General features: G+C 68.6%; 54 protein-coding genes and 1 tRNA gene (2 of these 55 cut by a window edge). 24 read left to right on the forward strand and 31 right to left on the reverse strand.

The annotated features are described in order from the left end of the window. From ACGF7Y_RS18725 to xerC, 4 genes are all read left to right on the forward strand, one after another. Positions 1-400, forward strand: partial view of a hypothetical protein gene (locus ACGF7Y_RS18725; protein WP_393235346.1) — the 3' portion only. Its footprint begins 245 nt before the window's first position; the window shows 400 of its 645 coding nt (coding positions 246-645); the start codon falls outside the window, past its left edge; its stop codon occupies positions 398-400. Then, positions 397-1194 (forward strand): hypothetical protein, encoded by a 798-nt coding sequence (locus tag ACGF7Y_RS18730; protein ID WP_393235349.1) that lies wholly within the window; start codon positions 397-399, stop codon positions 1192-1194. Before ACGF7Y_RS18725 ends, ACGF7Y_RS18730 begins: the two co-directional genes overlap by 4 nt. Continuing rightward, positions 1191-2858: a replication initiator gene (locus ACGF7Y_RS18735; RefSeq protein WP_393235351.1), complete on the forward strand. Its 1668-nt coding sequence runs from the start codon at positions 1191-1193 to the stop codon at positions 2856-2858. The genes ACGF7Y_RS18730 and ACGF7Y_RS18735 overlap by 4 nt, the downstream gene beginning before the upstream one ends. A 269-nt stretch (positions 2859-3127) precedes the next feature. Next, positions 3128-4513 (forward strand): tyrosine recombinase XerC, encoded by a 1386-nt coding sequence (gene xerC / locus ACGF7Y_RS18740; RefSeq protein ID WP_393235354.1) that lies wholly within the window; start codon positions 3128-3130, stop codon positions 4511-4513. Between the two features lie 25 nt (positions 4514-4538). Here the strand turns inward: xerC and ACGF7Y_RS18745 are convergent. Further along, a tRNA-Asn gene (locus ACGF7Y_RS18745) sits at positions 4539-4611 on the reverse strand. A gap of 203 nt (positions 4612-4814) precedes the next feature. On the opposite strand from ACGF7Y_RS18745, the gene ACGF7Y_RS18750 reads away from it, so the two are divergent. Further along, positions 4815-5060 carry a hypothetical protein gene (locus ACGF7Y_RS18750; RefSeq protein ID WP_040865658.1) on the forward strand — a complete coding sequence of 82 codons (246 nt, stop codon included), beginning with the start codon at positions 4815-4817 and terminating at the stop codon, positions 5058-5060. Positions 5061-5130: 70 nt separating this feature from the next. Here the strand turns inward: ACGF7Y_RS18750 and dnaG are convergent, their stop codons facing one another. From dnaG to ACGF7Y_RS18765, 3 genes are all read right to left on the reverse strand, one after another. Next, entirely contained in the window at positions 5131-7050 is a 1920-nt protein-coding gene (dnaG, locus tag ACGF7Y_RS18755) for a DNA primase (protein ID WP_393235358.1), read from the reverse strand. Between the two features lie 175 nt (positions 7051-7225). Beyond that, positions 7226-7975 (reverse strand): Mut7-C RNAse domain-containing protein, encoded by a 750-nt coding sequence (locus tag ACGF7Y_RS18760; RefSeq protein ID WP_393235361.1) that lies wholly within the window; start codon positions 7973-7975, stop codon positions 7226-7228. Continuing rightward, positions 7972-9126 (reverse strand): FIST N-terminal domain-containing protein, encoded by a 1155-nt coding sequence (locus ACGF7Y_RS18765; protein ID WP_393235364.1) that lies wholly within the window; start codon positions 9124-9126, stop codon positions 7972-7974. The genes ACGF7Y_RS18760 and ACGF7Y_RS18765 overlap by 4 nt, the downstream gene beginning before the upstream one ends. Positions 9127-11444: 2318 nt before the next feature. Between ACGF7Y_RS18765 and ACGF7Y_RS18770 the strand changes: the two genes are divergently transcribed. Further along, positions 11445-12518, forward strand: a complete 1074-nt coding sequence (locus tag ACGF7Y_RS18770; RefSeq protein WP_393235366.1) for a hypothetical protein — start codon at positions 11445-11447, stop codon at positions 12516-12518. A gap of 11 nt (positions 12519-12529) precedes the next feature. Here ACGF7Y_RS18770 and ACGF7Y_RS18775 read toward each other — a convergent pair whose 3' ends face one another. From ACGF7Y_RS18775 to ACGF7Y_RS18785, 3 genes are all read right to left on the reverse strand, one after another. After that, the gene (locus ACGF7Y_RS18775) at positions 12530-13789 is read right to left on the reverse strand and encodes a deoxyguanosinetriphosphate triphosphohydrolase (RefSeq protein WP_393235369.1); all 1260 of its coding nucleotides are present in this window, start codon (positions 13787-13789) and stop codon (positions 12530-12532) included. Positions 13790-13793: 4 nt separating this feature from the next. Next, on the reverse strand, positions 13794-14474 hold the full coding sequence (locus ACGF7Y_RS18780; protein ID WP_393235744.1) for a YdcF family protein: 681 nt from the start codon (positions 14472-14474) through the stop codon (positions 13794-13796). A 70-nt stretch (positions 14475-14544) separates the two neighbouring features. Continuing rightward, positions 14545-15222: an MBL fold metallo-hydrolase gene (locus ACGF7Y_RS18785; RefSeq protein WP_393235371.1), complete on the reverse strand. Its 678-nt coding sequence runs from the start codon at positions 15220-15222 to the stop codon at positions 14545-14547. Between the two features lie 30 nt (positions 15223-15252). Here ACGF7Y_RS18785 and ACGF7Y_RS18790 point away from each other — a divergent pair, with 30 nt between their 5' ends. After that, positions 15253-17226 (forward strand): TPM domain-containing protein, encoded by a 1974-nt coding sequence (locus ACGF7Y_RS18790; protein WP_393235373.1) that lies wholly within the window; start codon positions 15253-15255, stop codon positions 17224-17226. A 200-nt stretch (positions 17227-17426) separates the two neighbouring features. On the opposite strand, the gene ACGF7Y_RS18795 is transcribed toward ACGF7Y_RS18790, so the two are convergent. Beyond that, positions 17427-18659 carry an acyltransferase gene (locus ACGF7Y_RS18795; protein ID WP_393235376.1) on the reverse strand — a complete coding sequence of 411 codons (1233 nt, stop codon included), beginning with the start codon at positions 18657-18659 and terminating at the stop codon, positions 17427-17429. Positions 18660-18759: 100 nt separating this feature from the next. On the opposite strand from ACGF7Y_RS18795, the gene ACGF7Y_RS18800 reads away from it, so the two are divergent. Next, positions 18760-19386, forward strand: coding sequence for a TenA family protein (locus ACGF7Y_RS18800; RefSeq protein WP_393235378.1), 627 nt, complete (start codon positions 18760-18762; stop codon positions 19384-19386). 18 nt (positions 19387-19404) lie between these two features. After that, the gene (locus tag ACGF7Y_RS18805; RefSeq protein WP_393235380.1) at positions 19405-19794 is read left to right on the forward strand and encodes a DUF1707 domain-containing protein; all 390 of its coding nucleotides are present in this window, start codon (positions 19405-19407) and stop codon (positions 19792-19794) included. A gap of 48 nt (positions 19795-19842) precedes the next feature. On the opposite strand, the gene ACGF7Y_RS18810 is transcribed toward ACGF7Y_RS18805, so the two are convergent. Further along, positions 19843-21234: a glycine--tRNA ligase gene (locus tag ACGF7Y_RS18810; RefSeq protein ID WP_357037444.1), complete on the reverse strand. Its 1392-nt coding sequence runs from the start codon at positions 21232-21234 to the stop codon at positions 19843-19845. A 195-nt stretch (positions 21235-21429) separates the two neighbouring features. Between ACGF7Y_RS18810 and ACGF7Y_RS18815 the strand changes: the two genes are divergently transcribed. The 3 genes from ACGF7Y_RS18815 to ACGF7Y_RS18825 all read left to right on the forward strand — a co-directional run bounded on the left by ACGF7Y_RS18815 (position 21430) and on the right by ACGF7Y_RS18825 (position 23311). Next, on the forward strand, positions 21430-21780 hold the full coding sequence (locus ACGF7Y_RS18815) for a helix-turn-helix transcriptional regulator (RefSeq protein WP_040865632.1): 351 nt from the start codon (positions 21430-21432) through the stop codon (positions 21778-21780). 3 nt (positions 21781-21783) lie between these two features. Beyond that, a complete protein-coding gene (locus tag ACGF7Y_RS18820) occupies positions 21784-22218 on the forward strand; it encodes a Fur family transcriptional regulator (RefSeq protein ID WP_062969735.1) in 435 nt (144 codons plus the stop codon). 127 nt (positions 22219-22345) lie between these two features. Beyond that, positions 22346-23311, forward strand: a complete 966-nt coding sequence (locus tag ACGF7Y_RS18825; protein ID WP_393235385.1) for a hypothetical protein — start codon at positions 22346-22348, stop codon at positions 23309-23311. Between the two features lie 471 nt (positions 23312-23782). Here ACGF7Y_RS18825 and ACGF7Y_RS18830 read toward each other — a convergent pair whose 3' ends face one another. Beyond that, positions 23783-24754 carry a hypothetical protein gene (locus ACGF7Y_RS18830; protein ID WP_393235388.1) on the reverse strand — a complete coding sequence of 324 codons (972 nt, stop codon included), beginning with the start codon at positions 24752-24754 and terminating at the stop codon, positions 23783-23785. Between the two features lie 103 nt (positions 24755-24857). On the opposite strand from ACGF7Y_RS18830, the gene ACGF7Y_RS18835 reads away from it, so the two are divergent. Next, positions 24858-25475 (forward strand): TetR/AcrR family transcriptional regulator, encoded by a 618-nt coding sequence (locus ACGF7Y_RS18835; protein WP_393235391.1) that lies wholly within the window; start codon positions 24858-24860, stop codon positions 25473-25475. Positions 25476-25582: 107 nt separating this feature from the next. On the opposite strand, the gene ACGF7Y_RS18840 is transcribed toward ACGF7Y_RS18835, so the two are convergent. Then, entirely contained in the window at positions 25583-25993 is a 411-nt protein-coding gene (locus ACGF7Y_RS18840; protein WP_393235393.1) for a YbjN domain-containing protein, read from the reverse strand. A 14-nt stretch (positions 25994-26007) separates the two neighbouring features. Beyond that, positions 26008-26826 (reverse strand): isoprenyl transferase, encoded by an 819-nt coding sequence (locus ACGF7Y_RS18845; RefSeq protein WP_393235395.1) that lies wholly within the window; start codon positions 26824-26826, stop codon positions 26008-26010. 121 nt (positions 26827-26947) lie between these two features. On the opposite strand from ACGF7Y_RS18845, the gene ACGF7Y_RS18850 reads away from it, so the two are divergent. Further along, complete coding sequence (locus ACGF7Y_RS18850; protein WP_051174996.1) at positions 26948-27328, forward strand: DUF1870 family protein; 381 nt, start codon at positions 26948-26950, stop codon at positions 27326-27328. On the opposite strand, the gene recO is transcribed toward ACGF7Y_RS18850, so the two are convergent. The 8 genes from recO to ACGF7Y_RS18890 form a co-directional block, all read right to left on the reverse strand. Further along, positions 27285-28055 carry a DNA repair protein RecO gene (gene recO / locus ACGF7Y_RS18855; protein WP_040865627.1) on the reverse strand — a complete coding sequence of 257 codons (771 nt, stop codon included), beginning with the start codon at positions 28053-28055 and terminating at the stop codon, positions 27285-27287. The two genes, ACGF7Y_RS18850 and recO, sit on opposite strands and share 44 nt — an antisense overlap. Positions 28056-28365: 310 nt before the next feature. After that, complete coding sequence (locus ACGF7Y_RS18860) at positions 28366-28566, reverse strand: DUF6186 family protein (protein WP_393235398.1); 201 nt, start codon at positions 28564-28566, stop codon at positions 28366-28368. After that, a complete protein-coding gene (locus ACGF7Y_RS18865; RefSeq protein ID WP_393235400.1) occupies positions 28563-28976 on the reverse strand; it encodes a hypothetical protein in 414 nt (137 codons plus the stop codon). Before ACGF7Y_RS18865 ends, ACGF7Y_RS18860 begins: the two co-directional genes overlap by 4 nt. A gap of 227 nt (positions 28977-29203) precedes the next feature. Beyond that, complete coding sequence (locus tag ACGF7Y_RS18870) at positions 29204-29809, reverse strand: TetR/AcrR family transcriptional regulator (protein WP_393235402.1); 606 nt, start codon at positions 29807-29809, stop codon at positions 29204-29206. Next, positions 29796-30662: an alpha/beta fold hydrolase gene (locus tag ACGF7Y_RS18875; RefSeq protein ID WP_393235404.1), complete on the reverse strand. Its 867-nt coding sequence runs from the start codon at positions 30660-30662 to the stop codon at positions 29796-29798. Before ACGF7Y_RS18875 ends, ACGF7Y_RS18870 begins: the two co-directional genes overlap by 14 nt. 76 nt (positions 30663-30738) lie before the next feature. Beyond that, a complete protein-coding gene (locus tag ACGF7Y_RS18880; RefSeq protein WP_393235407.1) occupies positions 30739-31041 on the reverse strand; it encodes a hypothetical protein in 303 nt (100 codons plus the stop codon). Positions 31042-31238: 197 nt separating this feature from the next. After that, the gene (locus tag ACGF7Y_RS18885; protein WP_393235410.1) at positions 31239-32369 is read right to left on the reverse strand and encodes a ThiF family adenylyltransferase; all 1131 of its coding nucleotides are present in this window, start codon (positions 32367-32369) and stop codon (positions 31239-31241) included. Continuing rightward, positions 32366-33805 carry a phenylacetate--CoA ligase family protein gene (locus ACGF7Y_RS18890; protein WP_393235412.1) on the reverse strand — a complete coding sequence of 480 codons (1440 nt, stop codon included), beginning with the start codon at positions 33803-33805 and terminating at the stop codon, positions 32366-32368. The genes ACGF7Y_RS18885 and ACGF7Y_RS18890 overlap by 4 nt, the downstream gene beginning before the upstream one ends. A 161-nt stretch (positions 33806-33966) precedes the next feature. Between ACGF7Y_RS18890 and ACGF7Y_RS18895 the strand changes: the two genes are divergently transcribed. Then, entirely contained in the window at positions 33967-37731 is a 3765-nt protein-coding gene (locus ACGF7Y_RS18895; RefSeq protein WP_393235414.1) for a hypothetical protein, read from the forward strand. A gap of 214 nt (positions 37732-37945) precedes the next feature. Further along, entirely contained in the window at positions 37946-38677 is a 732-nt protein-coding gene (locus ACGF7Y_RS18900; RefSeq protein WP_393235416.1) for a response regulator, read from the forward strand. 35 nt (positions 38678-38712) lie between these two features. Here ACGF7Y_RS18900 and ACGF7Y_RS18905 read toward each other — a convergent pair whose 3' ends face one another. Continuing rightward, positions 38713-39396 carry a response regulator gene (locus ACGF7Y_RS18905; RefSeq protein ID WP_393235419.1) on the reverse strand — a complete coding sequence of 228 codons (684 nt, stop codon included), beginning with the start codon at positions 39394-39396 and terminating at the stop codon, positions 38713-38715. A 394-nt stretch (positions 39397-39790) separates the two neighbouring features. On the opposite strand from ACGF7Y_RS18905, the gene ACGF7Y_RS18910 reads away from it, so the two are divergent. The 7 genes from ACGF7Y_RS18910 (at position 39791) to ACGF7Y_RS18940 (ending at position 46444) form a co-directional block, all read left to right on the forward strand. After that, entirely contained in the window at positions 39791-39916 is a 126-nt protein-coding gene (locus ACGF7Y_RS18910; protein WP_357117263.1) for a hypothetical protein, read from the forward strand. Between the two features lie 132 nt (positions 39917-40048). Next, a complete protein-coding gene (locus tag ACGF7Y_RS18915) occupies positions 40049-41563 on the forward strand; it encodes an Hsp70 family protein (protein WP_393235422.1) in 1515 nt (504 codons plus the stop codon). 2 nt (positions 41564-41565) lie between these two features. Next, the gene (locus ACGF7Y_RS18920; protein WP_393235424.1) at positions 41566-42660 is read left to right on the forward strand and encodes a tetratricopeptide repeat protein; all 1095 of its coding nucleotides are present in this window, start codon (positions 41566-41568) and stop codon (positions 42658-42660) included. Continuing rightward, entirely contained in the window at positions 42657-43169 is a 513-nt protein-coding gene (gene grpE, locus ACGF7Y_RS18925; protein WP_393235426.1) for a nucleotide exchange factor GrpE, read from the forward strand. The genes ACGF7Y_RS18920 and grpE overlap by 4 nt, the downstream gene beginning before the upstream one ends. Further along, complete coding sequence (locus tag ACGF7Y_RS18930; RefSeq protein ID WP_393235428.1) at positions 43169-43630, forward strand: hypothetical protein; 462 nt, start codon at positions 43169-43171, stop codon at positions 43628-43630. The genes grpE and ACGF7Y_RS18930 overlap by 1 nt, the downstream gene beginning before the upstream one ends. Before the next feature lie 207 nt (positions 43631-43837). Beyond that, positions 43838-45265 carry an amidase gene (locus ACGF7Y_RS18935; protein ID WP_393235431.1) on the forward strand — a complete coding sequence of 476 codons (1428 nt, stop codon included), beginning with the start codon at positions 43838-43840 and terminating at the stop codon, positions 45263-45265. A gap of 834 nt (positions 45266-46099) precedes the next feature. Next, the gene (locus ACGF7Y_RS18940; RefSeq protein WP_393235434.1) at positions 46100-46444 is read left to right on the forward strand and encodes a hypothetical protein; all 345 of its coding nucleotides are present in this window, start codon (positions 46100-46102) and stop codon (positions 46442-46444) included. 71 nt (positions 46445-46515) lie between these two features. Here the strand turns inward: ACGF7Y_RS18940 and era are convergent, their stop codons facing one another. The 6 genes from era to ACGF7Y_RS18970 form a co-directional block, all read right to left on the reverse strand. Continuing rightward, positions 46516-47424: a GTPase Era gene (gene era / locus ACGF7Y_RS18945; RefSeq protein WP_393235436.1), complete on the reverse strand. Its 909-nt coding sequence runs from the start codon at positions 47422-47424 to the stop codon at positions 46516-46518. After that, complete coding sequence (locus ACGF7Y_RS18950) at positions 47417-47803, reverse strand: hypothetical protein (RefSeq protein WP_063049199.1); 387 nt, start codon at positions 47801-47803, stop codon at positions 47417-47419. Before ACGF7Y_RS18950 ends, era begins: the two co-directional genes overlap by 8 nt. Further along, the gene (locus tag ACGF7Y_RS18955; protein ID WP_393235440.1) at positions 47800-49164 is read right to left on the reverse strand and encodes a hemolysin family protein; all 1365 of its coding nucleotides are present in this window, start codon (positions 49162-49164) and stop codon (positions 47800-47802) included. The genes ACGF7Y_RS18950 and ACGF7Y_RS18955 overlap by 4 nt, the downstream gene beginning before the upstream one ends. After that, positions 49161-49715 carry an rRNA maturation RNase YbeY gene (ybeY, locus tag ACGF7Y_RS18960; protein ID WP_040865608.1) on the reverse strand — a complete coding sequence of 185 codons (555 nt, stop codon included), beginning with the start codon at positions 49713-49715 and terminating at the stop codon, positions 49161-49163. The genes ACGF7Y_RS18955 and ybeY overlap by 4 nt, the downstream gene beginning before the upstream one ends. Positions 49716-49777: 62 nt before the next feature. After that, positions 49778-50839 carry a PhoH family protein gene (locus tag ACGF7Y_RS18965; RefSeq protein ID WP_063049262.1) on the reverse strand — a complete coding sequence of 354 codons (1062 nt, stop codon included), beginning with the start codon at positions 50837-50839 and terminating at the stop codon, positions 49778-49780. A gap of 152 nt (positions 50840-50991) precedes the next feature. Further along, positions 50992-51894 carry a LysR family transcriptional regulator gene (locus ACGF7Y_RS18970; protein WP_393235444.1) on the reverse strand — a complete coding sequence of 301 codons (903 nt, stop codon included), beginning with the start codon at positions 51892-51894 and terminating at the stop codon, positions 50992-50994. Between the two features lie 100 nt (positions 51895-51994). Here ACGF7Y_RS18970 and ACGF7Y_RS18975 point away from each other — a divergent pair, with 100 nt between their 5' ends. Next, entirely contained in the window at positions 51995-53239 is a 1245-nt protein-coding gene (locus tag ACGF7Y_RS18975; protein WP_393235446.1) for an MFS transporter, read from the forward strand. 40 nt (positions 53240-53279) lie between these two features. Here the strand turns inward: ACGF7Y_RS18975 and ACGF7Y_RS18980 are convergent, their stop codons facing one another. From ACGF7Y_RS18980 to ACGF7Y_RS18995, 4 genes are all read right to left on the reverse strand, one after another. Then, on the reverse strand, positions 53280-54020 hold the full coding sequence (locus tag ACGF7Y_RS18980) for a 16S rRNA (uracil(1498)-N(3))-methyltransferase (RefSeq protein WP_393235449.1): 741 nt from the start codon (positions 54018-54020) through the stop codon (positions 53280-53282). After that, the gene (gene dnaJ / locus ACGF7Y_RS18985; RefSeq protein ID WP_040865605.1) at positions 54021-55172 is read right to left on the reverse strand and encodes a molecular chaperone DnaJ; all 1152 of its coding nucleotides are present in this window, start codon (positions 55170-55172) and stop codon (positions 54021-54023) included. Between the two features lie 151 nt (positions 55173-55323). After that, positions 55324-56355: a heat-inducible transcriptional repressor HrcA gene (gene hrcA, locus ACGF7Y_RS18990; protein ID WP_393235451.1), complete on the reverse strand. Its 1032-nt coding sequence runs from the start codon at positions 56353-56355 to the stop codon at positions 55324-55326. 150 nt (positions 56356-56505) lie between these two features. Continuing rightward, positions 56506-56641, reverse strand: partial view of an alpha/beta fold hydrolase gene (locus tag ACGF7Y_RS18995; protein WP_393235453.1) — the 3' end only. The gene runs 668 nt beyond the window's last position; only the last 136 of its 804 coding nucleotides appear in the window; the start codon falls outside the window, past its right edge; the stop codon is at positions 56506-56508.

A 56641-nucleotide genomic window follows, 5' to 3' on the forward strand; every position in this document is an offset into this window, starting at 1 on the left:
CCCGGAGACGTTCGACCGCTGGGTCACCCGACGTGCCCGCACTCGGGCGTTCACGTGGTGGCGCTACCGGCGGAGGTGGGCCAAGCTCATGACCGCCTGCCACCTGAGCATCACCCGCGGTGACCGCACCTTCATCCCGCGCCTGCTGAGTGTGGAAATCGGAATCTCGACCGATCGGGTTCGGGTGCGGATGCTCGACGGCCATTGCCCAGCCGACTTCGAGAACCGGGTGTCGCATCTGGCGCACGCTTTCGGAGCCCTCGACTGCCGCGCCACCATCACCGGACCCGGCACCATCGAGTTGGCCTTCGGCCGCTCCGATGCCCTCGCCGAAACCGTGGTGCTGCCGCGGGTGGATCACTGGACCAAGCCGGCACCGAAGTCCGGGAGGGCGGCATGAGGTTCTACCTCGGTACCCACCACCCCGGTTGGCTGCGACGTATCGCGGTGCCGCTGTTCGTCTCCGACCGCACCCTGCGCGACTACAAGCGACTTCCCCGAGCAGTCGAGCGGTGGGCACTGGATTCGGGTGGGTTCACCGAACTCAGCACCCACGGCACCTGGGCCAACGGCCCCAGCCCGCGGGAGTACGTGGCGCGGGTCCGCCGCTACGCCACCGAGGTCGGCAAACTGGATTGGGCAGCGCCGCAGGACTGGATGTGCGAACCGCGGATCGTCGCCAAAACCGGACTGAGCGTGGCCGAGCACCAGCGGCGCACGGTCGCGAACTACCTGGAACTGCGGGACCGGGCCGCGGGTGAGGTGGTGTTCGCACCAGTCTTGCAAGGCTTCGAGCTCGCTGATTACCTGCACTGTGTCGATCTCTACGACACCGCCGGGGTCGACCTGACGGCTGCGCCGATAGTCGGGGTCGGGTCGGTGTGCCGTCGCCAGGGCACCAAGGAAGCCGCGCGGATCATCGCCGCCCTGTGTGCCCGGCTGCCGGGAGTGGCGTTGCACGGGTTCGGGATCAAAACCATCGGACTGCGGCACTACGGGCAGATGTTGGCCAGCTCCGACTCGTTGGCCTGGTCCTACCACGCCCGCTACAGAGCTCCGCTGCCCGGCTGCACCACCCACAAGAACTGCGCCAACTGCCCCAAATACGCAGTCCGGTGGCGCACCCGCGTCCTGGATCTCCTGCCCGCCGACGCAACCGAGCCCGCTTCACACCGCCTGGACGGTGCCGCATGACCACACCCACCGCCGACAACAACGACCAGCAACAGCAGTCTGGTCGGCAGACCGCGGCGCAGCGCCGTAGCCTGCCGGACTTCCGGGACGTCGCCGAAGCGTTGGCCGACAAGGAAAAGGTATGCCGTAAGCCGGTGCCGATGCGGGTGGAAAACCCCCGCACCTTCGAAGTCTCCTACATCGGCGCACCCTGCAAATCCACTATCGCCTCGGTCTGCCCGGCCTGCGCCGAACAAGCCAAGTACCTGCGGATGACCCAATGCCGCGAAGGCTGGCACCTCGATCACGAACCAGAGGTCGACAAGAAGGACCCGACCGAACACCAGCAAGAACTCGTCGCGACCCGGGCGGACCTGTTCGACAACTATCAGCAGGCCAAAAGCGACGGCGACACGGTGGGGATGGATGCCATCGCTGAAGTCGTCGCCAGCATCGACGCAGAACTCCGCGACACCGGCTTGGCCAAGCGCCTGCCGCCGTTGGATGCTCCGGGCAAGGGGCGGCGGGTGCGTTCGACCCGGCGGCGTCAGGACATGCCGAACCTGCCGCGCCGACGGGTCTCCAAGACCACCATCGGACGCCAGTTCGCCGGTCGGTTCCGGCCGAGCATGTTCGTGACACTGACCCTGCCCTCCTACGGACGGGTCGGCTCGGATGGTGCCCCGGTCGACTTCGCCAGCTACGACTACACCCGGGCGGCGCGCGACATCGTGTTCTTCTCCAACCTGGTCGACCGGTGGATCAAGAACCTTCGCCGCGTGGTCGGCTACAACGTGCAGTACTGGGGCACCATCGAACCCCAGAAACGCGGAGCCCCGCACTTCCACGTCGCCCTGCGCGGTGCGATCACCCACAAGATCATCCAGCAGGTCACCGACGCCACCTACTTCCAAGCCTGGTGGCCCCGCTTCGATCCCGAAGACCTCGTCTACGACGGCGACCGTCTGCCGGTCTGGGATCACCAGCGCGCCGTCTTCGTACACCCCGACACATGTGAGCCGTTGACCGGGTTCGACGACGCCATCGACATCCTCGGCGAGGTCGACAACTGGGAACCCGCACACGTAACCCGGTTCGGGGTGCAGGTCGATTCCAAGGGCATCCTCGGCGGCACCGAGGAATCCAGTCGGCACATCGGCTACATGACCAAGTACCTCACCAAGTCCATCGGCGAAGTCCTGGAGGCGAAAACCCCGCGGGCGGCCGATCACTACGACCGATTACACAACCAGTTGCAATACGTGCCCTGCTCGAAGCAGTGCGCAGTGTGGCTGCGCTACGGCATCATCCCGGTCGGCGCCAGCGACAAGACCGTGCCCGGACGCTGCCGCGGCAAAGCCCACCGCCGAGACACCCTCGGCCTACCCGGACGCCGCGTCCTGAAGTCGGAGATGTGGTCGGGCAAGACCCTCGCCGACCACAAGGCCGACCGCGCAGAGTTCGTGCGCCAACTGCTGGCCGAATACGGCATCGAAAAGCCCGACACCTCGCACCTGCGCGTGACACCGGTCCAGCCCGGAGACCAACACGCGCTACCGCGCGATCACCTGATCATGGCCGCGATCGCCCAACGTAAAACCTGGCGCGCGGAATACGTCAAAGCGATGCTCGTGGCCAGTCCACCAGGGGCGCAGGAAACTTCGGCAATTCCGGAAGCGGCATAGGGAGGAGAGTTCGATGGATGTCACGAGGCGGTGGGTGGATACAAACGACGCGGCCAGGATTGTGTGCTGTCATGCCGAGGTGCTGAGGCGCTGGCATCGGACGGGGACGGCTCCGTTTGCTCTTCCTGCTCCGAAGCGGCGTGGTCGGCGGTTCCTGTGGGATGTCGAGGCGCTGGTGAAGGCGATGGAGGAAATTCAGACCGATGAGGTGGACGGTCGCCGTGGCTAGAACTGGTCGTCCGCCGCGTCCGTTGGGTGTTCCTGGGGTCGTGCGGCGGAGAGAGATTCGGCCGGGGCATTGGGAGGCTGACACTTGGGTCCGAGATCGGAGTGGAAAACCTCGTCGCGTTCGTAGGGTGTCGCCAGAGCGGTTCGACAGTATCGGCCGGCGGATTCCGGATCGAGACGGCAGCCGGGCGGAGGCGGCTGTTCTTGCTGCTGCTGCGGCGGTGGCTCCTGATCTCGGTGGTGAAGTGACCGCGAGCACCACGGTGGCGCAACTGTGGACGCATTACCGGGAATACCTGGTGAAGAAGGGACGCGCGGACAATACGCTCGGGTTGTATGACCGGTGGGCGAACATGCTGATCGGTGAATACGGGTTCCGCCGCATCGGTCCCGAGGAGTTCAAGACCAGTACCGCGGAGGCATTCCTGGAATGGGTGGCCGCGAATCACGGACGCGGTTCGATGCTGAATGCGCGCTCGATGCTGTCTGGGATGTTCCGCTACGCGGTGCGCAAGAACGCCATCGACGTAAATCCGGTTCGTGAAGCGGAGATTCCGGAGAACGTGGAGGCGAAGGGACGCACCGGTGGCGCGGCGACCATCGACGTCGAAGACCTGTGCTTCATCCTGTCGTCGGTGTACTGGTCGACGGTGCCGTGCCCGCGCAAGCTGACGAAGGCGGAGCAGAAACGCGGAATCCGCTCTTACGCACCACCGACGGTTGCGGAGTACTGCGAGGACGCTGACCTGGCGGACCTGATCGCGATCATGGGGGCAATCGGGCAACGTCCGAGCCAGGTGCTCGGCTTGGCGTGGCCGTTCTACAACAGTAAGAAGCGCACGATTCGCACTGTCGGCAAAGTGATTCGAATCAAGGGCAAGGGACTGGTGCGGGTGGTGAAGGACGACGACCCGAAGAACCCGCAAGGCACGATCGCACTCCCCGACTTCGCCGTCGAAATACTTGATCGACGTCGGGAACAGATGGAGCTCCGCAAGCGCGACAACCCACCGCCGGACGACTACGAAGTCGACTTGATCTTCCCGTCCTTCGAGTGGACTCTCCGCGATCCGGTGAACGTCAACCATCAGTGGCAGCGGGTTCGCGAAGCTCTCGGGCTTCCCGACGACTTGAGCCCGTATGCGTTCCGCAAGCTGATTGCGCTGGTGCTCGATGACGAGGGACTCTCGGCTCGCGTGACCGCCGATGTCCTCCAGCATGCCGACCCGGCGATGACCCAGCGCAAATACATGGCGCGGGGTCGGGTGCATCATGACGCCGCGGCGGTGGTGCACAAAGCGGTCATGGACGGACTGCGGGCTGACGATCGAACCTGGGACGGGAGTGGACGCCGAGCGCCTTTTAGGACACTTTCTGGACGTTTTCCGGGTTCGGATACGAATTCGGCCCCTGACCCTGCAAGGTAAACTGCTGGTCAGAGGCCGTTTTCTGCTCCCCCATCTGGACTCGAACCAGAAACCTGCCGATTAACAGTCGGCTGCTCTGCCAATTGAGCTATAGGGGATTGCCCTTGGCTCGTCCGGTTGGTATCGGGCGGGCCGAGGAGAAACTCTAGCGTATCGCTGGGCGGGAGCCCAAATCGTGTCGCTACCTGCGACTTGTCCGGGTGGGCCGGGTGCGGAGCTATCGGGTGTCCGGATCGACAGGCGCGTGGGGCGTCGGGCAGGATGGGGGCGGCGAACTGGCAACTGGGAGGAGCACATCGAGATGCTGCGGTTGATCATCGGCGTGGCGGCCGGGTACGTACTCGGCAGCAAGGCCGGGCGGGCTCGCTACGAACAGATCAGCGCCGCGACGCGCGCGCTGACCGAGAGCCCGGTGACTCGCAAGCTCGTGCTCGTCGGCAGGCAGAAATTGTCGGACAAGCTCAGCACCCGTCCCCGCCTGGAGCCGATGGAGCCGCTCGACGAGCGAACCACCGTGCTGGTGCCGCACGACCAGCTCCGCCGCTGACCTGCCGCACACCGGACCTCCCCGCGCTGCGCGGGGAATCCGCGCGTACCTGTACCGACGCGGCCGGACGCTAGGCTCCGGTGGCGAAGTCCCCGTGGCTGCCCATCGCCTGGGTGAGCAGGCTCTTGCGGTACTGCTCCAGGGCGACGAGGTCGCCGAAGAGGGCGAAGTAGGCGTCCGGCTGTTCGGTCGAGGAGACCCGCTGGAGCTTGGACTTCAGCTCGGCGATCTGCCTGCCGACCCAGGCCTCCTGGGTGCGCGCCAGGACACCGGCGACGAAGCGCGGGATGTCGGCTTCCGTTTTCACCGGTAGCGGCTCGTTGGCCAGCTCCGAGAGCAGGGCGCGCACGGTCAGGTCGTCGGTGCGGTCGGCGACGGCATTGACCCATTCGGCGCCGCCCAGCCCGATCGCCGTACCGCCCACCTCGGCGATCAGGGCGCGCAGGACGGCGTAGGCGGGATGGGTGAAGGCTTCGGCCTCGAGCGCGTCGAAACCGGCTCCGGCCATCGCCGGGTACTGCAACGCGGCGGCCAGCACCTGGCGTTGCGGCAAGAGCGTGGGATCGTTCGGATTCGGCCGTGCGGCAGGATGTTCGGCGACCACTTCGCGAGGCGCGGGCGCCCGCCCGACGCCGGCGGTGCCGCCGCCGTTGCGGTGCCGCTTGGCTTCCTCGCCGACGCGGCGCACCACGGTCTGGATGTCGTCCCAGCCGACCCAGCCCGCGAGTTTGGTGGCGTAGGCCTTGCGCAGGGCGTTGTCCTTGATCTGCGCGACCACCGGCACCGCGCGGCGCAGCGCCTCCACCTGACCCTCGGCGGTGTCCAAGTTGTGGTCAGCGAGCAGGCCGCGAATCACGAACTCGTACAGCGGGGTTCGGCGGGCGACCAGGTCGCGCACGGCGGCGTCGCCGGAGTGCTGCCGCAGTTCGCACGGGTCCTGTCCGTCCGGGGCGATCGCGATGTAGGTCTGACCGGCCAGCTTCTGATCGCCTCCGAAGGCTTTCAGGGCCGCCGCTTGGCCCGCCGCGTCGCCGTCGAAGGTGTAGATGATCTCGCCGCGCCAGAAATTGTCGTCCATCATCAGGCGGCGCAGCAGGGCTAGATGCTCGTCGCCGAAGGCCGTGCCGCACGAGGCGACGGCGGTCTTGACCCCGGCCAGGTGCATCGCCATGACGTCGGTGTAGCCCTCGACCACGACCGCCTGGTGGCCCTTGGCGATCTCGCGCTTGGCCAGATCCAGGCCGAACAACACCTGGGATTTCTTGTACAGCACCGTTTCCGGCGTGTTGATGTACTTGCCGGGCATGGTGTCGTCGTCGAAGAGCTTGCGGGCGCCGAACCCGATGACGTCGCCGGACAGGTTCCGGATCGGCCACAGCAGCCGCCGGTGGAAGCGGTCGATCGGGCCGCGCTGACCCTGCCGGGACAGTCCGGCCGCCTCCAGCTCCTTGAAGTCGAAGCCCTTGCGAAGCAGGTGCTTGGTGAGGGTGTCCCATCCGGCGGGGGCGTAGCCGCAGCCGAAGGTGTGCGCGGCCGCGGCGTCGAAATTGCGCTCGGTGAGGTAGTTGCGCGCGGCTTCGGCTCCCGGCTCGCGCAGCTGGGCGACGTAGAACTCGTGCGCGGCCGCGTTCGCCGCGACCAGCCGGGACCGGGTGCCCCGGTCGCGCTGCACCGAGGTACCGCCGCCCTCGTAGTTGATCTGGTAACCGATCCGGTCGGCCAATTGCTCGACGGACTCGACGAACCCGACATGCTCGATCTTCTGCATGAAGGCGAACACGTCGCCGCCCTCGCCGCAGCCGAAGCAGTGGAACAGTCCGTGATTGGGCCGCACGTGGAACGACGGCGACTTCTCGTCGTGGAACGGGCACAGGCCCTTCATGGAGTCCGCACCGGCGCGCTTGAGCGCGACGTACTCCCCCACCACGTCTTCGATCCGGACGCGTTCGCGTATTGCCGCGATATCGCGATCTGGAAGTCGTCCGGCCACGGCAGAGAGTCTAGGCGAACGCGAGGCCGACGCGCCCGGGCGGCTCCGCACAGCGAGTTCCGGTCGCGCCTGCCGACGAGCGGGTGGCCGGGCGGGCCACGGCGGCTCGGGCCGTGGCGGTGTCCGGTCTTCGATGGGTCATCGCGTGGTCGAACCGGAATCGCTCGCGCGAGTGTCAGGAGCGGTCGAGCTCCGCGCGGATCGCCCCGACTGTCTCGGCCAGTCGTGCCTGATGGGAGCCCTGCCAGTAGATCCGGCCGCAGTCGCGGCACTGCCGGAAGGTGTCGTAGTAACGACGGGTGAGCGGTTGCAGCCGGTCCTCGACCTCGGCTTTGGCGACTTCGTCGACGACGCCGCCGCAGCGCAGGCAGCGGGTGAACGGATCCAGGCGCGCGACGAGGTCGAGCCGCCGGATCACCTCGACGACCTGGTCGACCGGCCGATCCGACCGGATGTAGACGCCGTGTGTGACGTTGCGGCGCTTCAACAGGCCGCGGTCGCGAGTGAGCAGGATCCGGTGCTCGGCCGCCGACAGCTCGGCGAGTTCGGCGTCCGCGGCCTCCCACCGGCAGTGCACGTCCAGGCCCATCAGCCGCATCAGCTTGGCGAGACCGCCGAGATTCACGTCCGCGAGGAACCGCGGCTCACGCAATGGGTGCGGGCGAACCCTGGTCACGCGGCCGATGTCGAGCGTCTCGAAGACGGGATACGCGGTGATCCGCCCACCGGGACGTGGGTGATGGTCGAAGTGCGCCGGTTGTCCGTCGACCAGGACCAGGTCGACCTCCGTGTGCGGAACGCCCGCGGCCTCGATGACGTCCTTGACGGTCTGGTGCGGCCGGTAGGGCCGCCGCAGCACGGTGTACCGCTCGCCGGGCCGCAGGAAGTCGTTCAGCTCGGCGTAGACCCGCAGGTCGACGCTCATTCGACGAACAGCGCCATCGACGCCGTGAATCCGTGCAGCGCGTTGCGGCCCGCGATGGGCCCGATCTCGCCGGCGGCGAAGAATCCCGCGAGCGGGATGCCGTCGAGCAGGTCCTCGATCGTCGTGGCGTCGTGATCCGCGACCCCGAACATCCGCCTGCCGCGTCCGTTGCAGGTGAACAGCAGCGCACCGGCCGGACGCCCGGGAAGATCGGTGCGCGCCCGCGCCAATGCCGCACGCAGGTCCTGGTCGGCGCCGATCGCGTCGCGGACCTGGAATTGGACGGTCGTGCCGACCTCCACGACGTCACCCACCTCGATCGCCCCGCTGGACGGATCGGCGCCCAGCAGGCCGCGGATCAGGAAGTCGCCCTGCCCGGGCTCGGCGAGATGCTCGTCGACCACGAATCCGATCTGCAGGCCGCGCGCGAGCTGTTCCTGCTGGGCGGGCGGCAGCACGGCCACGATCTCGCGCAACCGCTCGATCGGGGGCAGGCCGCCGAGCCCGGTGATCACCGTGCCGTCCGCGCCGGTGACGGTGTAGGGATAGCCGATCGGCCTGCAGCCCTGGGACACGATCGGCACGCTGCGCAGGCCGGGGAGGCGCACGCCGACCGCGCCCGAGGTCACCACGGTGTGGTCGCGGAACAGACGGCTGCCTTCCGGGCCCCGTCCGCCGCTGACCAACCCGCCCATCACGACGGTGCCGGGCAGATCCGTGTTCACGTACTCCAGCAGGAGATCGGCCGGGAACGAGTAGGGGTCTGGCAGCAGCAGGTGGAAGTCGCGGGCGGCCTTGTCGAAGCGGTAACCGGCGAGCAACCCGCCGCTCGCCGTGCGGAGGAAGTCCAGCTGGAAAGTCTCGGCGGCGGGCAGTCCGGAGGCCAGCCACACCACCACCGCGGGCTCGTCCTCGATCTCGCGACGACCCGCCACGATGGCCTGGGCCACGCATCCGATCAGCGCGGGCACCCGGACCGTCCGGTGGACGCCGTACAGCACCTCAACGGCGTCGTCGGTGTGGACGCGGGAGGCGAGCAGCACAGCGAGCGACGGCGCCTCGCCCGCGAGCTGGTCGCGGGCGCGCGCTGCGGCTTCCCGGCCCGCTCGCCGCGCCTCGGACGCGGTGGAGAGCCCTACTCCGATCCGCACCCCTCCATGGTAGCCAACTGGAAGCTGTAACGAATACCATTGCCGCACAAGGCTTTTCATCGGGACGATGAACAGCACCGGGACAGGGGGCGGCTCGCGTGAGTCGACCGCCCCGGCCCTTCGGCATCGAGAGCAGGGCGGTAAGGATGCGGGCAGGTTGCGATTCGATAGCTGTTCGGCGACTCGCGACCCCTCATCGATCTTCCCAGCCCCGAGAGGTCCGGCCGGTCTGAGCGACAATGACGCGATCACAGTTTGCTTTACGGTCACGCGAGATCAGCATGTCGGCGCACCGCGGCACGACCTGATGAGGACAAGCGGGAGACATCGTGAGTCAGCCGTCGCGGATCGACACGGGCGAACTGCGGGCGATGGTATCGACACTGGAGCGGCTCATCGCCGACGCCTCCCGGACGGTCGGCGCGTTGAAGGCAGCCATCGCGTCCGCCGAGGCGCAGCTCAGCGCCCAACTCGACGATGCGAGCGCACTGTCTGTCCCGGTAGCGGAGTCCCGGGCTCCGGAGTCCACGCCCGAAGCATCGGCCGCGCCCGAGCGGCAGGCGATGCCCACCCCGTGGGCCCGAAGAGCCTCCGCGTCGACGCCGTGGTCGAGGCGGGTCGTCCGACCGTGCCCGACGGCGCCGAGCGCGCCGGTTCGGGTACCCGCGCCCGGCGATGCGGCGGCAGAAGTGCCCGCGCCTGCACGGCCACCGGCCGCCGCGCGCTACTCGGAATTCGACCCGGCAGCTCGTCGGACGGATGCCGTTGACGACCCGATATCCGTCCGGAGCGCGGATGTCGCGCACAGCCCTCCCTCCGCCCCGCAGGCCATCACCGTCGATTCGGCGCTGATCCAGAGGCCGGGCCGCGCAGAGCACTCCGCCCCCGTCCTACGAACCGACGCCGCGTCCTTGCGCCGGACGAATGCCGTTGACGACTCCACAGCGATCGCACCGACCGGCGCCGCATCCGCGCCGCCGGTCGAGAATCGCGCTCCAAGCTTCCGGCAGGCGAACAGGACCGACGACCCGGCCGGGCGCCCACAGATCGATGTGGGCGTGCAGAAGCCGCCATCGGTCCCGAAGATAGATATCTCGCACCGCCCCGAGCCTCTTCCCCAGCCCGCGACTACACACCATCGCGACTCAGCCCCGCGAGCAGACAGCGCCGACGGTTTCACGCATCGCCGACACGTCGACATCGCAGACGACTCGACACCGCTACCGACCCCGGCGGACCCCGCGCCAGGCCCGCCGAGCGGCGACGCACCGATTCGACAGACCGATCTCGCCGGCGCCTCCGCCTCGGCCCATACCGACTCCCCGGACATCCTCGAGCTCGACAACGCACCCCAGTCCGAGACGGCGCCGCCCCTCGAGGTCGCCCAGGACGAACCCATACGGCAGACCAGCGACGCGCACCCGACCCCTCCTACGGATTCAGCTCGAACGTCCGCACCGCAGCGAGATATCGCTTCTGCCCCTGACTCCACATCCACACCAGACAACGCACCCACCCCCGAGCCCGCATCGACATCCGTAGCCGCACTGGCACCACCCGCACCCGCAGCACAGACGACAGACCCGGACCTTCTCCGCCAGATCGACATGCCCGAGCACCTCGGACCCGTCCCGGCGGACGGCGGGCAGCGTTCCCCCATCGACGCCGGAGACATAGGGGGCACCGAGACGAGCGGAACTCCGCCCCCTCCGTCGACCGCCCAGCAGAGCGACACCACTATCGACTCCCCCGCCGCCCCAGCCTCCGAGATGGCAAGCGAGCCCACCCGTTTCCGCAGAAACGACACCCCCGCCCGGTCGACCGACGCCACGCCCCGGAGCGATCTGCCGAATGGTTCACCAGCCACCGTCGCACCCAGCCCGCCGATCGAGACCGCCGAGCCGCTCGCCCGCAGACAGCCGACGACCAGCGCACATGACGCGATAGGGACGGTCGCTGCCGAGGATTCGACCTCCGCACCGGAGACCGACGCCGCGCGCCACACCGCTCATATCCACCCGACCGGCGTGGCGGATCCCAGGGCGGCCGATCCGCGAACGGCCTCCGCGCCCATCCAGCCGACGGACCCCGGTGACGAACCCCCATCACGCCGACGAATCGAAACCACCCCCGCCGCTCTCCCATGGCTCGACACACTGCGCTTTTCCTGGATCGACGCCGCGCGCGGCGCACAGGTCACCCCGCCGAGTGCTGAATCGGCGGACGACCCGTCGGTTCACCGCAGGGACCCCGGACCGCATCCGCCGACCGACGATGCGAGCAACCGCACCCCGGCCCAGCGAACCGACAGTGCATCAATGGAACGAATCGGCCCCCGGTCTTCTCCGGAACCCATCGTGCGGGCCGACATCACATCTGGGCAGTCCGGCAGCACAGACGAGATCGAAGCCAACCGTAAGACCGGCCGCACGACTCATCAGGCAACCGGCCGTCGGAGTGATTCGCCCGACCGCACCGACGCGGCCGAACTCAGCCGACGAACCGACGCCCCGCGACCGCCCGCACCGATCGAAGACACCGCTACAGCGCACCGGCCCGGATCTGCTCAGCGGACGACCACCGCCGACGGCTCCGCCGCTGTCGACGCGGCTCCGGAAGGAACACGGCCGCCACAGGCGCGCAAGGCCGTCCCGCCGATCGCCGGCACCGGCGCTCCTGCCCAACGGACCGACGACGCCGCGGCCGCCCGGAGAAAAAAGCCCGCACACGTCGAGCGGAGCAACGCCACACCACGCCCCGCCGTCGCGGAGCGGACCGAGACCGCTGACGGGCCCGAGGCGCTTCGGATCGTCCGGGAGATGTCGGCGCGGCATGGGGTGGAAGTCGTCGGGTTCGACGCGGCGGACATGGACGTTCAGGTGGTCCGCGAGATCGCCTCCGCCATTGATGAGCTGCTCGCGAAATACCCGCTGCCGCTGCAGGGCGTCGAGTTGACCGACGGCGCGGAATCTCGCCCGAGGCCGGATCGCACGCCGACGGCGAAGCAGTCGGCCGAGACCGCGATCTGGATCGTCCTGGACCGGGCTGCCCTGAATCCGCCGCGGGCGGCGCCGGTGGAGACGCGAAGAGTATTTCGTAGACGTGGGCCCGCCGAGCGGCCGGTGTACAAGGCGGTCGTCCGCGAATTCGCGGGGGCATTGGACCTGGCGGGTGGTTTCCGGGCTCGGCAAGAAGCGTTGCGGACGTTGATCAACGAGTCCCTGCGCGGCGGCGGGGGTGGTGCCGGGCTGCTGGATCCCGGCCGGGCCTTGGTCGACGGCTTCACCGAGGTTGTCCTGCGGGGAGAGCGAGCGGGGGCGTCGGCCAAGGAGTTGCACGCGGCGCTGGTCAAGATGGCTCGAGCGGAGTCCACCGACGGCCTGTCGGCATGACGCCGCCCGGTCTAGACGTTCAGTTCCACCGCGACCCGTTCCAGGCGGCTTTCGGTGTAGGAGGCGATCTGGTCCACGACGACGCGCACGCGAGCGGTGTCGTCGGGGGCGGCGTTCCAGAACGGCAGCAGCAGCGGATCGAGGCTGTGCGGGGCGGTGGCCAGCAAACGATCGGCCACGGCGAGGATGCGTTCGCGCTGCGCGGCCTGCCGTAACCGGTGCGCCGGATCGGACATGACGTAGCGCAACGCGACGGTCTTCAGCAAAGCCACCTCGGCGGCGACGATGCGCGGAACTTGCAGGTCCGCCGCGTATCGGGACACCGGTTCCGGACCGGCCACCTCCCTCGTCGCCATGATCGCGGCGGTGGCGAAACGGCCGACGAGCTCGCTGGTCAGGCGCTTCAGCGCCACCGAGGCGGTGAACGTGCCGTCGTATGCGGTCACCGCCGCCACCACCGGGAGTTCCGACAGTCGTTGCGCGGCGGCGATCAACTCGTCGGCGGCCAGCGAGTGCTGGAACTGGCCGAGCGCCGCCAGCGCGTCCTGTTCGGCCGGGTCGGCCAGCGCGCGCAGGTCGATGCGGCCCGCGATCACGCCGTCCTCGACGTCGTGCACCGAGTAGGCGACGTCGTCGGACCAGTCCATGATCTGGCATTCGAGGCTGCGGCGACGGTCCGGCGCTCCCTTGCGGATCCATTCCAGACGCTCGGTGTCGACCTCGTAGGCGCCGAACTTGGTGCCGGGACCCGTTCGGCCCCAGGGGTATTTGATCGCCGCGTCGAGCGCGGCACGGGTGAGGTTGAGGCCCGCGCTGGCACCGTCGAGTTCGAGCACTTTCGGTTCGAGGCGGGTGAGGATGCGTAGGTTCTGCGCGTTGCCTTCGAACCCGCCGAACGCGTCGGCGAAGGTGTCGAGGGCTTTCTCACCGTTGTGGCCGTAGGGCGGATGGCCGATGTCGTGGGCGAGACCGGCCAGGTCCACCAGGTCCGGATCGCAGCCGAGTCCGTCGGCGATGCTGCGGCCGATCTGGGCGACCTCCAGCGAGTGGGTGAGCCGGGTGCGCGGAGTGTCCGCCTCACGCGGACCCATGACCTGCGTTTTGTCGGCCAGCCTGCGCAACGCCGCGGAGTGCAGCACGCGGGCACGGTCGCGCGCGAATTCGGTCCGGTGGCCGATCTCGAACTCATCGCGCGGCGGGCCGAGCCCGGCGGTCTTGGCGCGCTCGACGACGAGGCGTTCGGTGTCGTGGTCGGTGTACCGGGCGCTCAAGGTCTCACTGTCCCGCCGTGTAGGGGAAGTCCGCTGCGAAGTGGGTGAGCTGATACCACAGCAGGGCGCCGGTCTCCCGGGCGATGCCGTGCGCCTGGGATTCGCGGGTGTAGACGGCGGGACCGGTTCTGGTCGGCGCGGTCCACGCCGACAGACCTTCGTCCGTGGCCATGGTGCGGGTGCGCAGCGAATGCCAGGGATCGCTGACCAGCACCGCCGACGACATGTCCCGCGCCCGCATCGCCGTCGCCACCGCTTCGATGCTGCGCAGGGTGTCGGACCCGGTCTCGACGGCGAGGATCTTGTCGCCTGGCACCCCGCGCGCCTGCAAATAGTTCTTGCCCGAGGCGGCCTCGGTGAACAGATCGCCCTCCTGCTTGCCGCCCACGGTGATGACGCGCGGCGCGACACCGGCGCGGAACAGCTTGTACGCCTGGTCCAGTCGCGCTTCGAACACCGAGGACGGGGTCCCGGAGTACTGTGCCGCGCCGAGCACGACGATCGCGTCGGCCTTCGTGTAGTCATCGACGCGCGCGACCTGCCACACGCGGAAAGCGGTCCCGCCGACCAGCACCGCGCCCATCACCACCGACCCGATGACCAGCCGCCGCGTCCAGCGCAGCAACCCGGCGCCGAAGCCGTGCGGCCGGGCATGATCGGGAGCCGGGAGAGCCCGGGTGCGCATCGTTGGCAAATCCACTCCCCAAGTCTGCCAGGAGCGGCGCCGACCCCGGACCGGCAACCACCAGTGCCGGTTACCAGCCCCGGGCTCGCCAGTCCGGAAGGCTGGGACGCTCGGCGCCGAGGGTGGTGTCGTCGCCGTGGCCGGGGTAGACGACGGTGTCGTCGGGGTAACGATCGAAGAGTTTGGCCGAGACATCGGTGAACAGGGAGGTGAACTCTTCCGGGGCGGTGGTACGCCCGACGCCGCCGGGGAACAGCGAGTCCCCGGTGAACAGGTGGGTGCGTCCCGCCCCGTCGGTGAGCGCGAGGGTGATCGAGCCCGGCGTGTGCCCACGCAGGTGGACGACTTCGAAGACCAGGTCTCCGATCGTGACGGTATCGCCCTCGTCGAGCAGACGGTCGGGGCGGACCGGCAGCGGGTCGGCGTCGAGCGGATGCGCCGCGGTGGGCGCTCCGGTGGCGGCGGTGGTCTCCCGCAGCGCCATCCAGTGGTCGCGATGCTGATGGGTGGTGACGATCAGCCGCACCTGCCCCGGCGCCTCCTGCTCCACGAGCGCCGCGATGCGCGGCGCATCGTTGGCCGCGTCGATGAGCAGGGCCGCGCCGGTGCCGGTGCATTGCACCAGGTAGCAGTTGTTGTCCATGCCGCCGACGGACATCTTGACGATGCGGGCGCCGGGGACGTCGCGCTGCTGCGGATCGGAATCCGGGGACACGTGGCCGCTGTAGGAGCGATCGATGGTGATCACGAAACGATGCTAGCGAGCTAGATTCGTGCCATGTCACTGCCGCCGCGGATCGGCCTCGTTCGCTTGCTCGCGACCAGCGTCCTGTTGGCCGCGATCGCCCTGCTCGGCGTTCCGGAGAGCGCGGCGGAACCGCCGCCGCGGATGAGCACCTACGTGGAGGATTCCGCCGGCGCGCTGGACCAAGGGCAGCTCGATCGGGTGCGTGGTGCGCTCGACCAGCTCTACGCCGACCAGCAGATCCGGTTGTGGGTGGTGTACGTGCGCGGCTTCGACGGACTCGATCCGCAGCAGTGGGCCCAGCGCACCGCTTCGATCTCCGGGTTCGGCGAACGCGACCTGCTTTTCGCGGTCGCCACCGAGGACCGCGCGTACTGGCTGGAGGGTGAACTGCCCGGAGGCGTCAGCGATTCCGAACTCGACAGCATGCTGATCGGCGAGGTCGAGCCCGCCCTGCGCGACGGGCGGTGGGCCGACGCGGGGATCGCGACGGCCGACGGGCTGGACGCGGCCATGCGCGGCGGCGGGGTGAGCGTGCGCGCCTTGCTCGTCATCGCTGCGCTGGCGGTTGTGATGGCGGCGGGCCTCGTCTGGTACGCGCGCAAACGGCGTCGTGACCGAGCCGAGGCCGAGCTGGCGGCGGCCCGGCAACTGGATCCGGAGAACACGACGGCGCTGGCCGCGCTGCCGCTGGAAGCGCTGCACGCCCGCTCCCGCGAGACTCTGGTGGAGATCGACAACGCGCTCCGCACCAGCGGCGAGGAACTCGAACTCGCCACCGAGGAGTTCGGCGCCACCGCCACCACGCCCTTCCGCACCGCGCTCGACAACGCGAAAGCCGCTGCCGCCGAGGCCTTCGCGATCCGGCAGCGCCTCGACGACGCGATCCCGGAGACCCCCGAAGAACAGCGCTCGCTGCTGGTCGAGCTGATCGGCACGGTGGGGCGCGCCGACCACGAACTCGACGCGCAGGTAGCCGAATTCGACGCCATGCGCGATCTGCTGCTCGGTGCCGCGGGCCGGCTGGACGCGCTGACCCGGGACATCGTCGACGTCACCGCCCGGACACCCGGCTCGGAAGCCGAGCTGAACCGGCTCGCCGCCACCCATCCGGCCGGTGTCCTCGCGCCGATCGCGGACAACGTGCGGATGGCGCGGGAGCGCATCGCGTTCGCGGAGCGGAACATCGACGCGGGCCGGTCGGCGCTCACCGAGCCGGTCGGCGAGCAAGGCGGCGCGGTGGCCGCCATTCGTTCCGCCGAAGCCGCGATCGGGCAGGCCCGCGCGCTGCTCGACGCGGTCGACAACGCCTCGAGCGCCATCCAGCAGGCCCGCGACGGCCTACCGGCTGTGCTGGACGAGCTGCGCCGCGACCTCACCTCCGCCGCCGAGCTCTCCGCCTACGGCGGGCCGGAGCTGGCGGACGCCCGCACCGCGGCGCGGTCCGCGCTGGAAAAGGCGACGTCCACGGCGGACACCGATCCGCTGAGCACCTTCCACGACGCGGTCACCGCCGACGCCGATCTCGACCGCGCCCTCGCCGCCGCCACCGACCGCAAACTCGCCGTCGAGGATCTGCGGCGCAGGCTCGACGGCGCAGTCGGCGACGCCCGGGCCAGGATCGGCGCGGCCGCCGACTACGTGACCACTCGGCGCGGCGGCATCGATGCCGAAGCGCGCACCCGCCTCTCCGAAGCTCAGCGCAACCTCGACGAGGCGCTGCGGACGGGCGCGAGCGATCCGGCCCTGGCACTGCGGCACGCGCAGGCGGCGGCGGATCTGGCCGGGCGCGCCCTCCAGGCGGCTCAGGCCAGTGTGCGGGCATGGGAGGCGCAGCAGGCCCCCGCCGGTGGCGCGCAGGCGGGGGCGGTGCTCGGCGGCATCCTGCTCGAAGGTTTGCTGCGCGGGGCGGCCGGTGGCGCGCGGCACTCCGGAGGCGGCTGGAGCCCAGGCTCGTTCGGTGGTTCGTCCGGCTCCCGGCGGATCGGTCGCGGCGGGAGATTCTGATCGCTGCTCGACCCTGACCAGTCGACGCCGCAGGCGGTTATCGCTTCCAGCAGGCGGGACAGATCGGCTCGATCGCATCGTCGCGTACGAGGATCGGGTTCACTTCGGAACAGGTGCAGGATCCTCGACGAGCGGGAGGCGGCGCGGAATTGCGCGGCATGCCGATGCTCCGCCGCACCGAACCGGGCGGGCACGCCGGATCAGCGGGCGCCGACCGCCGCCAAGGCGGTCAGCTCCGCCCGCACCGCCTCGGGCAGGCCCTCGGCGTGCGCGCCGCCGCCGAGCATGCCGACGGCCAACTCGCCCGCGAAGGTGTAGGCGAGGAAGGTGACCGCGGCCGACGCGCCCGCGGACGGGCGGGGATGCGCCGAGACGTACACGATCTCGTAATCGGTGAACTCGAGGCCGGGGGGCATGCGGAACACCGGGACGACGCCGGTGTTGGTCACCGCGATGTGCCCGGCCAGCGAGTGAATCCTGGTCGCGCCGTAATAATCCGGGAAGTGCAGCACGGACTGCTGCACGACGCCGTCGGCCAGGTCGCGCGTCAGGCGGGCCGAAATGCGCTGTGCCAGTTCGAGCGGGTTGGCCGCGGGATCCACCTCCTCCGCGAAGGAAGCCAGACCGGCCATGTTGGTGCCCGCCGACGCGGCCACCGGCGGCTCCAGCCGGGTCCGCAGGTCGACGGGATACAGACAGCCCGAATGTGCCGCGCCGCCGACTGTCTCCCGTGCGTGAGCGCGTAGCAGAGCGGCGGTGAGCAAGCCGTTCACCGTCACGCCTGCTCTGCGTCCGAGCTCGACGATCCGGGCGGTGGCCTCCCGGTTCAGCCGCACACGTACCGGACGGGCGAGCGCGCTCGGTGCCGGCGGCGCGCTGTCGGGCGGCAGCTCCCGCGCCTGCGGCGGAAGCGGCTTGGTCACGTCCTCGAAGCCGGATGTCGTGGTCCTGGTGATGCCGCGCGCCGCGACATGCCACTCCAATGATTGCGGAATCCCCTGTGGCGCAAACTCGATGGATTGCCGTTCGGTGATGCCGGTATAGCAGTCCCAGAGTCGCGACAACAGCTCGACGCAGTGGCCTGCGTCGGCGACGCTGTGGTGCGCGAACAGCGTGATCCGCCATTCGTCCGCGCCCGAGCCGACGACGTCCAGATAGGCCAGTTGCGCCGCCGGATCCACCGCGGGAACGTCGAGCACCGCCACGTCGCCCTCGCGCACGGAGACCGGGGTCCACGCCGCCTCGTCCGCGGCGAGCAGATAGCCCTGTCCTGCGGCGTCTTCCACGATTCGGCAGCCGATCACCGGATACCCGCGCCGCAGCGTCGCGAATGCCTCCCGCAGCGCCGTCACATCGAGCGCGCCCCGCACCGACACCGACCGGCCCGTGTAGGTGCCATGCCGCACGAACCGCTGCTCCGACGGCGCCAGCATCCGAACCAGAGAATCCTCATCCCACAACACATCGCAAGGGTGCGGCACCACCGCCACGGGTGCAAACCGACCGGGCGGACGGATGCGGAAGACTGCCGGTATGAGTCTCGCGGCGCGTTTGGAGATCCTCGGCCTGTCCTCGGTGGAGGAACAGCTCAACCATCCCACCGTGGTGGGTATCGCCGAGGGCACCCTGCCCGAACCGGTCTTCCGGTCCTGGCTGGAGCAGGATTACCTCTTCCTGCTCGACTACGTGCGGGTATTCGCCCGCTTGGCCTGGCAAGCTCCGCAGGCTCATCTGGGCGACCTGGTCGACCTGGCACACGCCACCTACCACGAGGAGCTGTCGCTGCACCGCTCGCTGGCCGCCGAATTCCACGCGGATCTCGACGGCGCCACCAAAGGCGCGCCGTGCGCGGCGTACACCGCGTTCCTCCTGGACTCCGCCGCGTCCTACGGTGCGGGGCTCGCCGCCCTCTATCCGTGCATGTGGGGGTACTCCACGCTGGGCGCGCGACTGGCACAGCGCCCGCCCGCCGAACCGCGTTACCGCCGCTGGGTCGACACCTACGCCGATCCGGGCTTCGCCGCCCTCACCCGCCGCTGCGCGCAGATGATCGATGAATCCGGAGTCGACCCGGCCCGCGCGGAGGAGCTGTTCCGCGAGGGGTTGCGGCATGAACTGGCGTTCTGGGATGTTCCGCTGGATCCATCCACGCACGGATGAGTGACCTACGCTGACAGCGTGAGTCAGGACCACGTGCGGGCATCCGACGCCGATCGGGAGAAGATCGTCGACCGATTGCGTCAGGCGATGAACGAGGGCAGGCTGTCGCTGCCCGAATTCGACGAACGGCTGCAACAGGTGTATGCCGCCAAGACCTACGGCGAACTGACGCCGTTGCTGTCCGACCTTCCCGCACAACGGGAATCGCGGCCTGCGCGCGCGACAGGCGTACCCCGGTGGATCACGATCATGTGGACGCCGTGGGTGTTCGTCAACGTGCTGTGCGTGGCGATCTACCTGGCCACCGGCGCGGGCTACTTCTGGCCGTTCTGGGTGGCGGTGCCGTGGGGACTCGCGCTGCTGATCCCCACCACGGTCGGCATGACCACCCGCAAGAAGAGCCGCTGAACGCCGACGCCCCGTAGCCGATCACGACCACGGGGCGCAACGGCGGACTCAGGCGCCGATCAGGTGCTGGGCCAGGTAGCCCTCCACCTTGTCCAGCGCGATGCGCTCCTGGGTCATCGTGTCGCGCTCGCGGATGGTCACCGCCTGGTCCTCGAGCGTCTCGAAGTCGACGGTGATGCAGAACGGCGTGCCGATCTCGTCCTGGCGGCGGTAGCGGCGGCCGATCGCGCCCGCGTCGTCGAACTCGACGTTCCAGTTCTTGCGCAGTTGCGCGGCCAGGTCTTTCGCCTTCGGCGTGAGGTCGGCGTTGCGCGAGAGCGGCAGCACCGCCGCCTTCACCGGGGCGAGGCGGCGATCCAGGCGCAGCACCGTGCGGGTGTCCACGCCGCCCTTGGCGTTGGGCGCCTCGTCCTCGGCGTAGGCGTCGACCAGGAACGCCATCAGCGAGCGGGTGAGGCCCGCCGCGGGCTCGATGACGTACGGGACGTAGCGCTCGTTGGTCGTCTGGTCGAAGAAGCTCAGCTCGGTTCCGGAGTGCTCCGAGTGCGTCTTGAGGTCGAAGTCGGTGCGGTTGGCGATGCCCTCCAACTCACCCCACTCGTTGCCCTGGAAGCCGAAGCGGTACTCGATGTCGGTGGTGCCCGCCGAGTAGTGCGAGAGCTTGTCCTTCGGGTGCTCGAACAGCCGCAGGTTCTCCGCGGCGATGCCGAGGTCGGTGTACCAGGAGAACCGCGTCTCGATCCAGTACTTGTGCCACTCCACGTCCTCGCCCGGCTTGACGAAGTACTCCATCTCCATCTGCTCGAACTCGCGAGTGCGGAAGATGAAGTTGCCCGGCGTGATCTCGTTGCGGAAGCTCTTGCCGATCTGCGCGATGCCGAACGGCGGCTTCTTGCGCGCGGTCGTCATCACGTTGGCGAAGTTCACGAAGATGCCCTGGGCGGTTTCCGGGCGCAGGTAGTGCAGGCCCTCCTCGGACTCGATCGGGCCGAGGTAGGTCTTGAGCATCATGTTGAAGTCGCGCGGCTCGGTCCAGCGGCCGACGGTGCCGCAGTTCGGGCACGCGATGAGCTCCATCGAGACCGTGTCCGGATCATCGATCTTGTTCTTGAGCGCGTACGCCTCCTGCAGGTGGTCCTGCCGGAAGCGGTGATGGCAGTTCAGGCACTCGACCAGCGGGTCGTTGAACACGCCCACGTGACCGGAGGCGACCCACACCTGGCGGGGCAGGATCACCGAGGAGTCGAGACCGACGACGTCCTCGCGGCCGGTGACCATGGCGCGCCACCACTGCTTCTTGATGTTCTCCTTGAGTTCGACGCCCAGCGGCCCGTAATCCCATGCCGACTTGGTGCCTCCGTAGATCTCACCGCACGGGTACACCAGACCCCGGCGCTTGGCGAGGTTGGCAACGGTGTCCACCTTCGACTTGGGTGCCACGCGAGAATTCTCCATCCACTGCGAGTCGGAATTTTGCATTGCATGAACACGATAGTTTTGTGTCGATGCTGCGATTGTGCCCAGCCTATCGGCAGGCCCGGCGCCGGTTTCAACCGCACGGTTCGGCGCGCCCGTTTGACATGCGCACCTGTGCATACGCAAACTGGTAATGCTTTCCATTAAGGAGTTGGTGACATGACCGCCGAGACCGCCCCGGCACCGCCGCACAACCCGTATCGGTCGCCCGGCCCGGCGCCGGTGCCCGCACGATCCGTGCTGGAGGACGCGGGTGAGTTGTTGCGGGCGCTGGCAGCGCCGGTTCGGATTGCTATCGTGCTCCAGTTGCGCGAGTCACCGCGGTGCGTGCACGAATTGGTCGACGCGCTCGGTGTCACGCAACCACTGGTCAGTCAGCATCTGCGTATCCTCAAGGCCGCCGGTGTCGTGCACGGTGAGCGTTCGGGTCGCGAGGTGCTCTACGAACTCGTCGACGACCATCTGGCGCACATCGTCGTCGACGCCGTCGCGCACGCCGAGGAAGGGTGATTCGTGCCAGACAACACGACCGTTCCACAGAAACCGGTCGGTATCCGCAGCACCAGGCAGCGCAGCGCCATCGCCGCACTGCTCGGTGACATCGATGAGTTCCGCTCCGCCCAGGACCTGCACGACGAGTTGCGTAAGCGCGGCGAGGGCATCGGGCTGACCACGGTCTACCGGACGTTGCAGTCGCTGGCCGACGCGGGCATGGTCGACGTGCTGCGCACCGACTCCGGCGAGTCGGTCTACCGCCAGTGCTCCACCGGCCATCATCACCACCTGGTGTGCCGGCATTGCGGCCACACCGTGGAGGTGGAGGGCCCGACGGTGGAGGCATGGGCCGAGGCCATCGCGAGCGAGCACGGCTTCAGCGAGATCAGCCACACCCTCGAGGTGTTCGGCACCTGCACGACATGCGGGGCGGCGCGCCGACGCGACGGCTGATCCACCCGGTTAACGGCGTGTCCGGTTAACGCGGCCTCCACCAGCGGAGATTCACCGGCGAGTTCCTCGAACGCCCGGGCCGAGCCGAGCCCGATACGGAGGATCCGCCATCTGCTGGGGAGGCAGCGTGTCAACGACCATCGACTCATCCATACGCCCGGTGCGCCGCCGGGCCGTGACCGTCGCCGGGGCCGCGCTCGCCGTGGTCTCGGCGATGCTCCTCTCGGCGTGCGAGGGCAAGGACGGCACGCCCGTGGCCGTCTCCCCGACGCCCACTTCCGCGGTCGCGGTCCGGCCGGGCACCGACAGCGGGCAGTCGACCGTCCGCACCGTCGGCAAGACCGGCTGGTACGACGGATTCGACATCACCGTGGACAAGGCGACCGTCGTGCCGGACGAATACGGCGGCGCGAAGGTGCGCATCGACATCACCTACCAGAACACCACCCTCGACGACCACACCCTGAGCATCACGCCGTCGCTGCTGGTCGGCAGGGAAGTGGACGGCGGGGCGATCTTCGACAGCCCGGCGGTGCCCGGCAACGGCTCGGCCAGGGGCACCGCGACGACGTCCGTCGGGTCGGCCGAGGACGCCGAGCACCTCATCGACACGATGACCATCGTCTACGGCAAGGCCGCGGACAACCAGACCAAGATCCCGCTCGCCGCGGCGGGCAAGGTGGACAGCGTCCAGCCGAGGACATTGCCGATCAGCGGCACGCTGGTGCAGGACCAGACGACCATCCGGATCACCGGCGGCAGAATCAGCCCGAGCTACACCGAGAACGAGAACGGCAAATCCGATCTGGCGCTGCGCATCGCGCTCGTCGGCGGAGCGGGCATCCCCGCGGGCGGGACGAACATCTACTACGACTACTTCACCGTCCGGACCCCCGACGGCCAGACCGTGGCCGCCGACATCCGCGGCCCCATCAACGAGTTGCTCAACGCCAACGAGACCATCGACAACCCGAAGAACTACGTCGTCTTCGTGGTGCCCTCCCCCGGCACAGGCCCCTACACGCTGACGTACAACGCTCAGAAGGAAGAGGGCGCGGCCGGCGCGCCCACACTGTCGTTCACGGTGGGCTGATCCGGTCGCCCGCCGCCTTTTTCGGCGAACCTTCCCCGAGCCCCGCGAGAATCCCGAGGTGCAGTGGGGCAGCTGCGCCGAGACCAAGCGTCCGAGCCGAGCGCATTCACTTGCTGAAGGATTGCCGCAGTGCGAGAGAGGCGATGGGGACAACGACGTGTCACGCACAACGCCGCAGTGAAAACACCTCGGGACCGACAGGCGAGCCGCTACGGTCCGAGTTGGGTCAAGGCGCCCACCCCCTGCGGGTGCCCACCCACCCGGGGGGTGGACACTCTCCACCCCCCGGGGCCCAGGCGCTTCGGCCGCCCGGCCGGGTCGGCCGAGGACATCTCACATTCCGTACTGTCCTGCCACTGAACCGGGCCACGTCCTCGGAAAACGACACGGTCGCCGCAACCTCCCGGCCAGAGAGTGTCGCGACGACCGCGTGAACCCGACGCACAGCACGGCTGCGCGCCTGTGCTCGGTTCAGCCGACCGGGACCGCGGCCCGAGCCGACACAGGCGTCCGGGCCGGACGACCGCGCAGCGCGGCCACTCCGAGCAGTGCGAGCGCCAGCGCGCTCCAGACCAGCAGCACCGCCAGCGGTCCGGTCGCGGCGGCGCCGTCGAAGAACGCGACCGAACGCAGCAACGACGCGGCGGCGCCCGGCGGCAGCAACTGCCCGACGGCGCCCCACGGCTGCGGCAACAGCTCCGGCGCGGACGTGGCCGCCGAGAACGGATTGCCGATCAGCAGCATGGTGAGCGCGGCGATACCGATTCCGGCACGTCCGAGCACCGCGGCGAGGCCGACGACGGCGCCGGCGACCGCGAACGACACCAGCCCCGCGACCGCCGCGAGCACCGGATACGACCCGGGCACCACCGACATCCAGCCCTGGATGATCGCCATCCCGAGCAGTCCACCCGCGACACCGAAGGTGGCCAGCCCGATCACCTTTCCTCCGATTCCCGGGATCAGCAGCGACAGGAGCACGCCTGCCGCGATGCCGGACATCACCAGCGGCAGCACCATCGCACCGAACGCGGTGCCACGCGGATCGTCCGAGTCGGCGGCCACCACGTCCTCGACCCGGGCGGCGGGTGCGGCGGAGAGCTGCTGCCCGATCTGGGTGAGTTGCTGTGCGACAGCGGGACTGGCGCCGGAGGCGACCAGCACGCGCGGCGGTCCGTCGCCGGTGACGATCGCCCCGTAGACCTCCCGGTCCTCGATCGCGGCGCGAGCGGCGGCCTCGTCCGCGGGGGTGGTGATCTCGAAGGCGCCCGGGCTGTACTCGGCGAGCTTGCCGGTGACCATCGCGGCCTGCGGACCGGTGACGGCCAGCGGTAGGTCACGAGGCGCGATGTTCGCGGCCGGCCAGGCGAAAGCGATCAGCATCAGCGCTTGGAGCAGAGCGGCGCCGATGCCCAGCGCGAACGCCCGCTGCGTGGTGTTCATGACCTTCTCCTAAAAATCGAATGCTCGTTCTTTTTAGTTGAGCCTACGGTCGCATGCGACCCGGAAAGTTGTCAAGAACGGATATTCGTTTTATTTTTGGCCTATGCCCCGAGTCAGCGAAGAGCACATGGAACGCCGCAGGCAGCAGATTCTGGACGCCGCGCGGCTCTGCTTCGCCCGCAGGGGGTTCCACGAGACGTCCATGCAGGACGTGTTCGCGCAGTCGGGGCTCTCGGCCGGTGCGGTCTACCGGTACTTCAAAAGCAAGGACGAGCTGATCACGGCGCTCGCCACGGAGACGACGGTGTCCCTGCGCGTGGCCATGGCCGACGCGATCGGCCGTGACCCGCTGCCCACGCCCGCCGAGCTGATCACCGTGATCGCCGAGGAGGTCGTGCGGCGCAGCGGACCCGACGGGCCGGTGCGACTGGCGCCGCAAGCCTGGGCGCTGGCGCTGGTGCATCCGGGGGCGGCGGTGATGGTGCGCGAGACGATGATCTCCATGCGCGCGCTCTGGGTGACCTACGCCGAGCGCATGCGCGACAAGGGCTGGCTACCCGCGGACGCCGACCTCGACGCCGTGGCCAAAGCGATCATCGGACTGCTGCCGGGATTCATCCTCCAGCACCTCATCCTCGACGACCTCGACCCGCAGACGCTGGCGCGCGGCGTACGCACCCTGCTGCCCTACGGCGAGACCACCGGCACGAACGCCGGCTGACGGCCGGTCGCGGTCTGCCGAAGCGTTCCGCTACGCGTACGGCTGTACCCCGCGTGGTCGCGCCGGATCACCCGCGACCCCTCCGCACTGCAGATGTCGTGCCCTTCTCAGGGCAGCAGACCCTGCCTGGCTCGGCTCGCGTTGGACAGCACGAGCAGCAGGATGGTGGTGAGGGCCTGGTCGTCCAAACCTGCGGCGGGGAAGGTGTAGCGCAGGATGACATCGGCGAGCCCGCCGCGGGCGATCACGGTGAGCGAACCGAATTGCAGCGCGTTGTTGCGCTCGGCGACGCGCTTGTGCAGCTGCGCCTTCAGCGGGCGGTCCCAGGCCAGCACACAGGTGAGACTCAGCACGTCCAAGCCGGGCGCCAGGGTCACCGCGCGCAGCGAGCACAGCGCGCCCTCGTACTCGAATCCCAGCGACCCTTCGGGGTCGACCCGCACGTCGATGCCGTAACTCGACAGGCAGGCCCCGGCCCGCGCCTGGAGTTCCCGATCCGGCGTCACCGCTGCGTCCATGTCCGACCCGCCGTTCACTTGGTGCCGCCGAAACGGCGGTCCCGGGAAGCGTACTGGAGGCATGCCTCCCACAGGTTGCGCCGATCGAAGTCGGGGAACAGCGTGTCCTGATAGACGAATTCGGCGTAGGCCGACTGCCAGAGGAGGAAGTTCGAGCTGCGGAACTCGCCCGACGGGCGCAGGAACAGGTCCACATCCGGCATGTCGGGCTCGTCGAGGTATTTCGCCACCGTCGCCTCGGTGACCTTCTCCGGATCGATCTCACCCGCCGCCACCCGGCGCGCGATCTCCCTTGCCGCGTCGGCGATTTCGGCGCGGCCGCCGTAGTTGACGCACATGGTCAGGGTCATCACCGTGTTGTCCTTGGTGAGTTCCTCGGCGATCTCCAGTTCCTTGATCACGCTGCGCCACAGGCGCGGGCGCCGACCGGCCCAGCGCACCCGCACACCCATCTCGTGCATTTCGTCCCGGCGCCTGCGGATCACGTCGCGGTTGAAGCCCATGAGGAAGCGCACCTCCTCGGGGCTGCGCCGCCAGTTCTCGGTGGAGAACGCGTAGGCCGACAGCCACTTGACGCCGATCTCGATACAGCCCTCGACGGTGTCCATCAGCACCGCCTCGCCGCGCTCGTGCCCGGCGGTGCGCGGCAGCCCGCGCTCCTGGGCCCAGCGCCCGTTGCCGTCCATCACGAGCGCGACGTGGTTGGGCACCAGTTCCGGCGGCAGTTGCGGCGGCCGAGCTCCCGACGGGTGCGGCGCGGGCGGGCGGACGGCGCCCGCGTGCTCGGGCGCGGTCGCGGTGGCGGAATCTCGGCGGCGGATCACGGCCTCCATCCTGCCTGATCGCTTCCGCCGCCCCTACCGCCGCGTTGCTTCCTGCCGAATTCCGCGGTTCCACCGGCGCCGGTGACTTATTCTTTTCCCTATCGTGATACTGGGGAGGGGTTTCTCGAACGTGACCGATTTACCAGGCACCGCGACCGCGGCGGGTTTCCGGGCCACTCGTGAACTGCTCGGCCTTCCGGTTCCATGGTGTGCACGGTTCTTCGCGGTCGCGGAACGCACCGTCGAACGGTGGGAGAAGGGGGCCTTCCAGATTCCCGACATCGTGGCCAGGGAACTCGCCTCCATCGCGGACGAGACCGACCAGGTGGTCGAGGCCATGGTCGACGCCATCGACGCCGGGGAGATCTCGCCCCGCCTGCACACCTACCGGACCAACGACGACTACTGCAAGCACGAGCCGGACACCCGCTACCCGGCCACCTGGCATCGTGCCGTGTGCGCCCGGGTCATGATCGAGCTGCCCCAGGTAGAGCTTCAATTCGTGGAGTAGACCGCTCGATCAACGGCAGCGTGCGCAACTGACGTTCCAGATGCCACTGCAAATGCGCCGCGACCAGGCCGCTGGCCTGTCGCCGCACCGCCTCGGGCGTCGCCTCGACCTGCTCCCACTCCCCCCGCAACAACGCGACCAGCAGGTCGAGCACCCCCGGCGCGGGCGTCGCCGCACCAGGGGGACGGCAATGCACACACACCGCGCCTCCGGCCGCGACGTGGAAAGCGCGATGCGGACCCGGTGTCGCGCACTTGGCGCACTCGTCCAGTGCGGGCGCCCAGCCCGCGAAACCCATGGCGCGCAACAGGAACGCGTCCAGGATCAGTTCGTGCGGGCGCTGTTTGGCCGCGATGGCGCGCAGGGCGCTCGCGGTGAGCGCGTGCAGCCGGGGCGCGGGCGCGCGCTCCTCCCCCGCCAGACGCTCGGCGGTCTCCAGTACCGCGCACGCGGTGGTGTAGCGCCCGTAGTCGTCGATGATGTCGGCGGCGAACGCCTCCATCGTGTGCACCTGGGTGACGGTGTCCAACGTGCGCCCGGGGTGCAGCTGCACGTCGATGTAGGAGAACGGCTCCAACCGGGCCCCGAACCTCGACTTGGTGCGCCGCACCCCCTTGGCGACCGCGCGAACCAGCCCGTGCTGGCGCGTGAGCAGCGTGACGATGCGGTCCGCCTCACCCAGCTTGTGCTGGCGCACCACAACCGCCTCGTCCCGATACAAACGCACGTGCTCAGCTTAATTGCAGCGCCTGCGGCGCTGCGTGTTCGCGGCCCCTTTATGGCTCGCGTTTGCGCGACCGCCGCTTGCTCCTTCGTCGCGTACGCGGCGGCCGCGCAAACGCGAGCCGGGCCGCGAACGGAACATGCTCGGTCTCGCTTTGCTCGAAACCGGGAGTTGCGGTGAGCCGCGCGCGGGGTATGCGAACTCCGGACAGCAGGCACGCGACCCCAGCCGGGCAACCGACAGGCCTGAGGACGGTTCGTCGCGCAAGTCCGGCCGCTTGACGCACGCGCTCGGGCAGTTCGGTGCGCGGGCCTCACCTGGCCAAGAAATGCCAGCCGAGCCATGCCCATATGAGCACGGCGATGATTCTCGTTGTTCGCGTGCCGGTCAGGTACGCGATCGTTTCGCCGAGGGACGCGACCGAATCCCGGCGCAACCGCGTCAGCAGGATCGCGACGAGTGCGGCCGCCGCGATCAGGCCGAATCCGAGGAGGATGACGCCTCGGTCGCTCATCTCGACACCAGCCACCACCCGGCGCCCAGCCACATCAGCCAGCCGGCGAGCCGCAGCGGCCACTGTTCGAGTGCCGGATCCAGCAGCGTGGACAGTGTCGGGTGCTCGTCGCTCGGCTGATTCAGGGCGGGCTGCCGCGACAACGCGTAGACCTCCCACGCCAACACCGCGACCAGTAGCGCCGACCACACAGCCATGCCACGTCCGAGCCGGGTGGTGCACGGCGGCCGCGCGCTTCGCCCGCGGAACGCCAGCACCAGCGCGCCCAGCGCCGCCACCGCCACGATCGCGGTCGCCGGCCTGCTGAACGGGCTGGTCGCGGCACCACCTGCCGCCAGCACGAGACCCACGGTCAGCGCCGTCGCACGCCACGGGAGTCGATATGCCGAGCGCGCCGGTTGCTCAGTCACGTGCGCAGGATAAGGCCGTGAGTGGCCGAATTCGGGGAGGCGAGGCACCTACCTGATGGCGACGTGTCGGGCGCCGTCCCGGCACACCACGCGCGGTCATATGGACTCCCGACCGGCTCGATCCCCAGGCCCGGCGGGTCTTCGTGAGCGTTCGGCTGTCCGCGGCTACTCCGAGAGGGAGCGGCGCCGGTCCGAGATCGACGCGCGCCGAGCGCAGCTGGAGCGATTCAGCCGCTGGTGCGCATGAGTCCGGAGATCAGCAACAGCACCGACTGCTGGGCCTCGGCTCGGGCGCGATCGGGGTCTTCGGCGTGCGCGACGATCAAGGAAGCCTCGCTGATCACGCTGACGACGAGCTGGGCCAGTACGGGGATGGGGGCGTCGGCGATCAACCCGGCGGCGCGGGCGCGCTCGAGTTGCCTGGTGATCAGGCCGAGGCCGTGCGCGGATTCGAATTCACGCCAGGCCTGCCAGCCGAGCACGGCGGGGGCGTCGGTGAGGGCGATCCGCAGCATCGCCGGGCGCTGGCAGATCTCCAGGAAAAGCGCGAGCCCCACCGCCATTCCGGCCATCACGTCCTCGGAATCGACCGCCTCGATGGCGTTCTCGATCTCCGCGGTGATCTCGACCTCGATCTGCTCCAGCACCGCGAGGAAGAGCCCCCGTTTGTCCCCGTAGTGGTGGTGCAGCGCGCCCCGGGTGACGCCTGCCCCGGTGACCAGCTCTTCGGCCGAGGTTCCGGCGAAGCCGCGCTCGGTGAACAGGCGGCGTCCCGCCTGTTCCAGCGCGGTCCTGGTTGCGCGAGACCGGTCTTCCTGGCTACGGCGTGGCATGTAGCCGAGTGAACTCCAGGATCGATTCGGCGAGCAACTCGGGCTGGTCCTCCGACACGAAGGTGTAGGAGTCGTCGATGAGCTTCAGTTGCGCGTCCGGCAGGTCGCGGGCCAGGCGTTCGGCGAACGACACCGGGAACAGCCGGTCCTCGCGCGCCCAGGCCAACAGCACCGGGATGTCGACGTCGGCGAAGTGGCGCGCGGCTTCCAGCGTGTAGCGGCGATGCGCCGATTGCAGGAAGCGGCGCAGGTCTTTCCGGATCGCGGCGGAATTGCGGCTCGGCAGCAGATAGGAGTCCACGATCTCGGGCGGAACGGGCCGCTTGGTGACCCATCCGAAGGCCAGCGGCAGGCGGTGCAGCGCCCGGATCCGCAGCGCCTCGGTGAGGGGGCGCAGCGATCCCGGGATCTTCGCCAGCAGCGGAAGCGAGGTGAACGGCTGCGGCAGGAAGCTCTCGTAGCTGTCCACCGAGGCGAGCACGACGCGGCCGACGCGGGACCGGTCGCGGGTCAGCAGCACCTGGGTGATCGCTCCGCCGGTGTCGTTGGCGACCAGGGTGACGTCGGTGAGGTCGAGGCGTTCGAGGAACGCGGCGATGAGATCGGCGATGCCGATGGGGGTCAGTTCCGCGTCCGGGACCGGGATCTCGTGCGAGCCCAGCGGCCAGTCCGGCGCCAGGCAGCGGTATCCGGCCGCGGCGACCAGGGGCACGACTTTGCGCCAGACGTCCGCGTTGACGAGCAGGCCGTGCACGAAGACGACCGGCGCACCCTCCCCCGTCTCGTGATAGCGAATGCGGCCGCCGGGCAGATCCACCTCGTGGGTGCGGCCGAGAGTTCTGCTGATTGCCATGGGGTCCTCCCAGTGGTCGGGTTCCCGCCCACTGTTACATACATACCGTATGTATGTCTAGGTGCGGCTCGATGGATCAGCGGAAGACAGCCTCGACCGCGTCCTTCGAGGCCATCACCGCGGTCGCCAAGGAGGCGACGCCTGCGACGGACTCTCCGACCGCGTGCAGGACACCGGTGAGAACGATCCGGTTCGGCCGATCCTTCGCCGCCTCGACCGCCGCGCGCCGAGTCGTCTCCTCGACCAGCTGCCGGTCCTCCAGGTCGATGTCGCACCCACTGATCCGGTCGAGCAGATCGCTCAGCGAAGAACGCAGATCCTCCACCGCCTTCGATGGGGCCGCACCGTCGCTGCCGATCCGCCGCCGTCGGGCACGCACGCCACAGTTCCCGCAGAACGGGTAGCCGTCGCGGTTGAAATGCTGACACTCGGCGCATCGCACCTCGCCAGCCAAACATCCGGCTCGGGTCGAGCCGAGCGGAACCCGGAAGCCGTGCCAGCTATGGCCGGACACCGCCGTATTCGGGTTCGTTTCGGCTCGACAAGAATCCTTGTCAGCAAGATCTTGCACGAGCACTAGGCGATGCCGAGCATCGCGCGGAATTCCGCCTCTCCCAGCTCGTTCCACCGCTCCCGCGTACCCCGCAGCAGCGTGTCGAGATCCACTCGATACCTGCCGGAGGACAAGCTGCTACCGCAGGCGATCAACCGTGCGGCCAGGCCGGCCAGCGCCCCCGCGAGAGTCACCGCGGTGGCCAACTGCGGCCACGAGGGCAAGCTGCGGCCGACTTCGGTCAGCGAGTAGCGCGTCCGCGGCGTCACGTCGCTGCCGACGATGGCGGTGGCCAGCTCGATCCGTCGCGCCGGATCGCGCAGCTCGGCCGCCGTCAGGTCGGTCAGATCACCGGCCCGGCCGTGCAAGAGCGGATAGTCCGGTTCCAGGTCGTAGCGCTCCACGTCGACGAAGGAGCTGTCGCCGTGATCGGTCGCCATCACCACGGGGATGCCGAGCGCGCGGGCGCGCTTGCGGATATCCACTTTCAGCGCGAGGTCGTCCATCTCCTCGATGAGGACGGTCAGGGGCGCGGAGCCTCCCGGCCCACCCAAGTAGTCCAAGGCGTTCTCCGGCCGGTACCCCTCGGGGAAGGCGGCGATCTCGCTATAAGGGTCCAGCTCCAAGGTACGGCGTTGCGCCAGCGTCAGTTTGGGTTCGCCGAGATCGCACACCGACGCCTGAAGCCTGTTGAGGTTGGTGCATCCGAGAGTGTCGTGCTCGGCGAGCCGGAACCGCCGGGCGCCGGACAACGCGCAGACCGCCAGCGCGGATGCGCCCACGCTGAGCCCGGCCACTCCCACCACGGCGTCCGACCAGGCCCGTTGCTCGTCACCGGTGAGCAGGTGCCGGTTCCTGGCCGTTCGCAACCGCCAGAACTGCTCGCGGTCGGGCAGTTCGACAATGGTCCGGCGCCACGGGTACACGACGTAGCGGCTGATCCGGTCGACGGCCGCACCGTCCCGTACCGAGGTCAGGTAGTCCTCCAGCGCTGCCGCCGCGGCCGGGGTCCCCGCGGCGAACTCGGGCCGCTCGATCAACGCGAGTTCCCTTGCCGCGCTCGCCCAGCCGTCGACCAGCCGGTACCCGGATCCGGGTGCGCGCAGTTCGGCGATGCGCCGCTCGTCGTGTGCCGGATGCAGGATTTCGATCATGACCGCGCCCCCGTCCACCGGTGCTTGACGCCGGTCTCGAAACCCGCGCTGCCGTGCCGGTGCAGGCTGATCCGCGGCTCGGCGGCCGAGCCGAGCGTCTGGTGCAGGCGGCGGTATTCGCTGTTGGTGCGCAGCAGGGCATCGACCACCTTCCGCTCCAGCAGCGCGGTGAATCCACCCGCGGGGCAGACACCGTCGCGGAGCTCGACGCGCAGCCGCAATGTCTGGTCGAATCGCGCGTCGGTGTCGGTCAGCAGCACGAATTTTCCCGTGACCGTCGGGCTGACGTCCGGATCCTCCAGCGCGGCGCGGATGTTCTCCGGGTAGATCTCCAGCGCGTAGAACGACGCGGCGACATCGGTGCGCCGGTGCAGGGCGAGGAATCCGCAGGAGTCGGTGGAGGTGCGCACCGGCAGACGGTGACCGTGCGCATCGAGGACGGCGGCGAGTTCCGCGGCGGAGAAGATCCGGCCGACATCGTTGATCCGGTAGCGCAGCAACGGGATCGCGGTATCGGCGCTGAACAGGAATCGGCCTTCGGCGTCGACTTCGGTATACCGGTACTCCGCGTCGTACTCGACGAAGGTCGGCGGCAGGTGCGCCGCGCCGAACAAAGCCTCGCTCAGCGCGGGATCCGCGCCGGCCGCGCGGCGGACGGCGACACTGGTGCGCGTCTCGCAACCCATGATGCCCGCGTCGGCGGTGCCGTAGACGACGCGGATCTCCCCCGGCTGTCCCGGCTTGCCGATCCGGTCGAGCACGTAGTCCCGCCATTCTTCGGTGATGGCCTCGCCTGCCAGCAGAATGCGCAAGTTCTGGCGCAGCACCTCGGCGGGCGCCCGATCCAGCACATCCTTGACGAACGGGGGGTAACCGGCCAGGACGACCTGGTCGTAGTGCGGGCCCAGTTCGGCGATGTCGGCCAGGATCGTCTCCGGTTCGATGCCGGGTGCGATGGTCGAGATGCGGTGCCCGCGCTGACGCATCGCGGTGGCCGCCGCGTAGGTGTAGGTGCCTCCGATCCAATTGCCCATCGCGAAGCCGACGACCAACAGCGTGGACCGCTGCCGCGTCTGGAAACTGTCGCGGAACACCCGCGAGTAGAGCTCGATCGCCTCTTCCTGGGCGACGAGGTCCCTAGGCCAATAGCTGGGCCGGCCGGTGGAGCCCGAACTGCACGACCACGTCCCGGCCGAAGCGACGTCACCATGCCAGAGCAACATGCGCAACGGGTAGTGCCGCAGGTACTCCACTTTGGTCATCGGCGGCAGCGCGGCGAAGTCATCGGCGGTTCTGATGTTTGCCGGTTCGATTCCACGGCGCGCGAGGAAGTCGGCGTAGGCCGGCACGTGGATCGCCGCCCGGTGGAAGGTATCGAGGGCGCGGCCGAATCCGGGCCTCGGCCGGGTCGGCAACGACAGTGATGGTGCGGACATGGTGACTGTTTCCTTTCCTCCCACTGCGGCGATGCGCGGCGCACGTTCGCGGCGTGGGTTCTGGAAACAGCCTCTGAGCAGTGCGTACGGTCGAGAAAGAAGTCAATACAAGGTCCATACGACACGCCGCGCCGGCGCCCGGATCTCGCTAGACTCCGGTCATGACCGATGGGGGCGGGGGGCGGGTGGATCCTCGATCCATCTCCACCCGAGAGGAATTCGCGGCGGCCTTCACTCGACTGCGCACTACCGCCGGGTTGACCGTCCGCCAGGTCGTCGACAAGTCGGGAGGCCTGCACGGCACGGTTAGCGGATGGTTCGCCGGTCACCATGTGCCGACCGAGCAGAACGAGCGGATGTTCCGGGATGTTCTGACGGCGTGCGGCGTTCGTGACCCGGAGGGGCAACAGCAGTGGCTCGCGGCGGTCCGGCAGGTGCGTCCGACGAGCGGACGCAGGCGGAGCCAGGGACCTGTGCCCTACCGGGGCCTGGAACCTTTTCGACCCGATGACGCCGAATGGCTCTTCGGCCGCGCCGAACTCACGGCGGATCTGCGACAGCGCGTTTCGTCGCTCGCCGGATCCGAGCAGCGGATACTCATCGTCACCGGCGCCTCCGGCTCGGGGAAGTCCTCGCTGCTGCGCGCCGGACTGCTACCCGCGCTCCAGCGCGAAGGCCGCACGGCCGCGGTCGTCACCCCGGGCGCGCATCCGGCACGGGTACTCCAGGACCCCGCCGACGTCCTGGTCATCGATCAGTTCGAGGAGACCTGGACACTGTGCCTCGACGACGGCGAGCGAGCCGACTTCCTGGCCGCGCTCGCGGGCGACGCGAGCGGCCGGACCCACGTGCTGGGACTGCGCGCGGATTTCTACCGCCACGCCGCCGAAGAGCCGTTCTTGCACCACGCGCTGGCGCATCATTCGGTCCTGGTCGGACCCCTGAGCAAGCAGGCGCTGTGCGACGTCATCATCGAGCCGGCCCGCAAAGCGAACTGGACCGTGGAAGACGAACTCGTGCAGCTGCTGATCGTGGAACTCGCGCCGCGCGGGTCCGCCGAAGCTCACGACACCGGCGCTCTCCCCTTGCTGTCGCATGCTCTGCTGGAGACCTGGCAACGGTCCAGCCGCCGGAAGATGACCGTCGCCGACTACAACGCCGTCGGCGGAATCGCGGGCGCCATCGAGCAAACCGCCGAGACCGTGTATCGCGGTCTCACCGAGCCGCAGCGGCAGATCACCCGCCGCACGTTCCTGCGACTGCTCAACATCGACGACGATGTCACCACCCGTCGCCGGGTACAACGCCAGGAGCTGTTCTTCGACCACGACTCCGTCTCGAACGTGAACACCGTGATCGAGCGGTTCGCCACGCACCGCCTGCTCACGGTCGAGGAAGAGACCGTCGCGATCACGCACGAGGCGCTGATCGGCGCCTGGTCCCGGATGCACCGGTGGCTCGATGAGGATCGGGAGAGCCTGGCCGTCCACCGCAGGCTGACCCAGGCCACCCAGGTCTGGCTCGACAACAACGAGGACCCCAGCGCGCTGCTCGGAGCCGCGAGGCTGGAATTCGTCCAGGAGTGGACGCGCGACGACGGACATCGGCGAGACCTCAACCAGCACGAACGCGACTACATCGCCGCCAGTATCGCCCACCGGGCGGAGATCCAGGCCGGAGAACGCCGCCGCACCCGGATCTTGCAACGGATGGTCGCCGGCTTGGCGACCGCGCTGATCGCGACGATCGTCTTGACCGGTGTCGCACTGGTGGCCCGGTCGAACGCCGCGCACGCGCGAGACGAGGCGTTGTCGCGCCAGATCGCGCTCCAAGCGGAGCGACTGCGCGGCACCGATCCCGCGCTGTCGGCGCAGCTCGCGCTCGCGGCCTTCCGCATCCAACCCACCCTCGAAGCCCGCTCCGCGCTCTTGGACAGCACCGCGGTGCAGACGCCGACCCGGCTGCTCGGACCCGACGGCGGCACGCTGGTGGCCACCGACCGCTCCGGAGTCGTGCTCGCCGTCGGCCGCAGCGACGCCACGATCGACCTGCACCACCTGCACCGGAGCACCCGTTCCGGACAGCCCGGGTCGGCGGATTTCCGCAGCCGGATTCCCGCGCCCCGGCCGGGAGCGGTTCTCGGCTCCGTGACGATGACTCCCGACGGCGCACTGCTGGCCGCGGCATTCGGCGGCCACATCGATCTCTGGGACATCGCGAACCCGGACGCACCCCGGCCGCTGGCCACCCTCGCCGGAACCGGCGTCCAGTACCGCACGCTCGATCTCGGCCCCGACAAGCACTCGCTCGCCGCGACGACCACCACAGCGGAGATCGTCCGATGGGACATCACCGACGCCCGGCACCCGATTCCGCTGCCCGCCTGGCAGCTTCCCGCAGGCGCACCCGTCATCGCGTTCGCCCCGAACGGGAAGCTCCTCGCCGCCGCGGGAAACGCGGGCGCACTGCGCATCTGGGCCACCGACCGGGACGTTCCGCTGACGGACATTCCGCCCGATGGTTCCACGGCGCAGGCATTGTCGCTGCGATTCAGTCCGGACAGCTTCGTCCTCGCCGTCCCAGGACGCGCCAACGAGGTACGCCGCTGGGATGTGCGCGACCCGGCCGCCCCTGCGCCATTGCCCGCGCTGCGTGGATTCACCAGTTATGTCAACGACGTCGCCTTCAGCCCGGACGGCACCCGGCTGGCCGCGGTCAGCTCGGACAACAAGACGCGCGTGTGGCGCCTGGACACCGACCAACTGGAGATGGAACTGCCCAACCCGGTCATCGTGGTGTCGGTGCGCTTCGCCCTCGACGCGCACGCACTGATCACGGGCAGTCTCGACGGCACGGTCCGGATCTGGCCGCTGCCCGGCCCGGTCCTGCGCGGGGCCCAGAGCGTGGTCTTCCAGACACCGATCGATCGCAGCGGGAAGCTATTGCTCGTCGGCACCGGCGCGGGCGACGGCAGCGCCCACCTGTGGAATCTCGGCGATCCCGCAGCACCCGTCGAATACGCCGCGCTGCCCGTCGGCGCGGATGAGAAGAGTTGCGGAGCGGTCGCGCTGGCGATGGACGGTTCGAGGGCCGCGGTCGGCACCCGCGCCGGTCACGTACTGCTGTGGGACCTGCGCGATCCGGCGCGTCCCCGGCTGGCATCGAAGGTGGCCGCCGTCAACGGCATCGTCTCCGCCATGACCTTCACCCCCGACGCCAAGACGTTGGTCGTCGCGGGCCAGGACGATCCGACGGTGACGCTGTGGGACCTCGGCGACCTCGCCACCCCGCGATCGCTCGGCTCGCTCTCCACCGGTCCCGGGCTGCCGGGCATCGCCGCCGTCGACCCCGCGGGCACCCAACTCGCCATCGCCACGTCCAACGAGTCGGTGTTCCGCTGGGACATCCGTGATCGCGCCCGCCCCCGAGAACTACCGAAGCTGTCCGGATTCACCAACGATCTGGCCGCCGTGGCCTTCAGCCCCACCGCGCCGATCCTCGCGGCGGGCAGCATGGACCACACCGTCAAACTCTTCGACCTGTCCGACCCGGAAGCGCCCCGCCATCTAGCCACGCTGGTCGGCGCCGCCGACGCGATCATCACCGTCAATTTCGGCCCCGACGGCACGCGCCTGGTCGGCGGCGCCAGTGACAACGGCATCTGGGTCTGGGACATCACCGACCCGCGCGACCCGCGACGGCTGGCGGTGCTCAATGCCTACGCGGGTCGGGTCAACGATGCCGTCTACGCGCTGGACGGCGATCTGCTGCTGGCGGCGGGACCCGACCGGATCGTGCGCGTCTGGGCGACGGACGTCGACGAGGTCGCCGCCGAACTCTGCGACAGCGGCAGCGGGCCGATCACCGCCACCGAATGGCAGCGCTATCTTCCGACCATCGCCCAGCACGGTCTGTGCCCGCAGTAGCGCACTGCCGGGCAAGATGTTGCAGCCCATACCGCACGGAGGCAACCATCGACGAAAAGGTCTCGCGTGGTGGCTATTACGGGCCGATAGAGCCGGAGGGAGTGCCAGATCCGGCGTCGATGATCTCCCCGTGCGCGTCTGCGCGAGGCCCATACTTATCTTCTCGCCGCGGGAGGGAAAGTTTCCATCGGGATCACGAGAGGGGAAACGATTCATGCGACTTCTCGTCGCTTCACCGCTCGGAAACGTCATCGAACCGACGCTGTCGGCGTCCTTTCCGGCGGGGAAGGTCATCGTCGCCCGCGACCGGGGAGAGGTGGCCCACGCTGTAACCGGCATCGAGAAACTCGACGTGGTGATCGCGGACCTGGTATGGAACGGCCCCGAGCAAGAGTTCCGCTTCGACGGGTTGGATGTCCTGGAAATGGTGCGCGAAAGCCGGGCGGGCACTGCCGTTCTGCTGGCAGGCCAAGGGCACAGCATGGAGCAGGATCACTTGGACGAGGCGTACCACCGGGCGGACGAGATCGCGGGTGTGCACGAGAAAGCCACGGGGGTAGCGGCACTGCTCTCGGCGATACGACAAGCGGCCGACGGCGAACGCCTGCCGAATCGGCCTGCGACGAGAGGCATTCCGTCGCTCTATGAACTCTTCACCGGGCACGACGGAGTAATCGCGGGCCGGCTCGCCGGGGCGATCGCCTCCGGACGCACGTGGGACCCCGTATCCCTGGCAGCCGCGGCCGAAGTCGATCTCGACGCGGCCCATTCGCTCGCCGACGGCTATCTCGGACGAATCATCACGCAACGGCGCGAGAACGAATCCCACGGAGAGCTGACCCCCGCCGTCGTGTACCGCTGGTGTGGATTACACGCGCGCTATCTGATGAGTTGGTGCCGCCGCAACGGGCACACGGAGGTACTGACGCTTGGGGACGAGAGCTGATGGCGATCTGCGGACTCCCCGTGCGGACCGTGCCGTCACATGAATCGCGGGCCGAGGACATCGGCATGGCCGTTCCGGCGGCACCAACTGATCAGATAATGCGCGTGCTCACCGCACCAGCGGAAGACCGCCCCCTGGGTCAACGGCGTACCCTCCGGCAACTCCTTGCGGGCGAGAATGATCGGCCCGATATAGGTGTTGGTGGCCTTGTTGGCGGTATTGAGACCCACCCGGGCGACTTGGGCGAGAGAGTTGTAGTCCCAAGCGGATTTGGCCGCGATCGCACCGGCCAATCGGCCCGCCGTCTCACCACGCTGTTCGGTGAACAGCGCGCACAGTGCGGGCGGCCCCTGCCGCGGGGGCGCGATCTGTTCACTGCGGCCGGTCGCGGCGCGCTGGATGGCCGCGAGCAGCGCGGGGACGCCGGATGACTTGTCGTAGAACTCGGCGATCTCCGCCGCGCGCAGCCGGGCCTCGTCGAGGTGATCGCTCTCCATGCTGTGCCCCTGCGCGGCGAGCAGAACCTCGCTCTGCCGTTTGGTGTCACGCAGCAAGTCCAGGACATCCAAACCGTCGAAACGGTACTCCATTTCGGGTTTGTTCCAGATCAGATCCGAGATGACCACGTCGAACCGGAAACGTCCCACGATTTGACTGCGAACCTCGTCGACATCGGAGGCAACCGCGACGGTCGACGCCGGAAAATATTGCGACAGCATGGGAGCGATGATTCCCCCCAGTGGCGAGGCGACGAGTACTCGTAAGCTCGGTTCCATATCGCGATCTTCATCGCTGGCGATACGCGTCGGCAAGACGTCGAACGTCTTTCGAACCAGTAGGTTTCATAGCGCGCGTACCGAAGCGAGATCGGCAACCCGAGCCGAAGACCGGGATACGAACCCCGGTAGCAAGATCTTGCCGCGAACGGGACACTCCGGGCAATAATCCAGCGACATCATCAGGGAATGGCAACAATTCGGTCCACCGCCGATAATACGGGCCGGAAATCACTGCGAAGTTCGCCGATTACTTGCCCTCCTCGAATTATATGATTCTAAACCTGTGCACCCCCGATGGCTCTGGAGCACAGTTCCCACTACCGGAAGGCCGACAATGGCTGAAGTGTGTCCGCAATGCAGCAAGAAGACCGGAATGGACATCGGCGAGAAGGATCGCCAGGGCTGGCAGAAATACCAGTGCCAGATGTGCAAATTCGAATGGAAGGCGCCGAATCCCTGACCGTTCCCGCCGACCGTCCGGTGCGTGGCGCGCGTCCGAAGACGCGTGCCACCACAGGAACCGCACAGGTTCGAATATCTCGCAGTATCCGATTTTCATGCACCGTCACCAGGTGCATCGGGAGGGCAAACAGTGGCACATACCGTCGGTATCGATCTCGGTACCACGTATTCAGCGGTCGCCGTCGTCGGCGCGAGTGGTAGGCCGGAGATCCTGGTCAACCGGGACGGCGAGCGACTCACGCCGTCGGTGGTCTTCTTCGACTCCGAGGGCGTGCTGGTCGGCTCGATGGCCAAACGGTCCACGGTGACCGCGCCGCTGGATGTCGCGCAGTTCGTCAAACGGCAGATGGGCAACCCGGACTATCGATTCGTCACCTCCGACGACCGCGCCTACTCGGCCGAGGAAGTGTCGGCGATGATCCTCAAACGACTGAAGGAGGACGCCGAACTCGTCCTGGGGCCGGGGCAGGTCACCGACGCGGTGATCACGGTCCCGGCATTCTTCGACGACGCGCGACGGCGGGCGACCAGGGACGCGGGCACGATCGCGGGTCTCAACGTGCTGCGTGTGGTGAACGAGCCGACAGCGGCCGGGCTGGCCTTCGGGCTCGACCGCGGCAGCGGCACCGTCATGGTGTACGACCTGGGCGGCGGCACGTTCGACGTCACCGTCATGCGCATCAGCGACGGCGTGTTCGACGTGCTCGGCACCGACGGGTTGCACGAACTGGGCGGCTTCGAATGGGACAACCGGCTGATGCAGCACCTCAACGAGGAGTACATGGCCCAGGGGGGCGGCGATCTCACCGACGCGTTCGAGACCGAAGCCGACCTGCGTGAGAAGGCCGAACTCGCCAAACGCACGCTCAGTTCGACCGGGTCCACCCGAGTGGTGCTCAGCCACGACGGCGTCACCCGCACACTGACCGTGACGCGCGAAACGTTCGAAGACCTCACCAGCGACCTGCTCAACCAGTCGCGGGACCTGGCCCACTCCCTCGTGGAGGAGTTGAGTCTGCCGTTCGCGGACATCGACCACACGTTGCTGGTCGGCGGGTCCACGCGCATGCCCATGGTGGCGACGATGCTGGAGGAACTGACCGGCAAGCCACCGCTGCGGGCCGGAAACCCCGACGAGCTCGTGGCGCTCGGCGCGGCGCTGCGGGCCGAAGCCGAGACGTCGTCGAGCGCGGCGCGCAAGCCGGTGATCCTCGACGTCACTTCGCAGGCGCTGGGAACGGTCGCACTGAACGACAGCTTGCAGCCGGGCAACAGCATCGTGATCCCGCGCAACACCAAGATCCCCGCCAAGGCGAGCAAGGTGTTCGGCACCGTCGCCGACGGCCAGACCGAAGTGCGGATCTGCGTCACCCAAGGCGACGACGAGGACATCGACCACGTCCGGTTCGTCACCAAAGGAAAATGGCCCGACGGCGGGCAGCTTTTCGCCATCCCGCCTTATCCGGCGAATGCTCCGGTCCTGATCACCTTCCACTACGACATGGATCAGACCATCCAGGTCGAAATCACCGACCTCACCGCGGACAGATCACTCGGCACGTTCGAGGTCGACAACGTCGCCAATCTCAGCGCCACCGACATCCGGGCCGCCCGCACGAAGAACGAAAATCTCGAGGTGAATTGAGCATGACCACGACAACCGAAGAGTTCGTCAACTACTACGAAATCCTCGGCCTCGCCGAGACCGCCGACGAGGACGCCATCAAAACGGCCATCCGCGAACAGCGCAGAATGTGGAACAAGCGCGCGGGCCAGTCGGATCCCGTGAAACGCGCGCAGGCCGAAGTCCGGGTACGCCACCTCGGTCAGGCCGAACGCGTTCTGCTCGACGCGAATCGACGACGGCAATTCGACCAGCAGGCCAGGCAGTATCGGCCGGCGAGCAATCAACCGGCGCCGGTGGCGCAGAGCGGCCGGGACTGGATCGGCCTCGCCCGCGAGTACTTCGAGCGCGGTAACGCGCCCTCCGCGTACTACTGTGCCCGCGAGGCGATCTCGGTCAACGGCGCCGACCACGAGGCGTGGGCGGTGCGCGCGAACTCGTCGTTCGTCATGGGCAACTACAAGGACGCCGGCTTCGAGTTCCGGGAAGCCATCGGTCTCAAGCCCGACAGCCCGGAATACCACTTCGACTACGCCGAAGCGTTCCTGGCCACCGGCGCGTTGAACGAAGCGCTCGGCGAATACGAGACGGCACTGCGTCTCGCGCCCGGCGAGCCGCTCTACCGGACCGCCATCGCCAACGTCTACTTGCAGCAGAACAAGAACGACAAGGCGCTGGAACTGATGGAGGATGTGGTCCGGCATCATCCGAACGAGCAGATCTTCCAGTACTACCTGGCACTCGCGCTGGAGCAGGTAAACCTCGGCATGTGGTCGCAGGTGCGCAGCGGGGCGTACTGCATCACCTCCGAGGCCCAGATCGCCGTCACCCGCGACATGTCCGGCCGCGCGTTGAAACTCCGGTTCGACGACGGTCCGCTGCGCGCCTCGCTGCAAGAGAACATCGAACTCGCCGACAAAGCCGCCGAGGCCAGGTGGTTCCACACCGGTATGGGCCCATGGGCGGTGGCCCTCATCATCGGCTTGGCCCTGATACCCATGAAGGGCATCGGATTGCTGATCGTCGCCGCCGTCATCGCCGGCTACACGCTCACCCACCGCATGCCTGTCTGGAAGCACAACTCGAAGCGGTACGACATCGTCGAGCGCGGCATATGACGGCCCCGCCCGGTACCGATGATCCGCTGACAACGCTGGCCGGAGAGGTCGCCCAACTGCGCGACCTGTTCCACCGCCGGTTGCTCGAGGACAAGGCGAAGAATCGAGCCTTGGACGATCTGCACGAGCAGCTCTCCCTCGCCCGCGGAGGGTTCGCCGAACAGCTGCTCGCCCCGCTGTTCCGTGAACTGCTCATGCTCGTCGATCGCGTGGCGTCGCTCAACGACGAGCATGACGAGGTGCTCGGCAGCATCGTCGACGAACTGCACGAGGTTCTCGAACGCCGTGGCGTCCGGCGCGTTCCCGCCAGGGCCGACTTCGACCCCGACATCCATGAAGCGGTCGCCGCCGAGGCTTCCGACCGATCGCCGGGCTCGGTGCTGCGGGTCGTGCGCCCCGGATACGTCATGGGTGCGCGCCTCTTGCGACCGGAACAAGTCGTCGTCGCGGCTCGCTCGGCGCGATCCGAGTCCGTCGAGACGGAATCCCATATCGAAAGGTTCGAATAATGCGCAAGTCCCTCCGCACGGCCGTCGTGCTCTCCGCTTCGGCGGCATTCCTGGGCCTGGGCCTGCCGAGCGCGTCGGCGGCGACGACTACCGTGAGCGGTACCATCGGGTGCATCAACAGTGCCTCGCCGGTCGGGGTCTGGGTCCAGGCCAAGACGTCGAAGTCGGGATGGGCGCGGACCAAGGTCCCGGTCCGGCTCGGCGGCCACTCCAAGGTCGACTATTCCTTCGAGCTCGACAAAGGTGGCGACTACCAGGTGCACGTCGGGTGCGGGGGGACACCGCAGAAGTGGGCGAAATCGCTGAAATCCAAGGATGTCTCGGGCACCAAGAACGATTTCCTCTGCAACGACATGGAGAGGTTCTCGGTGGCCGCGTTCAACGCGCTGGTCGGCCGGATGTTCGGCAGGCCCGACCTCACCCAGGGCGTGCCCTACGGCGAGTGCAAGCACATTCGCTGAGGCGATCCTCCGGTCGGGCAGCTCGTCCGAGCACCACATCGCTGCTGCGGCGCGTACCGCTCCGGGGAGGTGGGTGACCCGCCTGGCGAGCACCGCCCCGGTCCCCTCCCCACCACGGCCGAGCGGAGTCCCACGGCCGCGCACCGATATGGACGATTGACCAACTTCGCGCTACCGTCTGGTGGACAACGACGAGACGGAGCTCACATGACGGTGTCCGATCCCGCACCCGGCACGCGGCGGATGGGGCTGGGGTTGGCCGAACTGGCGGCCGCGATCGCGGGCGGCTCGATCACGTCGACCGAGGCGGTCGGCGAGGCGCTGGATCGGATCGACGCGGCCCAGGGCACGCTCAACGCCTTCCGGATCGTGCGCCGCGAGCGGGCGCTGGCCGAGGCCGCCGACGCCGACCGGCGCTGGGCCGCGGGCGAACGGCTGCCACTGCTGGGGGTGCCCGTCGCGGTGAAGGACGACACGGATGTCGCGGGTGAGCCGACCGCGTTCGGCTGCGGCGGCGATTTCGCGCCGAAGACCGAGGACGCGGAATCGGTCCGCCGCCTGCGCGCCGCGGGCGCGGTGATCGTCGGAAAGACCAATACCTGCGAACTGGGCCAGTGGCCGTTCACCAGCGCCGCGTGGTTCGGGCACACCCGTAATCCCTGGGACCGCACCAGGACGCCGGGCGGGTCCTCCGGCGGCGCTTCGGCAGCCGTCGCGGCCGGATTGGTCCCGGCCGCCCTCGGGTCCGACGGCGCGGGCTCGATCCGCATCCCGGCCGCCTGGACGAATCTGGTCGGCATCAAGCCACAGCGCGGACGCATCTCGACTTGGCCGGAGGCCGAAGCGTTCTACGGCCTCACTGTGAACGGACCGCTGGCGCGCACCGTCGCGGACGCGGCGCTCCTGCTGGACGCTGCGGCCGGTCCACACCCTGGAGACTTGCACACGCCGGAGCCGATCAGCGCCTCGGACGCGGTGGGCCGCGATCCGGGCCGGTTGCGCATCGCCCTCTCGCTGCGTATTCCGTTCACCGCGACCAGAACCGCCCTGGCTCCCGAGGTCGAGCGGGCCGTGCGACGTACCGCCGATACCCTGCGCGAACTCGGGCATACCGTGACCGTGGCCGACCTGCACTACGGCATCCTGATCGGCGCCTCGTTCCTACCGCGTTCACTCGCCGGAATCCGGCGGGTATTCCACCGCATGCCCGGCCTCGAGGTAGACCCGCGCACCGCCGCCAACGCCCGGATCGGGCGCGTACTCGACGGCCCCGCCCTCTACGCGGCACGCCAACTGGAACCCCTGCTGCACAGGCGAATCGGCCACTTCTTCCGCGACTACGACGTCGTCCTCGCACCCACCACCGCGACTCCCCCGCCGCGCGCCGAGGAGATCGACGGCATCGGCGTCAACGCCACCAACAACCTCATCACCGCGTCCTGCCCCTACACCTGGCCCTGGAATGTCCTCGGCTGGCCGAGCATCAACGTCCCCGCCGGTTTCACCGCCGCCGGTCTGCCCGTCGGCGCGCAACTGATGGGCACGGCGAATTCCGAACCTCTGCTGATCTCGTTGGCCGCCCAGCTCGAATCGGAACTCCGATGGGACCGCCACCGCCCGGAGCCGTGGTGGTGATCTGAGTCGAATCCGGCTCGGGCCGTAGCGGTTCCGATCCGAGCGACGTGCCGAATCAGGCTCGGCATCCACCTGCGCGATGTACCTTGTGGGATGCGCCGAGTCCACGCATGTGTCGGTACGGCCGCCGCTGTGCCCTCGCGGGTTCCGAGCGCCGATGCCGCGGCTCTCGGCCGAACCCGGAACGCGAGGAGGACCCCGATGGCCGACCGTCATTCGGTAGACGCTCATGTCTTGGTGGTGCTCGACGAGGAACTACAGCCGACTCAGCACCGCGGAGACGTATCCGCAGGCCAATAACGCCTTAGATGATGCGATCGGGCCGAGGGCGTTGTCTTGCTGAGCAGATCCGACTTGATTGCACGGGCATATGCCCGCTTCGCCCAACACTTGAGCAACGAGCTCGCGAGGCTCGCGAGGGCTGACGCCGAACACGGCGTCCGGCCCTTCGCTCGGGAAGCCGAGGGCGCGGCTCGAGTACTCTCCGACGCCGACAGAGGTTTTCGCCGCGAATTCGATACCGGCGACCCGTCATTCCCGCATCCCCTGTTGGAACCCGGGTCCACACCGCCGGATCGTTTCTATAACGGAGCACGCCTGTGGCAGATCGATCAGGTGTTTCCCAGGGCTTTTCGCGGAAGAGAAGCCGCAGCCGAGGATGGCTATATCCGTACGGCGTCGCACAGCACCGCCGGAGACGTCGTATATCTGACCGACGGCACAGATATCGCCGGAGTGTACGGAACGATCACGAGCTGGACCGATGTCCGCGACGGCACGATGCGGTTCCATCCCGCGGGCATGGTCCTGGGTATCGACGCCAACCGTATCCGGGTGAATCCGATGATCGAAGAGGGGCATTCGGCGGCCAACTTCATCGAAGGCGTGAGCGACCGCGTATTCACCACTCCGGGCCGGGTAGACACATCCAAGATCGTCAGTGTCGAATTCCAGACCTACGATGACATCATCAACAACCCCGAGGTAACCCTGGTCGCCGACGGGTTCCCCGGCTTCGAAGGCCTGAGCCCACAGGCGCTACGCGACCCCGCAGTAGTCGCCGATCGCCTCTCCACCATCGCCGACGCCGTGCGAAGGAACTATCCGACGATCGACGTCACCACCGGCGCCAACCATCTCTCCAGCGACGAAGCGATCAGAACCTTCCTGGCGACATGAGCAGCGACAGCGCCGCCCCCCGCCCTCTCCATCCCCAGAGGGGTCTTCATGGCGACCGACGACCGAACCCCTCAGAACCCGAGTTTGCCCAGCTGTTTGGGATCCCGCTGCCAGTCCTTGGCCACCTTCACGTGCAGGTTCAAATAGATCCGGGTGCCGAGGATGTGTTCGATCTGCTTGCGGGCGTTGGTGCCGACTTCTTTCAGGCGGGAGCCGCCCTTGCCGATGACGATGGCCTTCTGGCTGGGGCGCTCGACGTAGAGCAGGGCGTGTACGTCGAGCATGTCCTCGCGCTCCTCGTAGGGCAGGACTTCCTCGATGACCACGGCCAGTGAGTGCGGCAGTTCGTCGCGTACGCCTTCGAGCGCGGCCTCGCGGATGAGCTCGGCCATCAGCGTTTCCTCCGGCTCGTCGGTGAGTTCGCCGTCGGGGTAGAACGCCGGGCCCTCCGGCATCTTCGAGGCGATGACGTCGACGAGGACCTCCACCTGCTCGCCCTTGACCGCCGACACCGGCACCACGTCGGCATCCGGGCCGACTAGCTGGGAGACGGCCATCAGTTGTTCGGCGACTTGGTCGCGGCTCACCTTGTCGATCTTCGTGACCACGCCGAGCAGCGTGGTCTTCGGCGCCATCTGCCTGATCTGCTGCACGATCCAGCGGTCGCCCGGACCGATCTTCTCATCGGCCGGGATGCACAGCGCGATCACGTCGACTTCCGAATAGGTGTCGCGCACAAGGTCGTTGAGCCGCTGGCCGAGCAGGGTGCGTGGGCGGTGCAGGCCGGGGGTGTCGACCAGGATCAACTGCGTGTGCTCGCGGTGCACGATGCCGCGAATCGTGTGCCTGGTGGTTTGCGGGCGTGAGGAGGTGATCGCGATCTTCGCACCCACCAGCGCGTTGGTCAGCGTCGACTTGCCGGTGTTGGGGCGACCGACGAAACAGACGAATCCGGAACGGAATTCCCGCGCGTCAGCCACCGCGAACCTCGCCGGATTCGGCGCTCACCGCGTCGGCCGCGTCGGCCGAGTCGTCGACGATCTCGAACACCGCGCCGTCGCGGTCGGTGAAGATGATCCGCGCCTCCGCCGACACCTCACGCACCGCGGTCACACCGAAGTCGGACAACCGCCCACCGACCACGACGGCCGCCTCGAATCCCTCCGCGCCGCTGGACAACGCCGCCGCCACGGCGGCTTGCAGCGCCGTCAGCCGCAGCGCGGTCAGCGTAACCTCACCGGCGGCGTAGGTGCGGCCGTCGGTATCCCGGATCGCCGCTCCGCTCGCCCCGCCGGTACGGCCGAGTGCGCCCCTGGCCAACACCACCAGCTTGTTGTCCTCGGCGTCCAGTTCGGTCATTCGCTGTCTCCGTCCTCGTCGCGATCGGCAGGGATCTCCCGCTCCGATCCGTTGGCCTTGCGCTTGCCATTGGCATTGTCCCCGTTGGTCTTCCCCGCGGGGACCTTCTCGCGCGCTTTGCGTACCACTACGGTGTTCACCCGCATCCGGCCACGCGCGTCCGCGCCGCCTTCGCCGCGCAGCACCAGCCCGTGCGCCTCGATCTTCGACCCGGGCAGCGGCACGCGCCCCAGCTCGTGGGCGAGCAGGCCGCCGACGGTGTCGACGTCCTCCTCGTCGATCTCCAATCCGTACAGCTCGCCGAGGTCCTCCACCGGCAACCGGGCCGAGACGCGGTAACGGCCGTCACCGAGATCCTCGATGGGCGGGGTCTCGTCGGTGTCGTACTCGTCGGCGATCTCACCGACGATCTCCTCGAGCACGTCCTCGATGGTCACCAGACCCGCGATGCCGCCGTACTCGTCCACCAGCAACGCCATGTGGTTGCGCCTGCGCTGCATCTCGTCGAGCAGGCTGTCGAGCGGTTTGGAGTCGGGCATGAACACCGCGGGCCGCATCACCTCGCGCACCCGTACCTTGCGGCTGCGATCGGTGTACGGCACCAAGTCCTTCAGATAGACCACGCCGAGGATGTCGTCGACGTTCTCGCCGATCACCGGGATCCGCGAATGCCCGGAACGCACCGCCAGCGACATCGCCTGCGCCGCGGTCTTGTCCGCTTCGATCCAGACCATCTCGGTGCGCGGCACCATCACCGCACGCGCCGGTGTGTCGCCGAGTTCGAAGACCGACTGGATCATGCGCCGTTCGTCGTCGGCGACCACGCCGCGCTCGCCGGCCATCTCGACCACCTCGCGCAGCTCGATCTCCGAAGCGAAGGGGCCGTTGCGAAAACCCTTACCCGGGGTGATCGCGTTACCGATGAGGATCAGCAGCCTGCTCAGGGGGCCGAGTAGCGCGCCGATGAACTGCAGCGGCAAGGCCGCGGCCAGCGCGATGGAGTACGCGTGCTGCCGGCCCAGCGTACGCGGGCCGACACCGATCACCACGTAGGACACCAGCACCATCACCAGCGCGGTGACCAGCAGCGCCCAGTTCTTCCCCCAGACCGTCATCAGCCCCGCCGCCAGCAGCACCGTGGCGCCGATCTCGCACAGGATGCGCAGCAGCACCATGAGATTCACGTAGCGCGCCCGGTCGGCGACGACCCGGCTCAACCGCACCGCGCCGGGCCGGTCGGCGCGCATCATGTCGTCGACGCGGGCGGGTGAGATCGTGTTCAGGGCGGAATCGACACCGGCGAAGGCCCCACCCACCGAGATGAGCAGGACCGCGAGCAGAACGAGGGTCAGCGAATTCACGCTTGACCCGAGGAGTCACCCGGTGTGGTGAAGCCCGCCTTGCCGAGCAACCGCGCGTCGCGTTCGGCCAGCTCGGCGCGGCGCCGAGCTTCCCGCAGGCTCTCGTACCACTCCTCGAGCAGCCGGGCCTGCAACGCGAACATCTCCTTCTCCTCCTCCGGCTCGGCGTGGTCGTAGCCGAGCAGGTGCAGGACGCCGTGCACGGTGAGCAGGGCGAGTTCGTGATCCAGGGAGTGCCCTGCCTTGCGCGCCTGCCCGGCGGCGAATTCCGGACACAACACGATGTCGCCGAGCATGGACGGGCCGGGTTCGGGGCTGTCGGGCCGACCGCCCGGCTCGAGTTCGTCCATCGGGAAGGACATGACGTCGGTCGGGCCGGGTAGGTCCATCCAGCGCATGTGCAGATCGGCCATGGTGTCGAGATCGACGAGCACCATCGACAGCTCCGCGGCCGGGTGCACGTCCATCCGGGCGATCACGAACCGCGCGACGCTGACCAGCTCTTCTTCGGGTACGTCGATGCCCGACTCGTTGGCGATCTCGATGCTCACCCGAACAGCCTACGATCCCCGCTATCGCGTCGGCGGAGCGGAGCCCCGCCCGGCGAGACGAGTTATCGCCGGTCCGACCGGTTCGCCGCGCGGCGCTGCGCCCGGTTGCCCGCGTAATGCGGGGCGACCTGCGGGCGCGTCTGGGCCTCGAAGCGGTCGTAAGCGTCGACGATGTCGGAGACCAGCCGGTGGCGGACCACGTCGCTGCTGGTCAGCTCCGCGAAGTGGATGTCTTCGATCTCGGTGAGGATCTCGCTGGCGGCGCGCAGGCCGGATCGGGCGCCGTTCGGCAGATCGACCTGTGTCACGTCACCGGTCACCACGATCTTGGAGCCGAAGCCGAGGCGGGTGAGGAACATCTTCATCTGCTCGGCGGTGGTGTTCTGCGCCTCGTCGAGGATGATGAACGAATCGTTCAGTGTGCGTCCGCGCATGTAGGCCAGCGGCGCGACCTCGATGACACCGGCCGCCATCAGCTTCGGAATGGCCTCCGGATCCATCATGTCGTGCAGCGCGTCGTAGAGCGGGCGCAGATACGGATCGATCTTCTCGTTCAGCGTGCCGGGCAGGAAGCCGAGCCGCTCCCCCGCCTCGACCGCGGGGCGGGTGAGGATGATCCGGTTGACCGACTTGGACTGTAGCGCCTGAACCGCCTTGGCCATGGCCAGATAGGTCTTGCCGGTACCGGCGGGGCCGATGCCGAACACGATGGTGTTGGCGTCGATCGCGTCGACGTAGCGCTTCTGGTTCAGCGTCTTGGGCCGGATGGTCTTGCCCCGCCGGGACAGGATGTCCAGGCTGAGCACTTCCGCGGGGGAGTCGCTGGAGCCCTCGGTGAGCATGGACACGGTGTGCCGAACGGCCTCGGGCGTCACCACGCGGTTGCGGCCGGTGAGCGCGACGAGCTGCTCGATCACCCGCTCGGCGAGCGCGACATCGGCCGCCTTGCCGGTGAGGGTCACGGAATTGCCGCGGACGTGAATGTCCGCGTCGAGCAGCGTTTCCAGTTCACGAAGGTTCTGGTCGGCCGAACCGAGGAAGGGGAACACGGATTCGGGAGCGAGTTCGATACTCGAGCGCACGGTGCGCGCTGCGGGACCCGAACCGTTGTCGCCGGCGCCGATGCCCGCCGCTGGGGTGGCCGGGTCGCCGATCTCGCCTTGTGTTCTCAAAAGTGGCTATAGCCTGCTTTCCGGTCTCGACTGCTGTATGGAGAGAAGTTTAACCCGCCCCACCGACACCGCCCAGTGAATATGCTGCGGGCGCAATCAGGTCCTCACGGGATTCCCCCACGTCGCCGCGCCCAATCCTCGGTGAAGTCACGAAAGCGTCGCACCGCCTCCGGTGGCGTCGCCGCGGCGGACCAGACCAGCCCCACCGCGCGAGCCGCGCCCGCGTCCGCCAGCGGCACCGTGGCCGGGCCGGACAGCGGTCCCGCCGACAGCGGGTCTTCGCCCGGCAGGATGGCCAGCCCCAACCCCGCCGACACCAGCCCGGCCACGGTGACGAGATCACTCGATTCGAACGCGATCCTCGGCCGGATATCCGCGGCGGCGCACAGTTCGTCGAAGATGCGCCGCATCCCGAAGCCGTGGTGCATGGTGACGAAATCCGCGTCGGCCACCTCCGCGAGCCGGACCTGCCGCCGCCCGGCCAACCGATGTTCCGGCGGCACCGCGAGGACCAGCGGCTGGCGCAGCACGGCGCGCCAGCCGATGCCCGCTGCGGCGGGGCGTGGCGAGACGATGCCCAGATCGGCTTCGCCCGCGAGCACCCGCTCGGTCACGGCTTCTGCCGCGCCCTGCCACAGGGTGATCGTGATCCGGCCGGAAACGCGCCGGAAACCGCTGATCAGCTGCGGCACCAGCGAGCCGCCGAAAGAGTGCTGAAACGACAGCCGCAGCACGCCCCCGGCCGGATTGGACCGATCGGCGAGCGCCTGTTTCGCGGCGTCCAGTTCGGATTGCGCGCGGCGGGCGTGCTCGTAATAGATCCGCCCGAACTCGTTGAGGGTGATCCGCTTCCCGTGCCGATCGAACAGGTCGACACCCACCCTGCGTTCCAATCGGGCCAGCATGCGCGACAGCGTCGGCTGCGCGAGGTGCAACCGATCCGCGGCCGCACCCACCCGCTCCAGTTCGGCGAGTGTCGTGAACCACTCCAGATCCTCACCGAGCACGCTCCGGCCTCCCTATATGTGAGCAGCGCATGAACTCCGCTCTCATTATTCATTTCCGTTCTCGATAGCGGCTGGTGATGCTGGTCGAAAGGAGGAAGCCATGTCCACGACGTCGAGCGGGGTGGCCCAAGACGCCGCCCACGACCGCAGGATCACCACCGCGCTGTTCGCGGCCGGCTTGACGACCTTCGCCTCCATGTACAGCGCCCAGGCGCTGCTGCCCAGCCTTTCGGCCGCGTTCGGCGCGACGCCTGCGCGAGCGGCGCTGGCGGTCTCGCTCACGACCGGATTCCTCGCGCTGGCGATCATCCCGGTGAGCGCGCTCTCGTCGCGGATCGGCCGGACCAGGGTGATGACCGGTTCCGCCATCGCGGCGGCGGTGATCGGACTGCTGCTACCGCTGAGCCCCTCATTGGATGTGCTGCTCGCCGGACGCGCGCTTCAGGGCGTCGCCCTGGCCGGTGTGCCAGCGGTGGCTATGGCATATCTGGCGGAGGAGATCGGCGGGGACGGGTTGGGCGCCGCGATGGGCATCTATGTGGCGGGCACCACGATCGGCGGGCTGGCCGGGCGGCTGATTCCGGCGTTCATCTCGGACATCGCGTCCTGGCGGTGGGCGCTGGCAGTGGCCTCCCTCGCCGCCGCGGCCTGCACCGTGTGGTTCGTTCGGTGGCTGCCGCCCTCTCGCGGCTTCGTCCAGCGGCCCGCCGGAATCCGCACGGTGCTCGGCGACCTGGGCAGCCAGTTGCGCCATCGCGGACTGCTCGCGCTGTTCGGGCTGGCGTTCGTGCTGATGGGCGGGTTCGTCTCGATGTACAACTATCTCGGCTACCGGCTGGCCAGGGCGCCGTTCAGCTTGCCGGAAGCGCTGGCAGGGCTGGTGTTCGTGCTGTATCTGGCCGGAACGGCGGCCTCGGCGGCGTCCGGACGGCTGACCGATCGGATCGGCAGGCAGTGGGTGCTCACGATCTCACTGGTGGCGATGACAATCGGGCTCGTCCTCACGATTCCCGATCACCTCGGTACCGTGATACTCGGCGTATTGCTCTACACCGCAGGGTTTTTCGGTGCGCACACCGCGGCGAGCGCATGGGTGGGCGCGATGGCCGAAGGCAATCGGGGCGCGGCGTCGTCGCTGTATCTGTTCGCCTACTACCTGGGCAGCGCGCTGGTCGGCGGCGCGGCCGGTATCGCTTACGCCCGAGCCGGATGGCTCGGCCTGACCTGCGGCATCGGCTTCCTGATGGTCCTCGCGGCGTTATTGCTGGGCGTATCGCATCGAGCGCAGCGCGAGGCGGCGACGCCCGCCGCTCCCGCCTCGGAAGCGGCACCTGTCCGGGTCTGACCGAGCACCGCGCCGATTGTCGCGCCACTCGGGGGGATAGTCACCAGCGCGGTGTCAGCGCGCCGAGTGCGCCGAGGGCGACCGCCGCCGCGGTGGAGGTACGCAGAACCGTCGGACCGAGCAAGGTCACGTCCGCGCCCGCCTCGGTCAAAGCGACGAGTTCCGCGTCGTCCAGCCCGCCTTCCGGACCGACCACGAGGAAGATTTCGGTGGCGTCGGCGAAGGGCAATTCGGTGAAGCGAGCGGTACCGGATTCGTGCAGCGCCGCGACGATCGCACCGGCGGCCTTGGCCTTCCGAACCAGCTCCAGCAGCTCTTTTGTGCGGTGCAGGTCGGCGACTTCCGGGATGTAGGCGCGGCGGGACTGCCGGGCGGCCGAACGCGCCGCGGCCCGCCACTTGTCCACCCCTTTGGCCGCCTTGGCCTCCCAGCTCGCGACGCAGCGCGCGGCCTGCCAGGGAACGACGGCGTCGGCGCCCGCCTCGGTCATCAGCTCGACCGCCAGCTCGGAACGGTCGGATTTCGGCAGCGCCTGCACGACGGTCACCGGTGGCGTCGGCGGGGCCGCGAGCCTCCGGTCGCGCACCGCCAGCTCGAGCCGGTCACGGTGTGCGGCGACGACTTCCGATTCGGCGAGCACGCCGCGCCCATCGGAGAGGGTGATCGGCTCGCCGACCCGGATACGGCGCACCGTGGCGGCGTGCCTGCCCTCCGGTCCGTCGAGCACCGCGACCGCACCCGGCTCGGGCACCTCGTCGAGGTAGAAGACCGTCGCGGCCACCTAGCGCCCGCTGAACGAGGCACGCAGCCGCGCGAACAGGCCGCTGTTGTGCTCGGACTGCGCCGACATCACCTCGGCGCGTTCGCGCTCGCGCATTCCCTTGTACTTGCGCAGCAGTTCGGTCTGCTTGCTGTCCAGCTTGGCCGGGATCACGATGTCCAGGTGCGCGAGCAGGTCGCCGCGCGCGCCGGAGCGCAGCCGCGGCATGCCGTGCCCGCGCAGCACCGAGATCTCGCCGGGCTGGGTGCCCGCCGGAATGGTCAGCTCGGTGGGGCCGTCGAGGATGGTGTCGATCACGACGGTGGTGCCCAGCGCCGCGTCGACCATCGGCACCCGGATGGTGCAGTGCAGATCGTCGCCGTCCCGGACGAAGACGTCGTGCGGCTGCTCCACGATCTCGACATACAGGTCACCCGCGTGACCGCCGCCCGGGCCGACCTCGCCCTGCGCGGCCAGCCGCACCCGCATGCCGTTCGCGACGCCGGCGGGAATCGGGGCGGCGATCTCGCGGCGCGCCCGCACCCGGCCGTCGCCACCGCACTTGTGGCAGGGGTCGGGGATGGTCTCGCCCGCGCCGCGGCAGGTGGGGCACGGGCGCGAGGTCAGCACCTGGCCGAGGAAGGACCGTTGCACGGACTGGACTTCGCCCGCGCCGCCGCAGGTTTCGCAGCGCACCGGCTTGGAGTTGCCGTTGGTTCCGGAGCCCTGGCAGATGTCGCACAGGATCGCGGTGTCCACGGTGAGGTGCTTGGTCACACCGACCGCGCATTCGGCCAGGCTGAGCCGGGTGCGGATCAGCGAGTCGGCGCCGGGCTGGACGCGGCCGCGCGGCTTGCGCGCGCCGGCCGATCCGCTCATGCCGCCGAAGAACGCCTCGAACACGTCGCCGAGCCCGCCGAAGCCCGCGCCGTTGAATCCGGCCCCGCCGCCGCCGGATTCCAGCGGGTCGCCGCCCATGTCGACGATGCGCCGCTTCTCCGGGTCCGACAGCACCTCGTAGGCGGTCGACACTTCCTTGAACCTGGCCTGCGCCGCCTCGTCGGGGTTGACGTCGGGGTGGAGCTCACGCGCCAGCTTGCGGTAGGCCCGCTTGATCTCCTGATCGGTCGCGTTCTTCGCGACGCCGAGCAGTCCGTAGTAGTCCCGTGCCACTTGAGTTCTCTAGTCCTTGGTCGTTCTCGACGGTGCCGCCGGTGCCCGCGCCGCGTTCGAAGCGCGCCGGCAACAGCATTAGTCTTGTGCACTCAACTTTATCCGGCCGAAAGGTCGAGCGTAGCAGTGGCGTCTCCCCGCGCTGGTCAGGTCAGCGCTCGGCGAGGACCTCACCGATGTATCGGGCCACGGCCGCCACCGATGCGATCGTGCCCGGGTAGTCCATTCGGGTCGGGCCGAGTACCCCCATTCCGCCGAGCACCGCTCCCGCCGCGCCGTAGCCGGTGGACACCACCGAGGTGCCACGCATCTGCTCTACCTGCGTCTCCTCGCCGATCCGCACCGTGACCGTCCCCGGATGCTGGGCCGCGGCGAGCAGCTTGAGCACGATGACCTGTTCCTCGAGCGCCTCCAGGACCGCGCGCAGCGAGCCGGGGAAACCGAAGTCGGCCGCGTTGCGGGTGAGGTTGGCGGTGCCACCGAGCACCAATCGCTCCTCGGGGTGCTCCACCAGGGTCTCCACCAGCACCGTGGACACCCGCACCAGCACGTCGCGCAGCCGCATCGGCGCGTGCTCGGGTAGCTCGGCGACCGCCGCCGAGGCCGAGGCCAGGCGTTTGCCGTCCATCGCGCCGCCGAGCATGCCGCGCAGCGCGGCCAGGTCCTCGTCGTCGATCAGCGCGCCGAGTTCCACCAGGCGCTGGTCGACCCGGCCGGTGTCGGTGATCACCACCAGCAGCAGGCGCGCGGGATTGAGCGCGACCACCTCGATGTGGCGGACCGTGGACGCCGAGACCGTCGGGTACTGCACGACGGCGACCTGCCTGGTCAGCTGGGCCAGCAAACGGACGCCCCGGCGCAGCACGTCATCGAGGTCGACACCGGACTCCAGGAACTCCATGATCGCCCTGCGCTCCGCCGCCGACAGCGGCTTCACCTCGGAGATCCGATCGACGAACTGCCGATAGCCCTTGTCCGTTGGGATACGCCCGGAACTCGTGTGCGGCTGGGTGATGTAACCCTCGGCCTCGAGCACCGCCATGTCGTTGCGCACCGTCGCGCTGGAAACACCCAGGTTATGCCGCTCGACCAGCGTCTTCGACCCGATCGGCTCCTTGGTCGCGACATAGTCCGCGACGATCGCGCGCAGGACCTCGAAGCGCCGATCCTCGGTGCTCGACATCGGCCCCACCTCCTCGCTCTTCGTCTCCGATCACGCCGTACCCGGCGCCGACGCACCGCGGCCACCACGCATCGCAGGCGAATCACGGTTCGTCCGTTCCGTCAGTCTAATTGTCGGTACCCGGAGCGCTCGCCTGCAACGCCTCCTATATCAGTGGGGGACGGCGCCGTCGATCAGCGCGGCCACGGCGTCGGGCCGGGAGACCAGCGAGGCGTGCGAGGCGTCGATCTCACTGGTTCGCGCTCCCATTCGCTGGGCCATGAAGCGCTGGGAGGACGGCGGGATG

This window comes from Nocardia sp. NPDC047654 (genome assembly GCF_043205035.1).
Lineage (GTDB): Bacteria > Actinomycetota > Actinomycetes > Mycobacteriales > Mycobacteriaceae > Nocardia.

What these genes read in the sequence shown, in the direction of transcription:
- ACGF7Y_RS18730 (WP_393235349.1), top strand. Translation starts at nt 397, where the DNA reads ATGAGGTTCTACCTCGGTACCCACCACCCCGGTTGGCTGCGACGTATC.
- ACGF7Y_RS18735 (WP_393235351.1), top strand. Translation starts at nt 1,191, where the DNA reads ATGACCACACCCACCGCCGACAACAACGACCAGCAACAGCAGTCTGGT.
- ACGF7Y_RS18750 (WP_040865658.1), top strand. Translation starts at nt 4,815, where the DNA reads ATGCTGCGGTTGATCATCGGCGTGGCGGCCGGGTACGTACTCGGCAGC.
- ACGF7Y_RS18760 (WP_393235361.1), bottom strand. Translation starts at nt 7,975, where the DNA reads ATGAGCGTCGACCTGCGGGTCTACGCCGAGCTGAACGACTTCCTGCGG.
- ACGF7Y_RS18770 (WP_393235366.1), top strand. Translation starts at nt 11,445, where the DNA reads ATGGAACGAATCGGCCCCCGGTCTTCTCCGGAACCCATCGTGCGGGCC.
- ACGF7Y_RS18780 (WP_393235744.1), bottom strand. Translation starts at nt 14,474, where the DNA reads ATGCGCACCCGGGCTCTCCCGGCTCCCGATCATGCCCGGCCGCACGGC.
- ACGF7Y_RS18790 (WP_393235373.1), top strand. Translation starts at nt 15,253, where the DNA reads ATGTCACTGCCGCCGCGGATCGGCCTCGTTCGCTTGCTCGCGACCAGC.
- ACGF7Y_RS18795 (WP_393235376.1), bottom strand. Translation starts at nt 18,659, where the DNA reads ATGCTGGCGCCGTCGGAGCAGCGGTTCGTGCGGCATGGCACCTACACG.
- ACGF7Y_RS18800 (WP_393235378.1), top strand. Translation starts at nt 18,760, where the DNA reads ATGAGTCTCGCGGCGCGTTTGGAGATCCTCGGCCTGTCCTCGGTGGAG.
- ACGF7Y_RS18815 (WP_040865632.1), top strand. Translation starts at nt 21,430, where the DNA reads ATGACCGCCGAGACCGCCCCGGCACCGCCGCACAACCCGTATCGGTCG.
- ACGF7Y_RS18830 (WP_393235388.1), bottom strand. Translation starts at nt 24,754, where the DNA reads ATGAACACCACGCAGCGGGCGTTCGCGCTGGGCATCGGCGCCGCTCTG.
- ACGF7Y_RS18835 (WP_393235391.1), top strand. Translation starts at nt 24,858, where the DNA reads ATGCCCCGAGTCAGCGAAGAGCACATGGAACGCCGCAGGCAGCAGATT.
- ACGF7Y_RS18840 (WP_393235393.1), bottom strand. Translation starts at nt 25,993, where the DNA reads ATGGACGCAGCGGTGACGCCGGATCGGGAACTCCAGGCGCGGGCCGGG.
- ACGF7Y_RS18845 (WP_393235395.1), bottom strand. Translation starts at nt 26,826, where the DNA reads ATGGAGGCCGTGATCCGCCGCCGAGATTCCGCCACCGCGACCGCGCCC.
- ACGF7Y_RS18860 (WP_393235398.1), bottom strand. Translation starts at nt 28,566, where the DNA reads ATGAGCGACCGAGGCGTCATCCTCCTCGGATTCGGCCTGATCGCGGCG.
- ACGF7Y_RS18870 (WP_393235402.1), bottom strand. Translation starts at nt 29,809, where the DNA reads ATGCCACGCCGTAGCCAGGAAGACCGGTCTCGCGCAACCAGGACCGCG.
- ACGF7Y_RS18875 (WP_393235404.1), bottom strand. Translation starts at nt 30,662, where the DNA reads ATGGCAATCAGCAGAACTCTCGGCCGCACCCACGAGGTGGATCTGCCC.
- ACGF7Y_RS18885 (WP_393235410.1), bottom strand. Translation starts at nt 32,369, where the DNA reads ATGATCGAAATCCTGCATCCGGCACACGACGAGCGGCGCATCGCCGAA.
- ACGF7Y_RS18890 (WP_393235412.1), bottom strand. Translation starts at nt 33,805, where the DNA reads ATGTCCGCACCATCACTGTCGTTGCCGACCCGGCCGAGGCCCGGATTC.
- ACGF7Y_RS18895 (WP_393235414.1), top strand. Translation starts at nt 33,967, where the DNA reads ATGACCGATGGGGGCGGGGGGCGGGTGGATCCTCGATCCATCTCCACC.
- ACGF7Y_RS18900 (WP_393235416.1), top strand. Translation starts at nt 37,946, where the DNA reads ATGCGACTTCTCGTCGCTTCACCGCTCGGAAACGTCATCGAACCGACG.
- ACGF7Y_RS18905 (WP_393235419.1), bottom strand. Translation starts at nt 39,396, where the DNA reads ATGCTGTCGCAATATTTTCCGGCGTCGACCGTCGCGGTTGCCTCCGAT.
- ACGF7Y_RS18910 (WP_357117263.1), top strand. Translation starts at nt 39,791, where the DNA reads ATGGCTGAAGTGTGTCCGCAATGCAGCAAGAAGACCGGAATGGACATC.
- ACGF7Y_RS18920 (WP_393235424.1), top strand. Translation starts at nt 41,566, where the DNA reads ATGACCACGACAACCGAAGAGTTCGTCAACTACTACGAAATCCTCGGC.
- grpE (WP_393235426.1), top strand. Translation starts at nt 42,657, where the DNA reads ATGACGGCCCCGCCCGGTACCGATGATCCGCTGACAACGCTGGCCGGA.
- ACGF7Y_RS18930 (WP_393235428.1), top strand. Translation starts at nt 43,169, where the DNA reads ATGCGCAAGTCCCTCCGCACGGCCGTCGTGCTCTCCGCTTCGGCGGCA.
- ACGF7Y_RS18935 (WP_393235431.1), top strand. Translation starts at nt 43,838, where the DNA reads ATGACGGTGTCCGATCCCGCACCCGGCACGCGGCGGATGGGGCTGGGG.
- ACGF7Y_RS18950 (WP_063049199.1), bottom strand. Translation starts at nt 47,803, where the DNA reads ATGACCGAACTGGACGCCGAGGACAACAAGCTGGTGGTGTTGGCCAGG.
- ACGF7Y_RS18975 (WP_393235446.1), top strand. Translation starts at nt 51,995, where the DNA reads ATGTCCACGACGTCGAGCGGGGTGGCCCAAGACGCCGCCCACGACCGC.
- hrcA (WP_393235451.1), bottom strand. Translation starts at nt 56,355, where the DNA reads ATGTCGAGCACCGAGGATCGGCGCTTCGAGGTCCTGCGCGCGATCGTC.